This is a genomic window from Micrococcus sp. 63XJN7_8_ISO-PGPR-S23-253 (genome assembly GCF_056173425.1).
Window position 1 is genome coordinate 57,672 of record NZ_CM149673.1, and the last position, 56,645, is coordinate 114,316.

Annotated in this window: 53 protein-coding genes (1 of these 53 only partly in view); 42 read left to right on the top strand and 11 right to left on the bottom strand. The window is 74.2% G+C overall.

The window, feature by feature from the left end; genetic code table 11:
• Positions 1–80 precede the first annotated feature (80 nt).
• The 3 genes from AC0VX4_RS00265 to AC0VX4_RS00275 all read left to right on the top strand — a co-directional run bounded on the left by AC0VX4_RS00265 (position 81) and on the right by AC0VX4_RS00275 (position 3,986).
• Entirely contained in the window at positions 81–1,199 is a 1,119-nt protein-coding gene (locus AC0VX4_RS00265) for an acyl-CoA dehydrogenase family protein (RefSeq protein ID WP_144824986.1), read from the top strand.
• Positions 1,196–3,319 carry a PIG-L family deacetylase gene (locus AC0VX4_RS00270; RefSeq protein ID WP_475464439.1) on the top strand — a complete coding sequence of 708 codons (2,124 nt, stop codon included), beginning with the start codon at positions 1,196–1,198 and terminating at the stop codon, positions 3,317–3,319. Before AC0VX4_RS00265 ends, AC0VX4_RS00270 begins: the two co-directional genes overlap by 4 nt.
• A gap of 97 nt (positions 3,320–3,416) precedes the next feature.
• A complete protein-coding gene (locus AC0VX4_RS00275; RefSeq protein ID WP_010079686.1) occupies positions 3,417–3,986 on the top strand; it encodes a DUF4190 domain-containing protein in 570 nt (189 codons plus the stop codon).
• A gap of 9 nt (positions 3,987–3,995) precedes the next feature.
• Here AC0VX4_RS00275 and AC0VX4_RS00280 read toward each other — a convergent pair whose 3' ends face one another.
• Entirely contained in the window at positions 3,996–5,504 is a 1,509-nt protein-coding gene (locus tag AC0VX4_RS00280) for an amidase (protein ID WP_475464440.1), read from the bottom strand.
• Positions 5,505–5,587: 83 nt separating this feature from the next.
• Between AC0VX4_RS00280 and AC0VX4_RS00285 the strand changes: the two genes are divergently transcribed.
• Both AC0VX4_RS00285 and pheA read left to right on the top strand, forming a co-directional pair.
• Positions 5,588–5,914 carry a rhodanese-like domain-containing protein gene (locus tag AC0VX4_RS00285; protein WP_002858251.1) on the top strand — a complete coding sequence of 109 codons (327 nt, stop codon included), beginning with the start codon at positions 5,588–5,590 and terminating at the stop codon, positions 5,912–5,914.
• Complete coding sequence (pheA, locus tag AC0VX4_RS00290) at positions 5,911–6,861, top strand: prephenate dehydratase (protein WP_010079683.1); 951 nt, start codon at positions 5,911–5,913, stop codon at positions 6,859–6,861. The genes AC0VX4_RS00285 and pheA overlap by 4 nt, the downstream gene beginning before the upstream one ends.
• A 286-nt stretch (positions 6,862–7,147) precedes the next feature.
• Here the strand turns inward: pheA and AC0VX4_RS00295 are convergent, their stop codons facing one another.
• Positions 7,148–8,326, bottom strand: coding sequence for a diacylglycerol/lipid kinase family protein (locus AC0VX4_RS00295; protein WP_475464441.1), 1,179 nt, complete (start codon positions 8,324–8,326; stop codon positions 7,148–7,150).
• 43 nt (positions 8,327–8,369) lie between these two features.
• Between AC0VX4_RS00295 and serS the strand changes: the two genes are divergently transcribed.
• Positions 8,370–9,653 carry a serine--tRNA ligase gene (gene serS, locus AC0VX4_RS00300; protein ID WP_475464442.1) on the top strand — a complete coding sequence of 428 codons (1,284 nt, stop codon included), beginning with the start codon at positions 8,370–8,372 and terminating at the stop codon, positions 9,651–9,653.
• A gap of 115 nt (positions 9,654–9,768) precedes the next feature.
• On the top strand, positions 9,769–10,578 hold the full coding sequence (locus AC0VX4_RS00305) for an HAD family hydrolase (protein WP_002858256.1): 810 nt from the start codon (positions 9,769–9,771) through the stop codon (positions 10,576–10,578).
• Between the two features lie 27 nt (positions 10,579–10,605).
• Here AC0VX4_RS00305 and AC0VX4_RS00310 read toward each other — a convergent pair whose 3' ends face one another.
• A complete protein-coding gene (locus AC0VX4_RS00310) occupies positions 10,606–11,235 on the bottom strand; it encodes a hypothetical protein (protein ID WP_206396697.1) in 630 nt (209 codons plus the stop codon).
• An 89-nt stretch (positions 11,236–11,324) separates the two neighbouring features.
• The gene (locus AC0VX4_RS00315) at positions 11,325–11,912 is read right to left on the bottom strand and encodes an inorganic diphosphatase (RefSeq protein WP_222958778.1); all 588 of its coding nucleotides are present in this window, start codon (positions 11,910–11,912) and stop codon (positions 11,325–11,327) included.
• Positions 11,913–12,132: 220 nt separating this feature from the next.
• Here AC0VX4_RS00315 and dacB point away from each other — a divergent pair, with 220 nt between their 5' ends.
• The 4 genes from dacB to hpt are packed head-to-tail and all read left to right on the top strand — an operon-like array spanning position 12,133 to position 16,472.
• Entirely contained in the window at positions 12,133–13,443 is a 1,311-nt protein-coding gene (gene dacB, locus AC0VX4_RS00320) for a D-alanyl-D-alanine carboxypeptidase/D-alanyl-D-alanine endopeptidase (RefSeq protein ID WP_475464443.1), read from the top strand.
• 33 nt (positions 13,444–13,476) lie between these two features.
• Positions 13,477–14,709 carry a zinc-dependent metalloprotease gene (locus AC0VX4_RS00325; RefSeq protein ID WP_098093876.1) on the top strand — a complete coding sequence of 411 codons (1,233 nt, stop codon included), beginning with the start codon at positions 13,477–13,479 and terminating at the stop codon, positions 14,707–14,709.
• Positions 14,696–15,871, top strand: coding sequence for a tRNA lysidine(34) synthetase TilS (gene tilS / locus AC0VX4_RS00330; RefSeq protein ID WP_475464444.1), 1,176 nt, complete (start codon positions 14,696–14,698; stop codon positions 15,869–15,871). The genes AC0VX4_RS00325 and tilS overlap by 14 nt, the downstream gene beginning before the upstream one ends.
• 49 nt (positions 15,872–15,920) lie before the next feature.
• The gene (hpt, locus tag AC0VX4_RS00335; protein WP_044659872.1) at positions 15,921–16,472 is read left to right on the top strand and encodes a hypoxanthine phosphoribosyltransferase; all 552 of its coding nucleotides are present in this window, start codon (positions 15,921–15,923) and stop codon (positions 16,470–16,472) included.
• A gap of 35 nt (positions 16,473–16,507) precedes the next feature.
• Here the strand turns inward: hpt and AC0VX4_RS00340 are convergent, their stop codons facing one another.
• Positions 16,508–17,401, bottom strand: a complete 894-nt coding sequence (locus tag AC0VX4_RS00340; RefSeq protein WP_400268912.1) for a hypothetical protein — start codon at positions 17,399–17,401, stop codon at positions 16,508–16,510.
• Between the two features lie 567 nt (positions 17,402–17,968).
• Here AC0VX4_RS00340 and ftsH point away from each other — a divergent pair.
• From ftsH to AC0VX4_RS00385, 9 genes are read left to right on the top strand one after another with little or no spacing between them, the layout of a single operon-like run.
• Entirely contained in the window at positions 17,969–20,059 is a 2,091-nt protein-coding gene (gene ftsH / locus AC0VX4_RS00345; RefSeq protein WP_475464445.1) for an ATP-dependent zinc metalloprotease FtsH, read from the top strand.
• Positions 20,060–20,076: 17 nt separating this feature from the next.
• Complete coding sequence (gene folE / locus AC0VX4_RS00350) at positions 20,077–20,697, top strand: GTP cyclohydrolase I FolE (protein WP_020625291.1); 621 nt, start codon at positions 20,077–20,079, stop codon at positions 20,695–20,697.
• Positions 20,698–20,723: 26 nt separating this feature from the next.
• A complete protein-coding gene (folP, locus tag AC0VX4_RS00355; RefSeq protein WP_095695202.1) occupies positions 20,724–21,638 on the top strand; it encodes a dihydropteroate synthase in 915 nt (304 codons plus the stop codon).
• Complete coding sequence (gene folB, locus AC0VX4_RS00360) at positions 21,635–22,015, top strand: dihydroneopterin aldolase (RefSeq protein WP_410992203.1); 381 nt, start codon at positions 21,635–21,637, stop codon at positions 22,013–22,015. Before folP ends, folB begins: the two co-directional genes overlap by 4 nt.
• Complete coding sequence (gene folK / locus AC0VX4_RS00365) at positions 22,012–22,656, top strand: 2-amino-4-hydroxy-6-hydroxymethyldihydropteridine diphosphokinase (RefSeq protein WP_049145359.1); 645 nt, start codon at positions 22,012–22,014, stop codon at positions 22,654–22,656. Before folB ends, folK begins: the two co-directional genes overlap by 4 nt.
• Positions 22,653–23,186 carry a DUF3180 domain-containing protein gene (locus AC0VX4_RS00370; RefSeq protein ID WP_049145361.1) on the top strand — a complete coding sequence of 178 codons (534 nt, stop codon included), beginning with the start codon at positions 22,653–22,655 and terminating at the stop codon, positions 23,184–23,186. The genes folK and AC0VX4_RS00370 overlap by 4 nt, the downstream gene beginning before the upstream one ends.
• Positions 23,167–23,679: a PH domain-containing protein gene (locus AC0VX4_RS00375; RefSeq protein ID WP_020625296.1), complete on the top strand. Its 513-nt coding sequence runs from the start codon at positions 23,167–23,169 to the stop codon at positions 23,677–23,679. The genes AC0VX4_RS00370 and AC0VX4_RS00375 overlap by 20 nt, the downstream gene beginning before the upstream one ends.
• Positions 23,676–25,361 (top strand): PH domain-containing protein, encoded by a 1,686-nt coding sequence (locus AC0VX4_RS00380; RefSeq protein WP_475464446.1) that lies wholly within the window; start codon positions 23,676–23,678, stop codon positions 25,359–25,361. Before AC0VX4_RS00375 ends, AC0VX4_RS00380 begins: the two co-directional genes overlap by 4 nt.
• Complete coding sequence (locus AC0VX4_RS00385; protein WP_002858281.1) at positions 25,358–26,308, top strand: Rossmann-like and DUF2520 domain-containing protein; 951 nt, start codon at positions 25,358–25,360, stop codon at positions 26,306–26,308. Before AC0VX4_RS00380 ends, AC0VX4_RS00385 begins: the two co-directional genes overlap by 4 nt.
• A gap of 149 nt (positions 26,309–26,457) precedes the next feature.
• Here AC0VX4_RS00385 and AC0VX4_RS00390 read toward each other — a convergent pair whose 3' ends face one another.
• A complete protein-coding gene (locus AC0VX4_RS00390) occupies positions 26,458–26,934 on the bottom strand; it encodes a low molecular weight protein-tyrosine-phosphatase (RefSeq protein ID WP_002858283.1) in 477 nt (158 codons plus the stop codon).
• Positions 26,935–27,195: 261 nt separating this feature from the next.
• Between AC0VX4_RS00390 and AC0VX4_RS00395 the strand changes: the two genes are divergently transcribed.
• From AC0VX4_RS00395 to AC0VX4_RS00440, 10 genes are all read left to right on the top strand, one after another.
• Positions 27,196–27,645 (top strand): DUF3806 domain-containing protein, encoded by a 450-nt coding sequence (locus tag AC0VX4_RS00395; protein ID WP_002858285.1) that lies wholly within the window; start codon positions 27,196–27,198, stop codon positions 27,643–27,645.
• 95 nt (positions 27,646–27,740) lie between these two features.
• Positions 27,741–29,894: an alpha/beta fold hydrolase gene (locus AC0VX4_RS00400; RefSeq protein ID WP_002858287.1), complete on the top strand. Its 2,154-nt coding sequence runs from the start codon at positions 27,741–27,743 to the stop codon at positions 29,892–29,894.
• A gap of 170 nt (positions 29,895–30,064) precedes the next feature.
• Positions 30,065–31,291 (top strand): glycerophosphodiester phosphodiesterase, encoded by a 1,227-nt coding sequence (locus AC0VX4_RS00405; RefSeq protein WP_002858288.1) that lies wholly within the window; start codon positions 30,065–30,067, stop codon positions 31,289–31,291.
• 213 nt (positions 31,292–31,504) lie between these two features.
• Entirely contained in the window at positions 31,505–32,320 is an 816-nt protein-coding gene (locus AC0VX4_RS00410) for an ATP synthase subunit B family protein (RefSeq protein ID WP_049158878.1), read from the top strand.
• Positions 32,317–32,784: a phage holin family protein gene (locus AC0VX4_RS00415; protein WP_002856039.1), complete on the top strand. Its 468-nt coding sequence runs from the start codon at positions 32,317–32,319 to the stop codon at positions 32,782–32,784. The genes AC0VX4_RS00410 and AC0VX4_RS00415 overlap by 4 nt, the downstream gene beginning before the upstream one ends.
• Positions 32,781–33,479, top strand: a complete 699-nt coding sequence (locus AC0VX4_RS00420) for a DUF3618 domain-containing protein (protein WP_002856041.1) — start codon at positions 32,781–32,783, stop codon at positions 33,477–33,479. The genes AC0VX4_RS00415 and AC0VX4_RS00420 overlap by 4 nt, the downstream gene beginning before the upstream one ends.
• Positions 33,480–33,577: 98 nt before the next feature.
• Positions 33,578–34,609 carry a pantoate--beta-alanine ligase gene (gene panC / locus AC0VX4_RS00425; RefSeq protein ID WP_002856043.1) on the top strand — a complete coding sequence of 344 codons (1,032 nt, stop codon included), beginning with the start codon at positions 33,578–33,580 and terminating at the stop codon, positions 34,607–34,609.
• Positions 34,606–35,304, top strand: coding sequence for a DNA-3-methyladenine glycosylase (locus AC0VX4_RS00430; protein WP_002856048.1), 699 nt, complete (start codon positions 34,606–34,608; stop codon positions 35,302–35,304). The genes panC and AC0VX4_RS00430 overlap by 4 nt, the downstream gene beginning before the upstream one ends.
• A gap of 47 nt (positions 35,305–35,351) precedes the next feature.
• The gene (locus tag AC0VX4_RS00435; protein WP_002856056.1) at positions 35,352–35,834 is read left to right on the top strand and encodes an SRPBCC family protein; all 483 of its coding nucleotides are present in this window, start codon (positions 35,352–35,354) and stop codon (positions 35,832–35,834) included.
• 151 nt (positions 35,835–35,985) lie between these two features.
• Positions 35,986–38,049: a M13 family metallopeptidase gene (locus tag AC0VX4_RS00440; RefSeq protein WP_002856058.1), complete on the top strand. Its 2,064-nt coding sequence runs from the start codon at positions 35,986–35,988 to the stop codon at positions 38,047–38,049.
• Positions 38,050–38,089: 40 nt separating this feature from the next.
• Here AC0VX4_RS00440 and AC0VX4_RS00445 read toward each other — a convergent pair whose 3' ends face one another.
• Together AC0VX4_RS00445 and AC0VX4_RS00450 are read right to left on the bottom strand one after the other, a co-directional pair.
• The gene (locus tag AC0VX4_RS00445) at positions 38,090–38,599 is read right to left on the bottom strand and encodes a MarR family winged helix-turn-helix transcriptional regulator (RefSeq protein ID WP_002856060.1); all 510 of its coding nucleotides are present in this window, start codon (positions 38,597–38,599) and stop codon (positions 38,090–38,092) included.
• Positions 38,592–40,466, bottom strand: a complete 1,875-nt coding sequence (locus AC0VX4_RS00450) for an MDR family MFS transporter (protein WP_002856062.1) — start codon at positions 40,464–40,466, stop codon at positions 38,592–38,594. Before AC0VX4_RS00450 ends, AC0VX4_RS00445 begins: the two co-directional genes overlap by 8 nt.
• Before the next feature lie 168 nt (positions 40,467–40,634).
• Between AC0VX4_RS00450 and AC0VX4_RS00455 the strand changes: the two genes are divergently transcribed.
• From AC0VX4_RS00455 to AC0VX4_RS00485, 7 genes are all read left to right on the top strand, one after another.
• Entirely contained in the window at positions 40,635–41,624 is a 990-nt protein-coding gene (locus AC0VX4_RS00455; RefSeq protein WP_002856064.1) for a 2-hydroxyacid dehydrogenase, read from the top strand.
• 32 nt (positions 41,625–41,656) lie between these two features.
• Positions 41,657–43,171 carry a lysine--tRNA ligase gene (gene lysS / locus AC0VX4_RS00460; protein ID WP_002856069.1) on the top strand — a complete coding sequence of 505 codons (1,515 nt, stop codon included), beginning with the start codon at positions 41,657–41,659 and terminating at the stop codon, positions 43,169–43,171.
• Position 43,172: 1 nt separating this feature from the next.
• Positions 43,173–43,412, top strand: a complete 240-nt coding sequence (locus tag AC0VX4_RS00465) for a hypothetical protein (RefSeq protein WP_002856071.1) — start codon at positions 43,173–43,175, stop codon at positions 43,410–43,412.
• Positions 43,413–43,576: 164 nt separating this feature from the next.
• Positions 43,577–43,879, top strand: coding sequence for a histone-like nucleoid-structuring protein Lsr2 (locus tag AC0VX4_RS00470; RefSeq protein WP_036314827.1), 303 nt, complete (start codon positions 43,577–43,579; stop codon positions 43,877–43,879).
• Between the two features lie 156 nt (positions 43,880–44,035).
• Entirely contained in the window at positions 44,036–46,591 is a 2,556-nt protein-coding gene (locus AC0VX4_RS00475) for an ATP-dependent Clp protease ATP-binding subunit (protein WP_060774549.1), read from the top strand.
• 325 nt (positions 46,592–46,916) lie between these two features.
• A complete protein-coding gene (locus AC0VX4_RS00480) occupies positions 46,917–47,099 on the top strand; it encodes an Rv0909 family putative TA system antitoxin (protein WP_002856078.1) in 183 nt (60 codons plus the stop codon).
• 96 nt (positions 47,100–47,195) lie between these two features.
• On the top strand, positions 47,196–47,711 hold the full coding sequence (locus AC0VX4_RS00485; protein ID WP_002856080.1) for an amino-acid N-acetyltransferase: 516 nt from the start codon (positions 47,196–47,198) through the stop codon (positions 47,709–47,711).
• A 37-nt stretch (positions 47,712–47,748) separates the two neighbouring features.
• On the opposite strand, the gene AC0VX4_RS00490 is transcribed toward AC0VX4_RS00485, so the two are convergent.
• Positions 47,749–48,681, bottom strand: coding sequence for an HhH-GPD family protein (locus AC0VX4_RS00490; protein WP_186321693.1), 933 nt, complete (start codon positions 48,679–48,681; stop codon positions 47,749–47,751).
• A 41-nt stretch (positions 48,682–48,722) separates the two neighbouring features.
• Between AC0VX4_RS00490 and AC0VX4_RS00495 the strand changes: the two genes are divergently transcribed.
• Complete coding sequence (locus AC0VX4_RS00495; RefSeq protein WP_145033058.1) at positions 48,723–49,553, top strand: hypothetical protein; 831 nt, start codon at positions 48,723–48,725, stop codon at positions 49,551–49,553.
• A 13-nt stretch (positions 49,554–49,566) separates the two neighbouring features.
• Here the strand turns inward: AC0VX4_RS00495 and radA are convergent, their stop codons facing one another.
• Together radA and AC0VX4_RS00505 are read right to left on the bottom strand one after the other, a co-directional pair.
• Complete coding sequence (radA, locus tag AC0VX4_RS00500) at positions 49,567–51,003, bottom strand: DNA repair protein RadA (RefSeq protein ID WP_475464447.1); 1,437 nt, start codon at positions 51,001–51,003, stop codon at positions 49,567–49,569.
• 88 nt (positions 51,004–51,091) lie between these two features.
• Positions 51,092–52,261 carry an FUSC family protein gene (locus tag AC0VX4_RS00505; protein WP_145033052.1) on the bottom strand — a complete coding sequence of 390 codons (1,170 nt, stop codon included), beginning with the start codon at positions 52,259–52,261 and terminating at the stop codon, positions 51,092–51,094.
• A 226-nt stretch (positions 52,262–52,487) separates the two neighbouring features.
• Between AC0VX4_RS00505 and AC0VX4_RS00510 the strand changes: the two genes are divergently transcribed.
• The 4 genes from AC0VX4_RS00510 to pstB form a co-directional block, all read left to right on the top strand.
• Positions 52,488–53,606 carry a phosphate ABC transporter substrate-binding protein PstS gene (locus tag AC0VX4_RS00510; RefSeq protein WP_475464448.1) on the top strand — a complete coding sequence of 373 codons (1,119 nt, stop codon included), beginning with the start codon at positions 52,488–52,490 and terminating at the stop codon, positions 53,604–53,606.
• A gap of 136 nt (positions 53,607–53,742) precedes the next feature.
• Entirely contained in the window at positions 53,743–54,702 is a 960-nt protein-coding gene (gene pstC / locus AC0VX4_RS00515) for a phosphate ABC transporter permease subunit PstC (protein WP_002856092.1), read from the top strand.
• A 1-nt stretch (position 54,703) separates the two neighbouring features.
• The gene (gene pstA / locus AC0VX4_RS00520; RefSeq protein WP_036334630.1) at positions 54,704–55,885 is read left to right on the top strand and encodes a phosphate ABC transporter permease PstA; all 1,182 of its coding nucleotides are present in this window, start codon (positions 54,704–54,706) and stop codon (positions 55,883–55,885) included.
• A gap of 85 nt (positions 55,886–55,970) precedes the next feature.
• Positions 55,971–56,645, top strand: the 5' portion of a protein-coding gene (gene pstB, locus AC0VX4_RS00525; protein WP_002856095.1) for a phosphate ABC transporter ATP-binding protein PstB. The gene runs 105 nt beyond the window's last position; only the first 675 of its 780 coding nucleotides appear in the window; its start codon is at positions 55,971–55,973; its stop codon lies off the right edge, out of view.

Below are 56,645 nucleotides of genomic sequence, written 5' to 3' on the forward strand. Positions count from 1 at the left end.
CCGTGCCCGTGCTGACTACGGTGAATCCTCGACCCCGGGGCGCACCGGCCCGGGCGCCGTCGACGAGGAGGTCCCCACCCATGGCCCAACCCGAGCCCGTCCGCCTCGTCCCGGGTGGAGCCGTGGACCGCCCGGCCGAGCAGGCCCTCCTCACGGCCGCCGAGGCCTGCGACGGCGACGTCGACGCGATGGTCGAGCTGCTCCGTGCGGCTTCCGGTGCCCCGTCCGGCGAGGACGCCGCACCGCTCGACCTGCCGCTGACCGGCGCGGGGCGCACCCGCGAGCAGTGGGAGCTGCTCGCCTCCGTCGCCGCGCAGGACCTCTCGGCCGCCCGGGTGCTCGAGCCCCATCTGGACGCGCTCTCGATCCTGTCCCAGGCCGGCGTCCCCGCCCCGGCCGGGCTGCTCGGCGTCTACGCCTCCGAGTCCGGCGGCCGCACCCCGGCCCTGCGCCCCGCCTCGGACGGCCCCGACACCGCCTGGCTGCTCGACGGCGAGAAGCCCTGGTGCTCGCTCGCGGACCGGTGCGCGGCCGCCGTCGTGACCGGCCGGGAGGCGGACGGCACCCGCCGTGCCGTGCTCGTGGACCTGTCCCACCCCGGCGTCGCCGAGACCGACTCGGCCTGGCCCGCGCTCGGCCTCGCCCCGATCCGCACGGTGGGCCTGGCCTTCGACGCCGTCCCCGGCAGCGCCGTCGGCGGCGCCGAGTGGTACCTGCGCCGGCCCGGCTTCGCGTGGGGCGGCATCGGCGTGGCGGCGGTGTGGTTCGGCGGCGCCGTCGGCATCGCCCGCACCCTGCGGAACGCCACCGCGGCCCGCGCGGCCGCCCAGGCCGAGGGCCGCGGACCGGGCCCCGACCAGATCGGCCAGGCCGCGCTGGGCCGCGTCGACCGGCTGCTCCACGCGATGGCCGCCCTGCTCGCCCGTGCCGCCGACGACGTGGACGCCGGCCGCCTGGACCACGGCCGCGGCATGGTCGAGGCCGACCGGATCCGCGGCACCGTGGCGCAGCTGTGCACCGAGGTGATGGACGTCGTCGGGCAGGCCACCGGCCCCGGCCCGCTCACCGGCAGCGCCGCGCACGCCCGCGCCGTCGCCGACCTGCAGGTCTACCTGCGCCAGCACCACGGACACCGCGACGACGCCCGGCTGGGCGCCGCACTCCTGACCGGCGAGACCGACGGCGGCTGGACGTGGTGAGCTTCTCCCACACCGACGACGGCACGTCCGAGGCCGCCTGGGCCGAGGGCGGCGTCGGCGATCTGCCGGAGCTGCGCCTGCCCGTCTGGGACGCGGAGACGCTGCTGCTCGTGGCCGTGGCCCACCCGGACGACGAGACCCTCGCCGCCACCGGCCTGATCCGCTCCGCCCTGCGCGGCGGGGCACGCGTGCACGTGCTGGTCGCCACCGCCGGCGAGGCTTCCCACCCGCATTCGCCCACGCACACGCCCGCGGACCTGGTCCGGCTGCGCCGGGACGAGATGGAGCACGCCCTCGACGCCCTCGCCGCCGGCCTGCCCGCCTCCGCGGGCCCCGGCACCCCGGCGCGGGACCGGCTGACGTGGGCGTCCCTGGCCCTGCCCGACTCCGGCGTGGCCGAGCACGAGGACGCCGTGCGCGACGCCGTCGCCGCGGCCCTCGACGCCCACCCCGGTCCCGCCGTGCTCGCCTCCCACGACCCGGGCGACGGCCACGCGGACCACGAGGCCGTGGGCCGGGCCGTCGGCGCGGTCGCGGGCGAGTGCGACCTGCCGCTCTACGCCTTCCCCATCTGGTTCTGGCACTGGGCCGACCCGGCCGACCTGCCCGCCCGCCGCTACCGACGGCTGCCGCTCACCGAGGACGACCGTGCCGCCCGCCGCGCCGCCCTCGACGCGCACGCCTCCCAGGTCCGGCCCCTCTCCGCCGCGCCCGGCGACGAGGCGATCCTCGGCCCCGCCGTGCTCGCCCACCACGAGCGCCCGTTCGAGGCCCACCGCGTCTCCGGCCCCGACGACGCCGACGCCCACCGGGCCGCCGCCGTCTTCGACCGGCTCTACCGGGCCCAGGAGGACCCGTGGCGCTACCTCAGCTCGCCGTACGAGGCCCGCAAGCGGGCGCTCACCCTCGCCGCCCTGCCCCGGCCCCGCTACGGGACCGTGGTGGAGGCGGGCGCGTCCATCGGCGTGCTCACCGCGGACGTGGCCGCGCGCGCGGACCGCGTGGTCGGCCTCGAAGCCTCCGACATCGCTGTGGATCGCGCCGCCGCCCGGCTGGCCGACGCGCCGCACGCCGAGGTGCGCCGTGCCGTGCTGCCCGCGGACTGGCCGGCCGACGTCGCCGGCGCGGACCTCGTGATCGCCTCCGAGATCGGCTACTTCCTGCAGCCCGAGGAGCTCGACGCGCTGATCGACGACGCCGACGCCGCGCTCGCCCCCGGCGGCGAGCTGCTGCTGTGCCACTGGCGCCACCCCATCGAGGGCTGGCCACTGGACGGGGATGCCGTGCACGCGCGTGTCGCCGCCGACCCGCGCTGGCGGCTGCGCACCGAGCTCGTAGAGGACGACTTCCGGCTCAGCCTCCATGTGCGGGCCGCCGCCGCGACCCACGCCGTCGTCGTGGTGCCCGCCAAGGACGAACAGGAGCGGCTGCCGGCCGCGCTCGCGGCCCTCACCGCCGCCCTGGACCGTTGGGAGGAGCACCACGCGCAGGGCACGGCCGCGGTCGTGGTCGCCGCAGACCGCTGCGACGACGCCACGGTGGCCGCCGCCCTCGAGGCCCGCGCCGCCGACCCGCGCATCCACGTCCTCGAACTGGGGGAGCCGACCGCCGGGCAGGCCGGCGTCGGGCGGGCCCGCGTCGAGGGCGCCCGCCGGGCCCGCGCGCTGTTCCCCGACGTGCCCGCCGAACGCCTCTGGCTCGCCTCCACCGACGCGGACAGCCGCGTCCCCGCCGACTGGCTGCTGGCGCAGACCGTGGCCGCCGGCCGCGACGAGGTGCTCGTGCTGGGCACGGTGGACGTGCGCCAGGGGCCGCTGCGGCAGGCCTGGCTCCGCGGCTACCGGCACGAGGAGGGGCACCCGCACGTGCACGGGGCGAACCTGGGACTGCCGTGGTCGCTGTACGAGGCCGTGGGCGGGTTCCCGCCGGTGGCCGAGCACGAGGACGTCGGCCTGGCCGAGGCCGTGCGGGCCCTGGCGGGGGAGCGCGACGGTGGTGAGGGCCGCCGGGTGCGCGTGATCGCCACCGACACCACCCGCGTGCTCACCTCGTCCCGCCTGGAGGGGCGGACCCCCGGCGGGTTCTCCGGGTACCTCAAGGCGGTGGGCCGGCCCGGGTGAGGCCGGCCGGGGAGCAGGGGTGCGGGGCCGGGCCGGGTCCGGGGGCACCGCCTAGACTCGGCACCGGACCGCGACGCCCCGAACCGGAAGGACCGTCATGACCGACCCCCACGCCTCCCACGACCCGCGCCGTGAGGCCGCCCGGCCGAGCTGGTACGGGTCCGAGGCCGGTGCGGGCTCCTCCGGCACCGGCTCCTCCGCCGCCGGCTGGCCCGACGCCCCGGCCGGCGACGCCGACCGCGCCGCCTGGGACCGGGCCCCCTCGTACGCCGAGCAGGAGGGGCAGACCCGCCCCGCCTACGGGCAGCCGTACGGCTACGGCCAGGACGCGAACACCGTCCCCGCCTACGGCTACGGGCAGGGCACGCCCGGCCACGGCTTCGGAGCCCCGCTGCAGCCCGGCCAGACCGACGGCGTCGGCCGCTCGGTGGCGTCCATGATCCTCGGCATCATCTCCGTGGTGGGCGGGTTCACGTTCCTCCTCCCGCCGATCGTGGGCGTGGTCCTCGGCCACATCGGCCTCAAGCGCGAGCCCCACGGCCGCGGCATGGCGATCGCCGGCCTCGTGATGAACTACGTGTCCCTCGCCCTGCTGCTGCTCGCCGTCGTGTTCCTCGTGATCCTGGTGATCGCCGGGATCTCCCTGGGCGACTACACCTCGACCTGACCGGCCGGCTCAGCCGGCCAGCAGCAGCTCGAGGTGCGCGGCCAGGGCGAGCAGGGGCGCGGACGTGCCGGGCCGGCCGATGAGCTGGACGGACCAGTTCAGGCCCCGCTCGTCCCGGAGCACGGGCACCGCGACCGCGGGCAGGCCGAGCACGTTGACCATCGAGGTGTAGGGCGTGAACGCGCACTGCGCCTCGTAGTTGGCCTCGGGCTCCATCGCCAGGAAGTGGCCGACCGGCGGGGGCGCGGTGGCCAGCACCGGGGTCATCACCACGTCGACGGCGGCGAACTGCGCCCGCACCCCGCGCGCCCACTCCTCGAGCCGGTGGGCGGCGTCGTCGAGCTCGGCGCGCCCTGCGGCCCGGGCCGTGCGCAGGAAGTGCGCGGCCACCGCGCCCACGTGCGCCTCGGCGTCCTCCGGCAGCGGCGCCCGGAGCAGCCCGGCGGTCCACACCGTGCGGAAGTCCCGGTGGTAGTCCTCGCCGTAGTAGGGGGAGAGGTCCTCGACCGCGTGGCCGCCCGCGTCCAGGGCGGCGGCGGCCTTCGTCAGGGCGGTGAGGGCGGGCCGGGCCAGGGAGATCTCCAGGTCGGGGGCGAACGGCGAGGCCGTGGTGACGCCGATCCGGCGGGCGTCGACGGCGTCCCCGGCCCGGGCGGTCTCCACGGTGCGGCGCAGGTCCGGCAGCACCCGGCCGGGCAGGCCCTCGGGGGTGAGCATCACGTCGTAGAGCAGGGCGGCGTCCTCGACCGTGTGGGCCAGCGGACCCGACACCGTGAGGTTGCGGACCGTGTCCGCGTGCTCGTCCATCGGCAGCTCCCCGCGACCGGGCTTGAGGCCCACGAGCCCGCACGCCGCGGCGGGGATGCGGATGGACCCGCCCCCGTCCGAGCCCGGGGCGAACGGCAGGATCCCCGCGGCGACGGCGACCGCGGCCCCACCCGAGGAGCCTCCCGCGGTGCGGGTGGGGTCCAGGGGGTTGCGGGCCGGCGCCGTGACGAGGTTCTCCGAGTAGGAGTCCAGGCCGAACTCGGGCACGGTCGTCTTGCCGAGGGTGACCGTGCCGGCCGCGCGCAGGCGGAGCGCGAGCGGGTCGTCCTGCGCGGCCGGCGGCGCGTCGGCCAGCAGGGCGGAGCCGAACCGCGTGGGCATCCCGCGCACGTCGATCAGGTCCTTGTACGCCAGCGGAAGGCCGTGCAGGGAGGCGGGGGCGCCGTCGTCGTCCGGGGCGGGGGAGGTGCGCGGACCGGGCACGGCCCGGGGCGCGACGCGCGGGTGGGCCGCGTCCAGCTCGGCCGCACGGGTCCGGGCCCCCTCGGCGTCGAGGAGGGCGAACGCGCCGAGGTCCGCGTGGGCCTGGGCCGCGGCGAGGGCCGCCTCCGTGACCTCCCGGGCGCTCAGCTCCCCGGCGGCGAGATCCTCCCGCAGGCGCACGGCCGAGCGGTCCAGGAGCCGGGCCGGGCCGGGGGCCGAGGGGGTGCGGTCGTCGTCGGCGGCGGGTGCGGCGTCGGAGGTCTGCATGCGGCCGAGCCTAACGGGCGTGGGCCGGGTCATGGACGGCGGGGCCTTCCTGGGACGTCCGGGCGGGTGGCTACGCTGAAGCCATGAGCGCCTTCGAGACCGTCGATGTGAACGAGATCCCCGCCGATGCAACCATCCTGGACGTCCGCGAGGACGACGAATGGGCCCTGGGCCGCGCCGCCGGCGCCCAGCACATCCCGCTGGGCCAGCTGCCGGACCGGCTCGAGGAGCTGGACCCGGACACGGACTACTACCTGATCTGCCGCACCGGCGGCCGCTCCGCCCGCGCCGCCGAGTTCATGACCGGCCGCGGCTACTCGGCCATCAACGTGGCCGGCGGCTCCGGCGCGTGGCTCGAGGCCGGCAAGCCGATGGAGGCCGACGGCGACGCCGAGCCCACCGTCAAGTGACGGGGACGGGCTCCGCTGACGCGACACCGTCGCGCCTGCGCTACGCCTTCCTCGGCCCGGCCGGCACCTTCACCGAGGCCGCCCTGCGCAAGGTGGCGGACCCGGCCGAGGCCGAGTTCGTGTCTGCGGGGTCCGTGCTGAGCGCCGTGGCGGCGCTGCGCAGGGGGGAGGTGGACCGCGCCGTCGTCCCCATCGAGAACTCGGTGGAGGGCGGCGTCTCCGCCACCGTGGACGAGATCGCCCTCGGGGAGACGCTGCAGATCCTCGCGGAGGTGCACGTGCCCATCAGCTTCGTGCTCGTGGGCCGGCCCGGCGTCGCGATCGAGGACGTGCGGCGCGTGACCACGCACCCCCACGCCTGGGCGCAGGTGCGCGGCTGGGCCGAGACGGCGCTGCCGGGGGTGGATTTCACGCCCGCCCCGTCGACGGCGGCCGGGGCCGGCCTCGTGGCCCAGGGCGACTTCGACGCCGCCGTGTGCGCCCCGCTCGTGGCCGAGCAGACCGGACTGCCGGTGCTCGCCGAGCGGATCGAGGACGTGCCGGGCGCCGTGACGCGCTTCGTGCTGCTCTCCCGGCCGACGGCCCTGCCCGCGCCCACGGGAGCGGACAAGACCACGCTGGTGGTGCCGCTGCCGGAGGACCGGCCCGGCGCCCTCGGACAGATCCTGGCCGAGTTCACCACGCGCGGGGTGAACCTCTCCCGCATCGAGTCCCGGCCGACCGGCGAGGGGATCGGGCGGTACTTCTTCTCCCTCGACCTCGAGGGGCACCTGGCGGAGGCCCGCGTGGGTGATGCGCTCGCGGCCCTGTACCGGGAGTACCCCGACCTGCGGTTCCTGGGCTCGTACGCGCAGGCCGAGCCCGTGCCCACGAGGGTGCCGGCCGAGTTCACCGATGCCGCGTATCGCTCCGGCCGCGCCTGGGTGGAGTCCCTCCGCTCCCGCTGAGGCCCGGGGGTCACTTTCGTTCGGGAAACGGCGGCCCCAGGGCCACTTTCGTTCGGGAAACGGCGGGCCCCGAGGGACTTTCGTTGACGAAACGGGAGGCCCTGGGGCCACTTTCGTTGCCGACACGGGACGATCACCACGACGACGACGGGCCGTCGTCGTACTTCCCGCCCGCGCGCCGCCCCGGCGTCCGTTTCGTCAACGAAAGCGGTGGATGAGGCGTCCGTTTCGTCAACGAAAGCGGTGGGGAAGCCGCCGTTTCCCGAACGAAAGCGGGGACGGGGGATCAGATGTGCGGGGCCGGTTCCGGGACGGGGGTGGCGGCGGAGACCCCGTCGGCGCGGACGGAGGCGTCGTCCTCGGCCACGAGCATCACGACGAGCGAGTCCGGCTGCACGCGGGCGTCGAGGGCGGTGATGACCCCGGTGGCGTCGCCGTCGAGCTGAGAGGGCATCGGCTCGGCGAACTCCACCTTCACGCGCTGCGCCTGCTCCGTGTGCATCACGGGGATGGAGCTGCGGGACCGGGTCACGGTCTTCACGGCGATCCGCGCCCAGTCGAGCGCGTGCCGGGGCGAGAGGACCATGACGTCGAGGAGGCCGTCGTCGAGCTTGGCCTGGGGCAGCAGCTCGACGCCGCCCGTGAGCATCCCGCAGTTGGCCACCATCACGGTGCGCACCTTGAACCGGCGGGGCAGACTGCCGTCGAGGGCCACGGTCACCTCGTGCCGCTTGCCGCGCAGGTGCCGCATGCCGGCCTCGCTGTAGGCCAGCCAGCCGGCCAGGCTCTTCAGCTCGTCCTTGGTGTCGCCCATGATGTCCGCGTCATAGCCGGCGCCGCCGATCACGGTGAAGGTCTGCCGGGTGACGCGCCCGTCCTCGTGCGTGAAGCGGACGTCCACGGTGTCGATGCGCCGCTGCCGGCCCCCCACGGCAATCCGCAGGCACTGCTCGACGTCGTTGATCGGCAGGTCCAGGTTGCGGGCCAGCAGGTTCCCGGTGCCCAGCGGCACCACGCCGAGGGCGACGTCGGTGCCGACCAGCTGCTCGGCCACGGTGCGGACCGTGCCGTCGCCGCCCGCGGCGATCACGAGCCGGGCGCCGGCGTCGAGGGCCTGCCGCGCCATCGCGGTGCCGGGGTCGTCCTCCTGGGTCTCGAGCACGAGCACCTCGCCGAGGCCCTCCGCCGCCGCGAGCCGCTCGAGCTCGCGCCGCACCTGGCCCGCGTTCGTCTTGATGGGGTTCAGCACCAGCGCGACCTCGTGGCGGCCCGTGCCGATCCCGGGCACCTTCTCCAGCCGGCGCTGCACGCCGCCCACCCGCGCGTCGAGGGCGTCCACCAGGAGACGCGTCCGCTCGTGCTGCACGCCGAGGCGGACCTGGCGCACCGCCAGCACCACCACGACGACGGTCAGCACGGCCAGGAGCACCAGGGCGGCCAGCGCCATCCACCACTCGGGAGTCATGCCCCGAGTCTAGGCGTCGGCCCCGCCCGCTAGGCTGGCGCACGTGATCGACGTCAAGGACCTCATCGAGCAGCCCGAGAAGTACCGCGCCTCCCAGGAGGCCCGTGGGGAGGACGCGTCCCTCGTGGACCGCGTGGTCGAGGCGGACGCGGCCCGCCGCTCGTCCATCGCGGGCTTCGAGCAGCTGCGCGCGGAGCAGAAGGCCTTCGGCAAGCGCGTCGCCCAGGCGAAGGGCGAGGAGAAGCAGGCCCTGCTGGCCGAGGTGAAGGACCTGGCCGCGCGCGTGAAGGAGGCCGAGTCGGCCGCCGGCGCCGCCGAGGCCCGCCTCGCGGAGCTGCAGCGCGCCTTCCCGAACCTGATCGTCGACGGCGTCCCGGCCGGCGGCGAGGACGACTTCGTGGTCCTCAAGGAGGTCGGCACCCCGCGCGACTTCGCCGCCGAGGGCTTCGAGCCGCGCGACCACCTCGAGCTCGGCGAGCTGCTCGGGGCGATCGACATGGAGCGCGGCGCGAAGGTGTCCGGCGCCCGGTTCAGCTTCCTCAGGGGCGTGGGCGCGCGACTCGAGCTCGCCCTGATGCAGCTGGGCCTGGACCTGGCCCTGGAGAACGGCTTCGTGCCGGTCATCCCGCCCACCCTGGTGCGCCCGGAGACCATGCAGGGCACCGGCTTCGACGTCGAGCACGACGACGAGATCTACCGTCTGGAGCGCGACGACCTGTATCTGGTGGGCACCTCCGAGGTGGCCCTGGCCGGCTACCACGCGGACGAGATCATGGACGTGTCCGCCCCCGTCCGGTACGCGGGCTGGTCCACGTGCTACCGGCGTGAGGCGGGCTCGGCGGGCAAGGACACCCGCGGCATCATCCGCGTGCACCAGTTCAACAAGCTGGAGATGTTCATCTACGCCGCACAGGAGGACGCGGAGGCGGAGCACGAGCGCCTGCTGGCGTGGGAGGAGCGGATGCTGGGTGCCATCGAGGTGCCGTACCGCGTGATCGACATCGCCGCCGGCGACCTCGGCCTCTCCGCCGCCCGCAAGTTCGACTGCGAGGCCTGGGTCCCCACGCAGGGCACCTATCGCGAGCTGACGTCCACCTCGAACTGCACCACGTTCCAGGCCCGCCGTCTCAACATCCGCGAGCGGGTCCGCACGGAGGACGGCTCCAAGGGCGGGACCCGCATGGTGGCCACGCTGAACGGCACCCTGGCCACCACCCGCTGGATCGTGGCGATCCTGGAGAACCACCAGAACGCGGACGGCTCGGTCACCGTGCCCGCCGCGCTGCGCCCCTACCTCGGCGGGATGGAGCGCTTCGAGCTGGTCTGAGCGGACGACGTCGTCCCCCGGCGGCGCCGGCCGCCTCGCCCGCCTGCCCCGCGGCGCCCCCGCCGTTCACCCGCACGTCGCCGTCGTGTCCGGGCCGTGTGGTTGGGTGGGGGCCATGACGAAGAAGCTCGTGTGCCTGGACGTGGACGGAACGATCGTGGACCATGACGGCCATCTGCATGAGCCCGTGCGCGCGGCCGTGCGGGCCGTGCTGGACGCCGGGCACCACGTGGTCATCGCGACGGGCCGCTCCCGCGGGGCCACCCTGCCCGTGGCGCGCTCCCTGGGGATCGGTGCCGGCTACATGGTGTGCTCCAACGGCGGGGTCACGCTGCGCCTGGACCCCGAGCTGGAGGAGGGCTACGAGGTCACGGACCTGCGCACCTTCGACCCGCGCTCGGTCCTGACCCAGCTGCGCCACCGCCTGCCCAGCGCCAAGTACGCGCTCGAGCTGCCGGACGGCACCTTCCGCTCCACCGAGCGGTTCCAGGACATGTCCTTCGGCGTGGCCGCGGAGGGCGTCACGTTCGAGGAGCTCATGGACACCACGGCCGTGCGCCTCGTGGTGTTCTCCACGGACTCCTCCGCCGAGGAGTTCGGCCGCGCGGTGGAGGGCATCGGCCTGTCCGGCGTGACCTACTCCGTGGGCTGGACGGCGTGGCTCGACGTCGCCGCGGCGGGCGTGACCAAGGCGTCCGGGCTCGAGGCGCTGCGCACCGTGCTGAAGGTGGCCCCCGAGGACACCGTGGCCGTGGGCGACGGCCGCAACGACATCGAGATGCTCCGCTGGGCCGGCCGCGGCGTGGCCATGGGCCAGGCCGTGGAGGAGGTCGTGGCCGCCGCGGACGAGGTCACCGGGCACGTGGACGAGCACGGGCTCGCCACGGTGCTGCGCTCGCTCCTCGAGGAGCCGGCCGCGGTCTGAGCGGCGCGACCGGCCCGGGCCGCCGGGTCAGCCCCCCGCCAGCGTGAGCAGGCGCGCGGCGGCGGGGCGGCAGGCGTGCTCCTCGTTCCAGTAGGAGCGCTGCACCGCCTGCGAGACGGCCTGCGCCGTGATCCCGAGCGCGTCGGCCGCCGGCTTCTGCTGGCCGCGCACCCCGGGCACCAGCAGGTCCAGCACGGCCCACTCGGCGTCGGTCCGGGACCACACGAGCTGCCCGACGAGTCGCAGCACGGCCTCGGCCTCGGCGGCCGCCTCCTCGTCCCGGCCGCGCACGGCCAACGGGATCCGCGCGGTGGACACGGCCGCCGCCTCCACGGCCCGCCGCGCCGCCGCGAGACCGGGCCCGCCGGCGTCGTGCAGGTCCCCGGAGGCGGGCGCGCCCGCCGCACCGTCCGCGTGCGTCACCGTCCCGACGCCGACCCCCACGTTCCAGCGGCGCTGCCGCAGGGCGCGCAGCGCCACGTCCACGGCGACGCGTGGGTCCTCGACGGCGCCGATCAGCTCATCGCCCACGGCGCGCTGGAACGGGAGCGCGACGGCGTCGCCCAGCCCCGGCACGTCCTGGAGGGCGCGCAGGAACGTGTCCACGCGGTCGCCGGCGTCGAGGGTGTCCCGCTGGTTGATGGTGAGCACGAACATGGTCGTCGATTCTGCCAGCCCGCAGACGACGCCGGCCGCCCACCCCGAGGGGTGAGCGGCCGGCGTCGCGCGCGTGGGCGGTGCGGGGGTCAGCGGCCCTGGGGCTCGTCCGTCTCCTCGCCCTCCTCGGTGGCCGGCTGCGCCTCCTCGGTGTCCACCTCGCGGCCCTGGGGCTCGTCGGTCGGGGACTCCTCGCCCTCGGCGTCGAAGCGCTGGATGGACGCCTCGAGCTCGGCCTCGGCCGCCGCGCGGCCCTCCCAGCCCTCGGCCTTGACCCACTTGCCCGGCTCCAGGTCCTTGTAGCGGGTGAAGAAGTGCTCGATCTCCTGCTTGAGGGACTCCTCCACGTGCTCGAGCTCGGTGATGTGGTCGTAGCGCTTGTCCGCCGGGACGCACAGCAGCTTGGCGTCGCCGCCGCCGTCGTCGGTCATGTTGAACACGCCGACCGGGCGGGCCTCGACGACGCAGCCCGGCACCAGGTCGAAGCCCGGCAGGTACACGAGGGCGTCCAGCGGGTCGCCGTCCTCGCCGAGGGTGTTCTCGAAGTAGCCGTAGTGCGTGGGGTACTGCATGGAGGTGAAGAGCACGCGGTCCAGGCGCAGGCGGCCGGTCTCGTGGTCGAACTCGTACTTCACGCGGGAGCCCGCGGGGATCTCGATGGTGACGTCGTGCGCCATGACTCTCCTTCGCACAGAGGGTGGGGTGTCCGGGCGGCGCGGCGCCGCCCGGCGGTGCTGCCGTCAGCCTACCGGGGGCGTCCGTCATGATGGACGCATGGGACAGGTGGACACGGGGCGCGCTGGGCGTCGGGATCGACGCACGGAACGCCCCCGGAGCCGCTCGCTCCCCGCCGCCCTTCTGGCCGCGCTCGCGGCCGTCCTGGTCGCCTGCGGGCCCGTGACCGCGCCGCCGGCCCCGTCGAGCGCGCCCGCCTCGTCGACGACCGCCGGGCCGACGTCGTCGTCCCCGTCCACCGGCCCCACCGCGGCCGAGGTGGCGGCCGCCGTCGAGCCGGGGCTGGCAGGGTCCCCGGGCACGGTCTCCGCCGAGTTCCGCGACCTGTCCACCGGCGAGGTGCTGTACGCGCGGGACGCGGACGAGCCCGTGGCCCCCGCGTCCTCGCTCAAGGTGCTCGCCGCCGCGGCCATCGTCTCCGCCCTGGGTCCCGAGGCGACCCTGCAGACCACCGTGGTGGCCCAGCCCACCGCGGACGGCGCGGCCACCGAGCTGGTGCTCGTGGGCGGCGGCGACGTGCTGCTGGGCACGGGCGCCTCGGACTCGACGCACGTCTCCGGCCGCGCGGGCCTGCGCACCCTCGCGGAGCGGACCGTGGCCGGGCTGGTCGAGGACGGCGTCACCGGGCAGGTGGTGGTCGGCACGGACCTGCGGCTCTTCGCGGACCGCACGGCCCTGAACCCGCGCTGGACGTCGGACATCCCGGAGAGCGGCAACATCGCGCCGGTGCGGCCGTTGGCCACCTACGGCGGCCGTGAGGTCCCCGGCACCGGGGAGGACCGCATCGAGGCCCCGGCGCAGTTCGCCGCGCTCACCTTCCAGGCCGCGCTCGACGACGCGGTGGCCGCCGCCGGCGCCGACCTCGAGGTGGGTCTGCGGGACACGATCCCGGCCACCGAGGTGACGCGCGCCACGGTCCTCGCCGCCGCCCCCGTCGCGGTCGTGGAGTCCGCGCCCGTGGGGGAGCAGGTCGCGTACCTGCTGGCCCACTCGGAGAACCAGGTGGTCGAGGCCCTGGCCCACACGGCCGCGCCCGCCGCCGAGCTGCCCGCCACCCACGAGGGCGCCACGCAGCTGCTGACGGCCACCGCCGAGGACCTCGGCGTGGACACCGCCGGGATGGCGCTCGTGGACTCCTCCGGACTCTCCCCGGACAACCGGGTCAGCGCGGGCCAGCTGGCCGACGTCGTGGCCGGGGTGGCCCGCACGCCCGCCCTGGCCACCGTGCTGGAGGGTCTGCCGCGGCCCGGCGAGGACTCCACCCTGGGCGACCGTTTCCCGGACGCCCCCGCGCGGCAGGCCGTGGCCGCGAAGACCGGGACGCTCGACCAGACGGTCTCCCTCACCGGCACCGTCACCACGACGTCCGGGCGGGTCCTCGCGTTCAGCATCATCTGCTCGGATCTGCAGTGGAAGCTGGAGCCCGCGCGCGCGGCGGTCGACGAGGCCGTCAGCGCCGTCGCCGGGCTCTGATCCGAGGTCCGGGGCCTGTGATCTGATGGAGCCATGAGCGACGACCACGCGACCGACCGCCCCCGCGCCGCCGCGGACGCCGAGCCGGGCGCCCCCGCCGAGCCGGGCCCCGCCGTCGCCCACCCGGTGGACTGGGCCTTCGCGGCACGGACCGCACGGTCCCTCGCCGCCGCCGGCCCCCGGTTCACGCCGCGGGAGGCGACGCGCGAGGCGGAGGGCCTGCGCGCCGCCGCGGAGGCCGCCGTGCCGCACGTCCACCGCCTGACCGGGCTCGAGGCGGCACGGGACCTGCGCGACTCGCAGGTGCTCGTGGTGGACCGCCCCACCTGGTCGCGCGCCGCCACCCAGTCCTTCGCCACCCTGCTGGACCCCACGTTCGCGCATCTGCGGGACACCCGGCCCCGCGAGCACGCCGCCGCCACCACCCGCGTCACCCGGCACGCCACCGCCCTGGAGATGGGCGGGATCCTCGCCTGGATGTCCGGGAGGATCCTCGGCCAGTACGACCCGTTCATCGCGCTGCCCGGCCCCGGGGGGACGGCGGGCGGCCCCGCCGGCGGACGCCTGCTGCTCGTGGCCCCGAACGTGGCGCAGGTCCGCGCGGAGATCAACGTGGACCCGGCGGACTTCCGCCTCTGGGTGTGCCTGCATGAGCAGACCCACCGCGTGCAGTTCGCGGCCGCGCCCTGGCTGCGCGAGCACCTGCGGGCCGAGATCACGGCGCTCACCGTCGGCCTGTTCGACAAGGCCGAGTCCCTGCCCGAGCGCCTGCGCACGGCGCTCGCGGCGGCGAACCCGCTGGGTCGGGAGGCCGACGCCGGCCGGACTGGGGCGCGGGACGGACACGACGCGCAGGACGCGGCCCCGGCCCGCCCCACGCCGGGCCTGCTCGGTGCGATCCAGGACGAGGAGGACCGGGAGCGCCTGTCCCGGCTGACGGCCGTGATGTCCCTGCTCGAGGGGCACGCGAACGTGGTGATGGACGGCGTCGACTCCTCCGTCGTGTCCTCCGTCAAGACCATCCGCCGCCGCTTCGACGAGCGCGGCGACCGCCGCTCGCCCCTGGACCGCATGCTCCGCCGCCTGCTGGGCATGGACGCCAAGATGGCCCAGTATCGCGACGGTCAGAGGTTCGTGGCCGCCGCCGTGGCCGAGCTCGGCATGGCCGGGTTCAACGTGGTCTGGGACGCCCCCGAGCTGCTGCCGAGCGAGGCCGAGCTCCACGCCCCCGAGACGTGGGTGGCGCGCATCCGTGCCCAGGCCTGAGGCGCGGGACCCGGGGCCGACGCCGGCGGGCGGGGCCGGCGGCCTGCCCGCGGTCGGCGCGTGGCCGCCGCGCACCCGCTGGCCCGAGCCCCTGCACCGGGCCGTCGCGGCGGTGCGGGAGGCCCTGGCGGGCGACGGGCCCCGTCGCGCGGATGTCGTGCCGGGCCGGGCGGGGAGTCGCCCCCGCGGCCTCGTCGCCCTCTCCGGTGGCGCCGACTCCCTAGCGCTCGCCGTGGCCTGCGCCGTCCTGGTGGGCACCCGGGAGGGTGCGCGGCTCGGCCCGATCGGCGCGGCCGTGGTGGACCACGGGCTGCAGTCGGGCAGCGACGCGGTGGCGGCGGCCGCCGCCGACGTCGCCCGCATCCTCGGTCTGGCCCCGGTCACCGTCACGCGGGTCGAGGTGGCCCGCACCGGCGACGGCCCCGAGGCCGACGCCCGGCGTGCCCGCCGGGAGGCCCTCGCCGCCGCCCGAGACGCGAGGCCAGGGGGCGCCGTCGTCCTCACCGCCCACACCGCCGACGACCAGGCGGAGCAGGTCCTCCTCGGGCTCGCACGCGGGTCCGGCACGCGGTCCCTCGCGGGGATCCCGGCGCGCGGGACGCTGCCGGGCGGGGCCGCCGTCGTCCGCCCGCTGCTGGGCCTGGGCCGCGCGGACACCGAGGCGATCTGCCGCTGGGCCGGGCTGACCTGGTTCGAGGACCCGCACAACCGCGATCCCGCGCTGCTGCGCTCGCGGGTCCGCACCCGCGTGCTGCCCGCGCTCGAGGACCCCGACGCCGGCCTCGGCCCCGGCGTGCGGGCCGGGCTGGTGCGCACCGCGGCCATCGCGGCCGAGGACGCCGCGGCCCTCGACGCATGGGCCGGCGACGAGGTCACCCGGCTGCGCGTCGACCCGCCCGCCGGGGACCCGCGCGTCGTCTCCCTGGACCTGGAGTCCCTGGCCGCGCTGCCCGCCGCCGTGCGCCACCGCGTGATCGCGCGCGCCGCCCGCGCCGCGGGAGGGCAGGCCCCGCCCCGCGAACGGATCCTCGCGGTGGACGCCCTCGTGACGGGCGCCCGCGCGGGGGGCACGTCGGCCGGCCCGGTGGAGCTGCCCGGCGGGGTGGCCGCGCATCGGGCGTGTGCCAGACTGGACCTCATCCCCTGCCTTCCCGGTCCCTGACTGCGGCCCGGCCCGGCATTCCCGCACGAGCACTCACCAGGAGCGGCGCATGGACGCACAGGATGTCCAGAACGACCTCAGCCACGTCCTCATGTCCCGCGAGGACGTGCAGGGCACGATCACGGACCTGGCCCGCCAAATCGACCGCGACTACGCGGACAAGGACCTGCTCATCGTCGCCGTGCTCAAGGGCGCGGTGATGGTGGTCGCCGACCTCACCCGCGCCCTGCACTCCCACGTGGAGCTGGACTTCATGGCGGTCTCCTCCTACGGCTCCGGCACCAAGTCCTCCGGTGTGGTGCGCATCCTCAAGGACCTCGACGCGGACCTCACGGGCCGGCACGTCCTGATCGTCGAGGACATCATCGACTCCGGTCTGACCCTGTCCTGGCTCAAGGCCAACCTGGAGTCCCGCGGCCCGGCCTCGGTCGAGATCTGCACCCTGCTGCGCAAGCCGGAGGCCATGAAGGTGGACATCGACGTGAAGTACGTCGGGCGGGACATCCCCAACGAGTTCGTGGTGGGCTACGGCCTGGACTACGCGGAGAAGTACCGCAACCTGGACTTTGTGGGCACGCTCGCCCCGCACGTGTACAGCTGACCGGGGGCCCGGCGTGGCCCGGCGTGGCCGACCTGTCACGTGAGAGGTCGCTCTGAGGTGCCATTCACGCCCCATTCCGACTCCTTGCGTGACAGGTCGCCGGCGTCCCCGAGGTGACGGCGCACCTCCACGATCACGCGCGTGAATCCGCGGCGAGCGTCGGAGGAGGACACGGTGATGTTCCGGTAGCCCCGTCGCTCGAAGGCGGCGTTGCGCTGCACGTCAAGGTCGATCTGGCGATCCGCGCCGTGGTGGCCGCCGTCGTAGTGCAGGGCCACTCTCGCCTGCCGATAGCCCAGGTCCGCCGTCGCGGGGTGGTGTAGGGAGAACTCCGGGTCCCAGGCCTCGAGCTGCAGTGCGGGCTCGGGGAGCCCGACGGCCGTCAGCGCGAGCCGGAGCCGCGTCTCCTTCGGCGAGTGCGCCCCCACCCGGACCAGTGTGGCGGCGGTGCGGAGCCGTCGTCGTCGGTTGTGCGCGGACGGGCTCGCTTCGGCCGCCTGGGCCAGGGCCGCCCGGGTCCGCTCGGCGGCGTCCGGGCCGCCGGACAGCTGCGCCCGGCGGACGAGATGGTCGCCGAGGATGACGAGCTCGTCGTCGTCGAGCAGGGCCGCGAGGTCGACCCAGAGACGGGGCGGGGCGGTGACGCACCAGGCCAGGCCGCCGATCCGCACGTGCTCCACGTCCGCGGGCGGGAGCGCCGTCCGGTGGGAGGTGACGCCGGGGAGGGCGAGGCGGCCACGGTCTCGCGGGCGGCTCACGTGGACGTCGTCCTTCGCGTCCAGTCGCTCCGGCAGCCAGATCTCCCGGGCGCGGGCCGCGGTCTGGTGCGACACCACCGTGGTGGCGCGGTGCCGGGCGAGTCGCAGCAGCAGCTTGCGTTGGGTGGCCGAGAGCGGGGTGCTCCACCGGTAGGGGGAGGAGCCGGCCACGGGGGCGCTCGACGGCGGCCGGGGCGGCCTCACGCCGGCGGTAGAGGCCCCGGGCGAGGCGTTCGACGTCGGAGCGACGCAGCCGGTTGCGGTCGATGCCGGCGGCCCTCGCCTGCGCGGCGGTGAAGGGGCCGTCAGGCAAGGCCGCGGGAAGCGGGGCGGGGTGACGCATGGTGCCAGCCTGGCGCGGTGGAGCGGGCGGCGTCCTGAGCCGCCGCCGGCCTGGGGAGGGATGCGGGTGCACGGGGGTCTGTGCAGGCGGGGACGCAGGGGCGCGGTCGCAGCGCCAGCGTTCCTGTCACGCGAGCGGTCGCTCTGAGGTGCGATCCACGCGCCATTCCGACCTCTCGCATTCCCGGTGGGCGTCAGGACGGCGCTGGCCGACGTCGCCGCCGGCCGACCGCCCGCGCCCTGTCCACCTGACGCGAACAGTCAGCGGACACCCGGGCCGGGCCGGTACCGTGGGGGCTTGACCCGGGCGCGACGTCGGCCCTGCGCCGGCCCCGGCCGCACGGCGGCCGCCCCGGGCAGCCCGGCCCCCGCGGCAGACCAGGAGACACTCGGACCGTGAAGAAGCTGTTCAACAAGCCCTACGTCTGGATCCTGCTGGGCCTGCTGGTCCTCGCCGTCGCGATCCCGCTGACCACGTCACAGAGCGGCCGCACCATGGTGGACACCAACGTGGGCATGGCCCTGCTGAAGGACGACAAGGCCGCGCAGGCCCGCGTGGTGGACGGGGACCAGCGCGTGGACCTCACCCTGCGTGAGCCCTACAAGCAGGACGACCGGGACCTCGGCAAGGAGGTCTACTTCTACTTCGCCAGCGCGCGCGCCACGGACGTGGTCACCGCGGTGGACGACTCGGCCCTGGACGGCTACACGGACGAGCCGGTGCGGAGCAACTGGTTCCTCTCGCTGCTCGGCTTCATGGTCCCGTTCCTGCTCATCGCACTGCTGTTCTGGTTCCTGATGTCCCGCATGCAGGGCGGCGGCGGCAAGGTCATGCAGTTCGGCAAGTCCCGCGCCAAGCTGATCAACAAGGACAACCCGGACGTGCTGTTCAAGGACGTCGCGGGCGCGGACGAGGCCGTGGAGGAGCTCCAGGAGATCAAGGAGTTCCTCACCGTGCCGGACCGCTTCCGCGCGGTGGGCGCCAAGATCCCCAAGGGCGTGCTGCTCTACGGCCCGCCCGGCACGGGCAAGACCCTCCTGGCCAAGGCCGTGGCCGGTGAGGCCGGCGTGCCGTTCTACTCGATCTCCGGCTCGGACTTCGTGGAGATGTTCGTGGGCGTCGGCGCCTCGCGCGTGCGCGACCTCTTCGAGCAGGCCAAGTCCAACGCCCCCGCCATCATCTTCGTGGACGAGATCGACGCCGTCGGCCGGCACCGCGGCGCAGGCATCGGCGGCGGCAACGACGAGCGCGAGCAGACCCTGAACCAGATGCTCGTGGAGATGGACGGCTTCGACGCCTCCACGAACGTCATCATGATCGCCGCGACCAACCGCCCGGACGTCCTGGACCCGGCGCTGCTGCGCCCGGGCCGCTTCGACCGCCAGATCCCCGTGGACGCCCCGGACCTCGAGGGCCGCGCCAAGATCCTCGAGGTGCACGCGCAGGGCAAGCCGATCGCCCTGGACGTGGACCTGCGCTCCCTGGCCAAGCGCACCCCCGGCTACACGGGCGCGGACTTGGCCAACGTGATCAACGAGGCCGCGCTGCTCACGGCGCGCTCGAACAACAACGTGATCGACAACCACGCCCTGGACGAGGCCGTGGACCGCGTGATGGCCGGCCCGCAGAAGCGCACCCGCCTGATGAACGAGCACGAGCGCAAGGTCACCGCCTACCACGAGGGCGGCCACGCGCTCGTCGCGGCCGGGCTGCGCAACTCCGCCCCGGTCACCAAGATCACGATCCTGCCCCGCGGCCGCGCCCTGGGCTACACGATGGTGGTCCCGGAGGACGACAAGTACTCCGTCACCCGCAACGAGCTCCTGGACCAGCTCGCGTACGCGATGGGCGGGCGCGTGGCGGAGGAGATCGTGTTCAAGGACCCGTCCACGGGCGCCGCGAACGACATCCAGAAGGCCACGGACACGGCCCGCAAGATGGTCACCGAGTACGGCATGTCCGCCAAGGTGGGCGCCGTCAAGCTCGGCGGCGGCAGCTCCGAGCCCTTCGTGGGCGGTGCCCCCGGCGGCTCCTCCCGCGAGTACTCCGAGGAGCTCGCGTACCTGGTGGACGCCGAGGTCCGCACCCTGCTGGACCAGGCCCACGCCGAGGCCCACTGGGTGCTCACGGAGAACCGGGACGTCCTGGACCGGCTGGCCTACGAGCTGCTGGAGAAGGAGACGCTGACCCAGGAGGCCATCGCCGCCATCTTCGCGGACGTCCGCAAGCGGCCCGAGCGCGGCGTGTGGCTGGCCTCGGACGACCGGCTCCCGCAGGACATCCCGCCGGTCCTCTCCCCCTCCGAGCGCCGCTCGCGCCACGACGGCGGGGATCAGACCCCCGTCGGCGTCGAGGGCACCACGGTGCCGGTGCGTCCGGAGGGTGCGCCGCCGTCGTCGCTGGGCGGGGACGCGGCCGGCCCCGGCCTGCCGCCGCACGGCGGTCCGAGCAACACGCCGGGCCCCGACGAGGGACCGACCTTTTGACCGCGCAGGAGACCCGCATGACAGCCCACACCCCCGACGACGCCGTCCCCGGCACGTTCGACCCGGACTCGACCGCGGTCGACCGGCCGCGCATCGAGGCGGCGGTGCGGGAGATCCTGCTGGCGATCGGTGAGGACCCGGACCGCGAGGGCCTGGCGGACACCCCGGCGCGAGTGGCCAAGGCGTACGCGGAGTTCTTCGCGGGCCTGCACCAGAGCCCGGACCAGGTGCTCGGCACCACGTTCGACATCGCGCACGAGGAGCTCGTGCTCGTGAAGGACATCCCGTTCTACTCGACGTGCGAGCACCACCTGGTGCCGTTCCACGGCACCGCGCACATCGGCTACATCCCCTCCGCCGAGGGCCGCGTGACGGGGCTGTCCAAGCTGGCCCGTCTCGTGGAGCTGTACGCGCGGCGTCCGCAGGTGCAGGAGCGGCTGACCACGCAGGTGGTGGAGGCGCTCATGGAGCACCTGGCCCCGCGCGGGGCGATCGTGGTGGTGGAGGCCGAGCACATGTGCATGTCCATGCGCGGCGTGCGCAAGCCGGGCGCGAAGACCGTCACCTCGGCGGTGCGCGGCCAGCTGCGGGATCCGTCCACGCGCTCGGAGGCGATGAGCCTCATCATGCACGGCTGAGGACCACCGACGGCGGAGGAGGACACGTGGACGAGAGCATCGACCCGGCGGCGCGGGAGGCGAACCGCGCCCTGCTGGGGCGGCTGCCCGCGGACCGGACCCTGGTCATGGGCATCCTCAACGTCACCCCTGACTCGTTCTCGGACGGCGGGGAGCACGCCACCGTCCGCGCGGCCGTCGAGCACGCCCGGCGCATGGTCGCGGACGGCGCGGACATCGTGGACGTGGGCGGGGAGTCCACCCGCCCCGGGGCCCGCGCCGTGCCGCCGGCCGAGGAGCAGGAGCGCATCCTGCCCGTGATCGAGGCGCTGCTGGCCGAGGACGTCGTCCTCTCCGTGGACACGCGCCACACCGCCACCGCCCGGGCCACCCTGGCGCTGGGGCCGGTGATCGTCAACGACGTCTCCGGCCTCGCCCACGAGCCGGATATGCCGGCGCTGATCGCCGCGTCGGGCGCGCCGTACATCCTCATGCACAACCGCGGGAACCCGCAGACCATGGACGGGCTGGCCGTCTACGAGGACACCGTCCCGGACGTCGTGTGCGAGCTGCGGGACGTGGCCGGCCGCTTCCTCGCCGCGGGCGTCGAGCCCGCGCAGCTGATCGTCGACCCGGGCCTGGGCTTCGCGAAGGCCGGCGAGCAGAACTGGGAGCTGCTGCGCGGCCTCGAGTGGCTCCGCGCCATGGGCCACCCGGTGCTCGTCGCCGCCTCGCGCAAGCGGTTCCTGGGCACCCTGCTGGCGGACGACGACGGCACCCCGGCCCCGCCCGCCGCGCGCGACGCCGCCACCGCGGCGATCTCCGCCCTCGCCGCCGCACAGGGCGCGTGGGGCGTGCGCGTGCACGACGTGCGCGCCAGCGCCGACGCCGTCCGCACCGCCGCGGCCTGGGCCGGGGCGCATGCCCCGGGCGAGCCCGTCTCCGAGGACGTGCTGCCGTGAGCGCCCGGGACCGCATCCGCCTGGCCGGGCTGTCCGCCGTCGGGCACCACGGGGTCTTCGACCACGAGCGCCAGGACGGGCAGCCGTTCGTCACGGACGTGGTCCTCCACCTCGACGCCGGCCCCGCCGCGGCCGGCGACGACCTCGCCCGCACCGCCAACTACGCCGAGGTCGCGGACACGGTGGTCCGCCTGGTCACCGGGGAGCCGGTGGACCTGATCGAGACCCTCGCCGACCGGATCGCCCGCGCCGTCCTCGCCGAGCAGCCCGTGGTGACCGCCGTCGAGGTCACCGTGCACAAGCCGCAGGCGCCCATCCCGCACGACTTCGCGGACGCCGCCGTCACCGTGCACCGCACCCGGGAGGACCTCGCGTGAGCACCGTCGACTGGTCGCACCCGGCCGAGGGCCCCGCGCCCGTCCCCGAGCTGAGCGCCCGCCCGGACGCGCCCGTCGCGGCCGTGCTGGCCCTCGGCGCCAACCTGCGCGAGCCCGCGCAGACGCTCGACGCCGCCGTCGCCGCCCTGTCCGCGCTGCCGCACATCACGGACGTCCGGGCCTCGCCCCGGGCCGTCACCACACCCGTGGGCGGGCCGCCGGGCCAGCCCGACTACCTCAACCAGGTGGTCACCCTGCGCACGGACCTCGCGCCGTGGGAGCTGCTCGCGGTGGCGCACCGGCTCGAGCAGGACCACCATCGGCGGCGTGAGGTCCGCTGGGGCGCGCGCACCCTGGACGTGGACGTGATCGCCTACGGAGACGTGCGCAGCGACCACCCGGACCTCACCCTGCCGCACCCCCGCGCGGCCGAGCGGGCCTTCGTGCTGCTGCCGTGGCTGTGGCTCGACGCGGACGCCACGCTCGCCGGCACGCCCGTCGCCGACCTCGCCGCCGTCGCCGCGGACGCCCCCGGGGTGCGCCGTCAGGAGCCCGAGCGGCACCGGCTGCTGGCCGGCACCGACGACGTCGCCCCGCTCCGCCCGGCACGCCCGGACGCCCTCGGGAGGGAGGCCACGTGATCGCGCTGCGCTCCGGGTGGACCCTGCTCGTGGTGCTGGTGGCCGCCGTGCTCGGCTGGCTGGCCGGGCTCGCCGCGCCGTCCCTGGGCTGGCCGGCGCCCGTGGTGGGCCGCGGCGGCCTGATCACCGTGGCCGCGGTCTCCGTGCTGTGCCTCGCGCTGGGCTGGCGGGTGCGCCGCGACCGGGAGAAGCCCGCCGCCGCGCGGATGGACCCGCTCGCCGCGGCCCGCACCCTCGTGCTCGGCCAGGCCTCCGGCTTCGCGGGAGCGGCCCTCGGCGGGTGGCACGCCGGGGTGGCGGTGCAGGTGCTGCTGCGGGCCGGCGTGGAGGCACCGACCGTGCGGGAGGCCGCCCTGCAGGCCGTCGGCGGTCTCGTCCTGCTGGTGGTGGGGCTGATCGTCGAACGGTGGTGCCGGATCCCGCCTGAGGAGGATGCGCCCGAGGGCGGTCGTGGGCAGGATGGGTCCCCGGGCCGCGGCCGACCGGCCCGTCCCGAGACCGAAGGAGGGTATGCCCGTGCCCGGCATTGACCTGAGCGGCGTGGCCTTCACGCCGGCCTCGCCGCGGCTGGCGACGGTGAAGCTCATCGCCACGACCATCGGCCACCTGATCTGGCTCGCCGCGTTCTCCGTGCCGCTGATCCTCAAGCTCACCGGCCCGTGGGCGGGGATGGCCGCGTGGGTCGCGTGGGGGCTGCCGGCCGTCGTCGTCGTGTCCTGGATCGTGGACCTGATCCTGATCCCGCGGCGCGTGCGCGCGATGGGCTGGGCCGAGCGCGAGGACGACGTCCTGTGGCGCGAGGGCATCCTGTTCCGCAGCGTGCACGCGGTGCCGTACGGCCGCCTGCAGTACGTGGACGTCTCGGACGGTCCGCTGCTGCGCCGGGTCGGGCTGCAGACCCTCACCCTGAAGACCGCCGCCGCGGGCGGGGACGTCACCCTGGAGGGCGTGCCCCGCGAGAGGGCCGAGGAGCTGCGCGAAGTCCTCATGGCGCGCGGCCAGGCGCGGCTGGCGGGCCTGTGAGCGCGGCCGCCCCGCCCCCCGCCGACGACGCCGGCTGGGTCCGCGTCCACCCCGCCTCGCCCTGGGTGCGGGGCTGGACCTTCCTGCTGCTGATCCTGTTCTTCGCGGGCCGCAACGCGGTGGAGGACTTCGCGGCGGGCCGGCTCAGCGGGGAGGACGCCCCGGGCGGCGGCGACGGCAGCCTGCTCGTGGCCGGCGGCATCCTGCTGGGGGTCACCCTGCTGATCAGCCTCGTGTTCTTCTTCTCCTGGTGGTTCACCCGGTTCCGCTGCGGGGAGGACCGGATCGAGCTGCGCCAGGGCTGGCTCTTCCGCAGCCGCCGGCAGATGCGCTACGACCGCATCCAGGCGGTGGACCTGCAGCACCCGCTCGTGGCCCGGCTGCTCGGGCTGGCCACAGTGAAGGTCGAGGCGGCCGACGGCGGCGAGTCCGCGCTCGAGCTGTCCTTCCTGCGCCGCGCCGAGGCCGAAGCGGTGCGCCGGGAGATCCTGGACCGCGCGTCGGGGGTGCTCGGGGGAGCCGGGGCGGACGCGTCCGCCCCGGAGCGGGCGGCCGAGCCCGGCCTCCCCGACGCCGACGCCGCGGACGCGGACGCCGGCGAACTCCTGCTGCAGGTGCCCGCGGGGCGGCTCCTCGGCTCCGTCCTGCTCTCCGGAGGCGTGCTGGGGGTGCTGGCCGGGTCCCTGATCTGGCTGGGCGGCCTCGCCCTCGTGGTCGCGCTGCTGCCCGAGGCGGTGCTGGACGAGGGGGAGACCCTGACCGGGATCGGCGCGGCCGCGTCCCTGCCCGCCCTGTTCTCCGTGGCCGGCGTCGCGTGGTCCCGGTTGAACGCCGGCTGGGGTTTCCAGGTGCGCCGCTCCACCGACGGGCTGCGACTGCGGCACGGGCTCACCGAGACCACCCACCAGACCGTCCCGCCGGGGCGGGTGCAGGGGGTGACCGTCTCCCAGCCCCTGTTCTGGCGGCCCTTCGGCTGGTATCGGGTGAACATGGCGGTGGCCGGGTACCTGCAGGAGTCCGACGGCGCCCGGGACGTCGCGCTGCCCGTCGGCCCGTGGGAGGACGTGCTCCGCGTCCTCACGGTCGTGGCCCCGGACCCGGGCCTGGACGGCGATCCGCGCGCCGCGCAGGGGCTGACCCCCGCCGGGCTCATGCACCTCGGCGTGCACGGCACCGGCACGGAGGGCGGCTTCCAGCACGTGCCGCGGCGCGGCAGGTGGTGGTTCAACTGGTTCGCCTGGCGGCGGATCGGCTTCACGACGACGCGGTCCCTGCTGGTGGTGCGCAGCGGCTGGTTGCACCGCCGGCTGCAGACCCTCCAGCACGAGCGCGTGCAGGCGGCCGAGCTGGTGCAGGGGCCGGTGCAGCGGCGCCTGGGCCTGGCCACGGTGCGCGTGTGGGTCGCGGGGGCGAAGGCCGTGGTCCGCGACCTCGACGAGGACGTGGCCGTGGACCTGTACGCCCGGGAGGCCCGGCACGCGGCCGTCTCGCGTCGCCTCGCCGACCGCGACCAGTGGATGCGCCCCGAGGAGCTGGCCCGCTTCGAGCAGCGCACGCGCGAGGTCGCGGCCACCGAGGTGGGCCGCCGCGAACTGGCCCGGGCCGGCGTCGGCGGCGGTGCCGTCGTCGGGGAGGAGAGCGGGGCAGACGTCTCCGCTGTGCGCGGCGAGGAGGAGCGATGACCGGCGGACTCGACCTGAGCCTGGACCCGCACGACCCGGCGCAGCGGCCCGGGCGGCTGGGCGTCGGCGTGGTGAGCGCGGGCCGGGTGGGGGCCGTGCTGGGCTCGGCGCTGCGGGCTGCGGGCCACACGATCACGGGCGTGCACGCCGTCTCCGAGGCCTCGCGGGACCGCGCGGAGATGCTCCTGCCGGGCGTGCCCGTCCTGGAGGTCCCCGAGATCCTGCGCCGCTCCGAGATGGTCGTCTTCGCCGTCCCGGACGACGCGCTGGGCGAGCTCGTGACCGGCCTGGCCGCCGCGGGCCACGTGCAGACCGGCCACCTGCTCGTGCACACCTCCGGCCGCTACGGGGTGGGGGTGATGGAGCCGGTGCGCGCGCACGGGGCGATCCCCCTGGCGATCCACCCGGCCATGACGTTCACGGGGCTCAGCCTCGACGTCGCCCGGCTGCAGGACTGCGTGTTCGGTGTGACCGCGGACCCCGTGGTGCTGCCCGTGGCCCAGGCGCTCGTGGTGGAGATGGGCGGGGAGCCCGTGGTCGTGAAGGAGGCCGACCGGGCGGCCTACCACCTGGCGCTGTCCCACGGGTCGAACCACCTGGTGACGCTGACGGCGCAGGCCCGTCAGATCCTGGAGACGATCGGGGTGGCCGACCCGGAGCGGGTGCTGCGCTCACTCATGACCGCCGCGCTGGAGAACGCGCTCACCGACGGCGACGGCGCCCTCACCGGACCCGTGGCCCGCGGTGACGTCGACACGCTGCGGACCCACCGCGAGACCCTCGGCGAGCTCGAGGCCGGGGGACTGTCGGCGGACGTGCGGGCCGTGTGGGAGACCCTCGCCCGCGCGACGACCGACCGCGCCGAGACCCGCGGCACCCTGCGCGCGGACACGGCGGCGCGGCTGCGCGAGGTCCTCGACGGCTCCGACGACCCCCACGACGACTGACCGACCCCCCGTTTTCGTTCGGGAAACGGCGGGTCCCGGACCGCTTTCGTTCGGGAAACGGCGGGTCCCGGACCGTTTTCGTGCGGGAAACGGCGGGTCCGGCGGCGTTCGCGTCGCTGGGACGGGACCCCGGGACCGCGCCCCGGCCGTCAGAGGCGCCCGTCGCGGATCGCGGCGACGACGCCGTCTGCTGCGTCCTCGATCTGCCGGTACATCTCCTCGAACTGCGGCCGCGGATACCCGTACGGATCGGGGACCTCGCGCACCCCGGCGCTGTCCGCATCCGACGCGAACTCGCCCATCAGGTGGATCCGGTCCCGCTGCTCGTCCGTGGTCGCGAGCCGCCGCGCGTCGGCGAGGTTGGCCTCGTCCATCGCGAGGATCAGGTCGGCGTCGTCCACGAGGTCGGCGGACAGCTGCACCCCCACCGTCGGGAACTCATAACCCAGTTCCCCGCCGACCTCACGGGTGAGGTGATGCGGCCGGGCGCCCACGTGCTCGCCGGACGTGCCGGCGGAGGTGACCTCGACGTCGTCGAGACCGGCCTCCGTGAGCTTGCGGTTCAGCACGGCCTCGGCGGCGGGCGAGCGGCAGATGTTCCCCAGGCAGACGGTCATGATGCGCATGGGGCCAGTGTCTCAAGTCTGGTCGGGGGCGGCGGACGACGACGGCCCGCACGCTCGCCTCGTCGCTGGCGGCACGACATCGGGTGCCTCCACGAGGGTTGCCGCTGGGGGCGCGGAGGCCTCCGGCGGTCCGTCCCCCGGCTCCTGGCCGTTTCTCGAACGACGGCGCTGCGACACGCCGCCGTTTCCCGAACGAAAGCGCGGTCGGCGCCGCCCGTTCCGGCGATGGCTGCGCCGGACGCGCCTGGCAGGATGGAGGCCATGACCGACCAGCCCGAGATGAGCCCCCTGACCGAGCCCGAGCGGGAGTGGGTACGCGTCCGCCGCGACTTCGCCGCGCAGGAGGGCGTGGACCACCTGGACCTGGACGCGGTCGCCGCGTACTACGACGCCGTGCTGGCCCGCTCGCAGGCCGAGGCCGACGAGCTGGACCCCGAGGAGCTGGCGGTGCTGCTGGACGTCGTCGCGGTGCTGCTCGGCGAGCACCTGGGCGCCCGTCACGGCATGCAGTGGGTGACGGTCGCGGATGAGGAGGGGCCCGCCCTCGCGCTGCGGGACACCCTCTCGGACGCCGTCGTCTTCCCGCAGCCGGTGGTCGGCCAGAGCTGGAACGAGCAGGCCACGGGGGAGTGGATGGGCGGGTACGTCGACTGGCTCGGCAAGCAGCTCCAGCAGATCCGGGCCGACGCCGGCACGCGGCCCGGCGCCTGAGGCGCGGCGGGCACCGGGGCGGCCCGCCGTCGAGGCCACCACCCCGCCGCCCTCCGTGTTGCCCGGATCACGTGCGGGCCGATAGAAACGAACGCATGACCTCCACCCCGGACACCCCCGCCACCCCCTTCCACGACCTCGACGCCTTCACCGCCCTGCCGCGCGTCGCCGGTCTCACCCTCAGCCCGGACGGCGCCCGCCTGGTGACCACCGTCGCCACCCGGGACGCGAAGGGCACCGGCTACGCCACCGCCCTCTGGGAGGTCGACCCCGCGGGCGAGCGCCCCGCCCACCGCCTGACCCGCTCCCGCGAGGGCGAGGCCGGCGCACAGTTCGCCGCGGACGGCACCCTCTTCTTCACCTCCGCCCGTCCCGACCCCGCCGACGCCGAGGCCGAGAAGCGCAGCGCCCTGTGGGCCCTGCCGGCCCGGGGCGGCGAGGCGCGCGTGGTGCTCTCCCGCCCGGGCGGCGTCGCCGCGGTCACGTGCGCGTCCGCGGCGGACCGCGTGGTCGTCACGGCGGACCGGCTGCTCGGCGCGACCACCGAGGCCGAGCACGCGGCCCTCGCGCAGACACGCAAGGACGCCGGCGTGGACGCCATCCTGCACACCGGCTACCCCATCCGCTTCTGGGACCACGACCTCGGCCCCGCCCGCCCCGAGCTCTTCGTCCTCGAGCCCGGCCCGGACCCGCAGGGCGAGCCCGCCACGGACGCCGACGCCGCCGAGCCCGGCCCGGCCGCCTCCGGCCTGGCTCCCGAGGCCGACGATGCATCGCACCACCTGCGCCACGTCTCCGGCTTCCCGCGCTCCCACGCATTCGGGATCGGCGCACAGGTGGCCCCGGACGGCTCGTTCCTGCTCACCACGGCCGCCACCGCCGAGGCCCGCGGCAACGTGCGCGAGGGCACCGTGGTGCGCGTGGACCTGGCCACGGGCGAGCACCGCGTCCTGCACGACGTCCCCGGCGAGGACGTCTCCGTCGGCCCCGTCAGCCATGACGGCACGCGCGCCGTCGTCGTCCGCACCCCCGACTCCACCCCGCACTCCGCCGTGCACCCGCGCCTGTACGTGATGGACACGGCCACGGGCCAGACCACGCCCCTGGCCCACGGCTGGGACCGGTGGGCCGACGTCGTCGCGTGGCTGCCGGACGACTCCGCGGTGATCGCGCTCGCGGACTCGGAGGGCCGTCGCCCGGTGTTCCGCATCGAGGTGGCCACCGGCGCCGTCGCGCAGGTGACCCGGGAGGACGAGGCGTGGACCGACGTCGTGCTCTCCCCGGACGGGGCCACGGCCTACGGCGTCCGCTCCTCCTACCTGTTCCCGCCGGAGGTGGCGCGGATCGACCTGGCCACGGGCGAGGCCACGCGCCTGCCGAACCCCGTGGAACGCCCCGCGATTCCGGGCACCCTCGAGGACGTGGAGACCGTCGCCGAGGACGGCACGCGCGTGCGCGGCTGGCTCGTGCTCCCCGAGGGGGAGGCGCCGGCCGGCGGCCACCCGCTGCTGCTGTGGATCCACGGCGGCCCGCTGGGCTCGTGGAACGCGTGGAGCTGGCGCTGGACCCCGTGGATCATGGCGGCGCGCGGCTACGCGGTGCTGCTGCCGGACCCGGCGCTGTCCACGGGCTACGGCCAGGACTTCATCGAACGCGGCTGGGGCCGCTGGGGTCAGGCGCCCTACACGGACCTGATGGCGCTCACGGACGCCGTCGTGGCGCGTGAGGACGTCGACGGCGACCGCACCGCCGCCATGGGCGGCTCGTTCGGCGGCTACATGGCGAACTGGGTGGCCGGGCACACCGACCGGTTCCGGTGCGTGGTCACGCACGCCTCGCTGTGGGCGCTGGACGGCTTCGGCCCGACGACGGACGCCGCGTTCTACTGGGCCCGCGAGATGGACGAGCAGATGCAGCAGGAGAACTCGCCGCACCGGTTCGTGGGCGAGATCGTCTCCCCGATGCTCGTCATCCACGGCGACAAGGATTACCGCGTGCCGATCGGCGAGGGGCTGCGCCTGTGGTCGGACCTGCTGGCGAAGTCCGGGCGGCCGGCCGCCTCGGACGGCACCACCGACCACCGGTTCCTCTACTTCCCGCACGAGAACCACTGGATCCTCGCCCCGCAGCACGCGAAGGTCTGGTACGAGGTCGTCCTCGGCTTCCTGGGCGAGCACGTCCTCGGCGACGGCGCCCCGTCGGCCCCGGAGACGCTGGGACTGACGCGGCCGTCGTCGACGGAGGGCTGAGCCGCCGGGCGTGGCGCCGCGCATCGTGACGGGCGGCTGAACGTCACTGTTCAGCCCCCGTCACCGGCTGTTCACCGGACGGGCCGGCTGTGGCCGGAGGGGGGCCACCCGGCCGACACCCGGATCTGGCCCACTGGAGCGGTCATCCCCCTCCCGGAAAGGACCGTTCCATGACCTCCGTCCGTCGTCACGCCGCCCGCGGCCTCGTGGCCCTCGCCGTCGCCGTCGCCGTCAGCGCCCCGCTGGCCGCCCCGGCCGTCGCCGCCCCCGCCGCAACGGAGACCCCGGCCGCCGCGCAGTCCGTCACGGGCAAGCCCGTGGTGCGCCCCGACGTCGTGGGTCACCGTGGCGCCTCCGGCTACCGCCCCGAGCACACCCTGGCCGCCTACGAGCTGGCCGCCGCCCAGGGCGCGGACGTGATCGAGCCGGACCTGGTCTCCACCAAGGACGGCGTGCTCGTGGTCCGCCACGAGAACCTGATCGACGGCACCACGGACATCGCCCAGCGGCCCGAGTTCGCGGACCGCAAGACCACCAAGGTCGTCGACGGCGTGGCCCTCACCGGCTGGTTCACCGAGGACTTCACCCTCGCCGAGCTCAAGACCCTGCGCGCCAAGGAGCGCCTGCCGCAGGTCCGCCCCGAGTCCGCGTCCTACGACGGCCGGTACCAGGTGCCCACCTTCGAGGAGGTGCTCGAGCTGCGGGAGCGCCTCTCGGCCCGGTACGGCCGCGAGATCGGAGTCATCCCCGAGATCAAGCACCCCACCTACTTCGACTCCATCGGCCTGTCCATGGAGGAGCGCGTCGTCGAGCTGCTCGACGAGCACGGCCTGAACAAGCGCAACGCCCCCGCCACCGTGCAGTCCTTCGAGCTCGCCAACCTGCGCGATCTCAACGAGAACCTCGGCCTCAAGGCCGAGACGGTGTTCCTCTCCAGCGTCAACGGCGCGCCCTACGACTCCGTGGCCGCCGGTGATACCGCCCGCGACTACGACTTCTACGAGACCGCCGCGGGCATGCGCGAGGTCCGCGCGGCCGGCGTCGACACGCTCGGCCCGGCCTTCGCGCAGATCATCACCAAGGAGAAGGACGGCTCGATGGGCGAGGAGACCGCGTTCGTCTCCCTCGCCCACCGCGCGGGCCTCGAGGTGGTGCCCTACACCTTCCGCGCCGAGAACCAGTTCCTCTACACGGAGTTCCGCTCCTCCACGGACCGGAACGCGCAGGGCGACATGGTCGGCATGATCCAGCCGTTCCTCGACGCCGGCATCGACGGCTTCTTCACCGACCACCCCGACCTCGGCGTGCAGGCCGTGGACGTCTGGATGCAGGGCAAGAAGGAGCACCCGGGCCGTGGCGTCGGCAAGACCGCCCAGCGGGGCCTGAAGGCGCGCTGACCCCGTCCTGACCGGAGACGACGCCGGCGCGCCGCCCGGCCCGGTGGGGGCGGCGGCACGCGTGTTGCGCCGGCCGATCCCGGCGGCCCCGAGGTCTTCCGGCACGTCCCTCGCGGTGCTTACCTTGGCCCTCAAGACCGGTGGACCCGGTGACGTGGACGGCCAGAAGGGCCGCCATGAGGGGCCGCCGACCCGGACGAAGGAAGGCACAGCATGACGACGAACACGCCGCAGAACGCCCACGGCTCCTCAGCCGAGGGCCGTGACGCCAAGGACCAGGCGAAGGACAAGGCCCAGCAGGCCGCGGGCGAGGCCCAGGGCCAGGCGAAGGCCGTGGCCCACGACGCCAAGGACAAGGCCCAGGACCTCGCGGCCACCGCCAAGCACGAGGCCGGCCAGGTGAAGGACGAGGCCGCTGACCAGGTGCAGTCGCTGGTCGGCTCCGCCCAGGAGCAGGTCGGCGCGCAGGTGCAGACCCAGCAGGAGCGGCTCGCGGGCCAGGTGCGCAGCTACACCGACGACCTGCACCGCGTGGTCTCCGGCGAGCAGCCGCAGACCGACCTGGTGCGCCGGGGCGTCGCCTCGGTGGCGGACCGCGCCGAGGCCCTGACGCAGCGCCTGGAGACCGCCTCCCCGCAGGATCTGCTGCAGGACGTGCGCGGCTTCGCCGCTCGCCGTCCGGGCACGTTCCTGGCCCTCGCCCTGGGCGCCGGGCTGGTGGCCGGTCGACTGACGCGCGGCATCCGCGACGCCGCCCAGCCGGACTCCGCCGCCTCCACCGCGCCGCGCCGTCACGAGACCCGTCCGGAGGCGGTGCACGCGGACGTGACCCCGCACCACCTGGACTCGCAGGCCCCGGCCTACTCGAGCGATTCGCTCTCCCAGGCCGACGGCCGCGTCGCGGACGGTGCCGGGCCCCGCCGCGCGGCCGGCGTCGGGGACATCCCGTACGGCACGCAGGCGCCGGTCCAGCAGGGCCTGACCGCCGAGCGGCCGTTCGACCAGACCCGGCCCGGGGGTGACGCATGAGCACCGCCCACGAACCGTTCCGCGACGCGACGCCGCGCTCCGGCGCGCACACCCCGCCGCCCACGCAGGCGGAGTTCCGCGCCGAGCACGAGAGCCTCGGCGAGATGTTCCAGAGCCTGTCGGCCAAGCTGTCGACGCTGGTCAGCCAGGAGATCGCCCTGGCCAAGGCCGAGGCCACCGAGTCCGCGAAGAAGGCCGGCAAGGGGGCGGGCCTGCTGGCCGGCGCCGCCGTCGGCGGCTTCTTCCTGCTGATGTTCCTGTCCTTGGCCCTGATGCACCTGCTCGACGTGTTCCTGCCGATCGGCTGGGCCGCGTTGATCGTGGCCGTGCTGTGGGGCGTCGTCGCGGCCGTGCTGGCCGTGCAGGGCAAGAAGGACATCGAGAAGATCAAGGGTCTGCCGCAGACCCAGGAGACGCTTCAGGAGATCCCCGAGACCCTGAACCCCGCGAAGGAGACGCGATGACCACGAGCAACAACCCCGACGAGATCCGCGCCGACATCGAGCGCACGCGCCGCGAGCTCGGCCAGGACGTGGACGCCCTCGCCGAGAAGGTGAGCCCCACGAAGGCCGTGTCCCGGCAGACCAACCGCATCAAGGACGGCTTCATCCACGCGAAGGAGAACATCATGGGCTCCCCGGAGCAGCACCGCCACGAGCCCTCGCTGGGCGATCGCGCCCACGGGATGGTCGACGACGCCCGGGCCTCCGCGTACGGCGCGGCCGGCCAGGCCCAGGACCGCCTGGGCGACGCCGGCGACCGCGTGTCCGAGTGGGCCGACGACGCCCAGCACGCCCTGCACCAGGCCCCGGCTCAGCTGCGCGGCCGCACCGCGGGCAACCCGTTGGCCGCCGGGGTGATCGCCTTCGGCGCCGGCCTGCTGCTCAGCTCGCTGATCCCCGCCTCACGCGTGGAGCAGCGCGCCGCGGAGGGCCTCAAGGACCAGGCCGCCCCGCTGGTGGACGAGGCCAAGCAGGCCGTCCAGCAGCTGCGCGAGGACCTCGAGCCCGCCGCCCGCGAAGCCGCCGGGAGCGTGAAGGAGTCGGCCACTGAGGCCGCTTCCCACCTCAAGGACCAGGGCACGGACACGGCGCAGGACCTCAAGGCGCAGTCCCAGGACGCCGCCCGCCAGGTGAAGGACACGGCGAAGGACGCCTGAACCCGGCCCGAGCACGACGCCGGCCGGTCCCGTCGACGGGGCCGGCCGGTGTTGTGCCCGCTGGCGGACCCCGTCGGCCCCGTGCCTAGACTCGGACGGTGACCCCTCTCGACCGCGTCCCCGACCAGCGTCCCGTCCCCGCCGGCACCGGCCTCACCCTCGAGGACGCCCTCCCGGCCCCCGTGACGGCCGAGGCCGACGGCGTCTCCGCGCGCCCGCGTCTGGCCCGGACCGTCGCCGAGATGCGCTCCGCTCTCCGTGAGCTCGTCGCCCACGCCACGGACGACGGCGGCCCCGAGCCCGTCACCGTCGGCCTGGTCCCCACGATGGGCGCCCTCCACGGCGGCCACGCGGCCCTGGTGCGGCGGGCCCGCGCCGAGAACGATGTCGTGGCGGTCAGCATCTTCGTGAACCCGCTCCAGTTCGGCGATCCGGCCGACCTGGAGCACTACCCGCGCACCCTGGAGGCGGACCTGGACCTGCTGACGGCGGCGGGCGCCGACGTCGTGTTCGCCCCGGACGTGCAGGAGATGTACCCGGGCTACCCGGACGCACCGATCGTCACCGTCTCCGCCGGCCGCATGGGGGAGGTCCTCGAGGGCGCCTCCCGCCCGGGCCACTTCGACGGCGTGGCCACCGTCGTGGCGAAGCTGTGGAACATCGTGCGCCCGGCGGTGCCGGCCCTGCGCAGCTACTTCGGCCAGAAGGACGCGCAGCAGCTCACCGTCCTGCGCCGCCTGGCCATGGACCTGGACATCGACGTCGACGTCCGCGCCGTGCCCATCGTCCGCTCACCCGAGGGCCTCGCGCTCTCCAGCCGCAACACCCGCCTGGACGCCGCGGGCCTGGAGCATGCGCTCGTCCTCAGCCGCGCGCTGCGCTCCCTGGCCGACGCCGCGGCGGCCGGCGAGCCCGTCGACGTCCAGGCCGCTCGTCGGATGGTCGAGGACGAGCCGGGCGTCGAGCTGGACCACCTCGTGGTGGTGGACCGGGACACCTTCGCCGAACTCGGTCCGGAGCTGCTGTGCCAGCCGCTGCGCCGCGAGGCCCTCGCCCTCGTGGCCGCGCACGTGCCGCCCGTCCGGCTGATCGACACCATGGTGCTGCCCGTCGCGGGGCCGCTGCCGTGACCCCGGAGCGTCTCGCCGCCGCCTTCGACGGCCCCTCGCCCGCGCTCGCCGCGACGCTGCTGGGGTGCCGGCTGACCGTCGTCGCCCCGGACGGCGCCGTCACCGTGCGGCTGACCGAGACCGAGGCGTACGGGAACGCGGGCGCGGACCCCGGCGCCCACTCGTTCCGTGGTCGCACCGAGCGCAATGCCGCGCTGTTCGGGCCGCCGCGGCGCACGTACGTGTACCTGAACTACGGCATCCACCGCTGCCTGAACCTGGTGGGCCACCCCGAGGGGGAGGCCGGCGGTGTGCTGCTGCGTGCGGCCGAGGTGCTCGCGGGAGGGGACCTCGCGGTGGCCCGCCGTGGCCGGGACACCGGCCCCAGGCTGCTCTCCGGGCCGGGCAACCTCGGCCAGGGCCTCGGCATCACCCTGGAGATGGGCCACGCGCCCGTGGAGATCGTCACCGCGCCGCCGGAGGTGGCCGACGACGGCGGCACCCCGGCCCGCCTCGCCGCGCCGGCCGCGCCCGCCCGCTTCCTCCTGGCCCCGCCCGCGCCCCGCGAACCGGCCGAGCCGCCGATCGAGGTCGTGACGGGCCCGCGCGTCGGCGTCTCGGGGGAGGGCGGCTCCGTGCGCTTCCCGTGGCGGTTCAGCGTGGCCGGCCACCGCAGCGTGTCCGCGTTCCGGCGTGGCCGCAACGTGCCGGACTGAGCCTCAGACCTTGTCGCCCGCCCCGGCCCCGTGTCTAGGTTGATCCCATGACCGAGATGAACAAGACCGCCCACGGCGAGACCCAGCAGACCGTCACCCGGACCATCGACGCGTCCGCCAAGGACGTGTTCGACTTCCTGACCCTGCCCGCGAACCACGCGAAGTTCGACGGCTCGGGCATGGTGCAGTCCGACGACAAGACCCAGCGCATCCAGAAGGTCGGCGACGTGTTCACCATGAACATGCACGCGGAGCACATGGGCGGCGACTACCAGACCGACAACCACGTGGTCGCCTACGACCCCAACAAGCTGGTCGGCTGGAAGACCGCCCCCGCCGGCACCGAGCCCAAGGGCTGGCAGTGGATCTACCGGCTCGAGGACAACGGCTCCGGCAGCACGGTCGTGTCCCTCACCTACGACTGGACCGCCGTGACCGACCCGGAGCTGCTGGAGAAGAACCTCTTCCCGATGGTCTCCGAGGAGCAGATGGAGGAGTCGCTCGCGAAGCTGGCCGCCGAGGTCGGCTGACCCCCGCCTCCCGACGGCGGCCCCCGGGTCGGCCGTCCCCACGACCACGGGCACGCACCCGACCAGGGTGTGTGCCCGTCGTCGTGTCCGGTGTCACGGCTAGAGTGCCGTGCGAGACCGTCCCACCCCCCCACGTCCAGGAGGATCCGCCGTGACCGCCACCGCCGAGCCCGAAGTCCCGTCGCCACGCGAGGACCTGTACCGCCACGTCAACGCCGGGTGGCTGGACACCCACGAGATCCCCGCGGACCAGGGCGCCTACGGCGCGTTCCTCGAGCTGCGGGACGCGGCCGAGCTCGCCGTCCGGCACCTGTGCGAGGACGCCGTGCGCGAGGTCGGCACGGGCTTCGACCCCGCCCAGGCGCGTGTGCAGGCCACGGCCGCGGCCGGTGCGCACCGGGACGCCCCGCTCGCCCCCCTCGACGAGGAGGACGCGGAGGGCACGGAGCATCCGGAGCTCAAGCGCCGGATCGCCGCGCTGTACGCCTCCTTCATGGACGACGAGACCGTGGAGGCCCGCGGCCTCGAGCCGATCGCCTCGGACCTGGCGGCGGTGGCCTCCGTGTCCACCCCCGCGGAGCTGCTCGCCCTGTCCGGAAGGCTGCAGCGCCAGGGCGTCTCCGGCCTCATCAACACCGGCGCCCTCAACGACGCCGGGAACCCGGACCGCATGCTCCTGCACCTGCTCCAGGGCGGTCTGGGCCTGCCGGACGAGTCCTACTACCGGGACGAGACCTACGCCGAGATCCTCCAGCAGTACACCGAGCACACCGGCCGCCTGCTGGCGCTGGCCGGGATCGGCGCGGACCGAGCCGAGGCCGCCGCGCTGGGCACCCGGGTGGTGGAGCTGGAGAAGCGCATCGCCGCCCTGCACTGGGACGTGGTCCGCACCCGGGACGCCGTGGCCCGCTACAACCTCATGACCCACGACCGGCTGACGGAGCTCTTCCCCCTGGCCGACGCCTGGCTCGAGGGCGTGGACGCCGCGGGCGAGCGCGCCGCAGAGGTCGTGGTGTGGCAGCCGGACTTCCTCTCGGGTGTGCAGGAGCTGCTCGACGGCCCCGAGGCCGCCGACCTCGAGGACTGGCGCCACTGGCTGATCCTGCAGGTGCTGCGCTCCTTCGCCGGGTTCCTGCCGGACGCCTTCGTGCAGGAGAACTTCTCCTTCTACGGACGCCGCCTGGCCGGCACCGAGGAGGTCCGTCCGCGCTGGAAGCGCGCGGTCGCGTTCGTCAACGGGGCGGCCGGCGAGGACGTGGCGCAGCTCTACGTGGCCCGCCACTTCCCGCAGGGTCACGTGGCCGCGATGGACGAGCTCGTGGGCCTGCTCCAGGAGGCCTACCGCCGGTCCATCGAGGAGCTCGAGTGGATGGGGGAGGAGACCCGTCAGCGGGCGCTCGAGAAGCTGGCGATGTTCCGTCCCATGGTGGGCTACCCCTCGAAGTGGCTGGACTACTCCGCCCTCGAGGTCCACGCCGGCGACCTGCTGGGCAACGCCCGCTCCTCCTCGGAGCTCGAGTGGGAGCGGGACCTGCGCAAGATCGCGGACGGGCCGGACCCGGAGGAGTGGCACATGACGCCGCAGACGGTGAACGCGTACTACTCGCCGCTCGAGAACGCGATCGTCTTCCCGGCCGCCATCCTGCAGCCGCCGTTCTTCGATCCCGAGTCCTCGATGGCGGCGAACATGGGGGCGATCGGCGCCGTGATCGGCCACGAGATCGGCCACGGCTTCGACGACCAGGGTTCGCGGTACGACGGTGCCGGTCGGCTCGAGGACTGGTGGACCGAGGAGGATCGCGCGGCGTTCACCGAGCGCACCTCCCGGCTGGTGGCCCAGTACAACGCGCTCTCCCCGGCCGAGGCCCCGGACCACCGCGTCAACGGCGAGTTCACCCTCGGGGAGAACATCGGCGACCTCGGCGGCCTGGGCATCGCCCACCGCGCCTTGGAGATCTGGCGGGACGAGGGCGACGGCGCCTCCCTCGACGCCGCGGCCGGGGACCGCGAGTTCTTCACCGCCTGGGCCACCGTGTGGCGTCAGCTCACGCGACCGGAGGCCATGGTCACCCGCATCGCCTCGGACCCGCACTCGCCCAACGAGTTCCGCTGCAACCAGGTGGTCAAGAACATCGACGCCTTCCACGAGGCGTTCGGCACGCGCGAGGGGGACCCCATGTGGCTGGCCCCGGAGGAGCGCGTCACCATCTGGTGATCCCGCACGCCGGCCGGGCCCCGCGGCTCCGGCCGGCGGCTCACTCGGATTCGGCGGGGTCCTGCATCCGGGTCTGCCGCTCGGCGGCCAGCCGGTCCAGCAGGCGCGTCAGCGTCCGGATGTCCTCGCTGTCCCAACGCGCCAGGTCGCGGCGCAGCCCGCGACCCGCCGGGCCGCCGCGCACCGCGTCGAGGCGGGCGAGCCCCTCGGGGGTGGCGCTCAGGAGGGCGGAGCGGCGGTCCCGCGGGTCCGGCTCGCGGGTGATCAGCCCGGCGGCCTCGAGGTCGCGGACCATGCGGGAGACCTGGGCGCGGTCCACCAGCAGGCCTTCGGCCACGGCCGAGGGCGTCATGGTCCCTCCGTTGGCCAGCATCATGAACGCCTTCATCGCCCCGACGGACAGGTCCGGGCTGAGGGCCGCCGCGTAGCGGGCCATCACCTGGCGGTGCTGCAGGACCAGACGCGAGAACGCCTGCTCGAGCCCCTGGGCGGCGGCCTCGAAGCCTGCGTCGTCGCCGCCTCCGACCGGGTCCGGGGCGCCGTCAGCCACGGCGGGCCCGGACCAGCGCGGTGACGACGACCGCCAGCAGGGCTGTCCCCGCCACGGCCAGCGCCGCGGGGACGACGGGCCGGCCGGCCACCGGTGATGCCGTCGCCGGGCGCTCGGCCGCCACCGCCCGGGGCTCCTCCGGGTCCTCGGCCGGATGCCGCCCCTGGGCCGCGGTCACCACGGGGATCGGTCCGGTCGCGGGCAGCGTCTGCATGGCCTCGGCCGTGGAGTGGGTGGCCAGGTCGGCGCGGGTGGCGTGGAGGCGCTCGGAGGCGGTCATGCGGCCCAGCGGGATGTTCGGCAGGAACAGGATCGCGGCCAGCGCGACGATCGCGAGCGGCACGCCCACGAGGAACGCCTGGGAGATGCCGGTGGCGTAGACGTCCTCGAAGATCGAGCGCAGGCCGTCCGGCATCTCCGCCACGCGTGGCAGGGTGCTGGACTTCAGGCTCTCGGACCACTCGGCGGCGTCCGGGCCCAGGCTGCGCAGGGCCGCGGCGAGGTCCGCGCGGCGCTCCTCGATGCGGTCCGGGACCACGTTGGACACCACGGCGCCCATCACGGCGACGCCGATGCTGCCGCCCAGGGTGCGGAAGAAGGTGACGCCGGAGCTGGCGACGCCCATCTGGCGCGGGTCCGTGGTGTTCTGCACCACGAGCACGAGGTTCTGCATGGTCATGCCGACGCCGGCGCCGAGCAGGAACATGTAGAGGGACACCAGCCAGAACGAGGTGTCGTAGTGCAGGGTGCCGAGCAGGCCGGTGCCGGCGATCAGCAGGACGGCGCCGATCACGAGCCAGCGCTTCCACACGCCGGTGCGGGTGATGACGCCGCCGATCACCGTGGAGGACACGAGCAGGCCGACGATCATCGGGATGGTCATGAGGCCGGCCTGGGTCGGGGTCGCGCCGCGGGCGAGCTGCATGTACTGGGCCAGGTAGACGGAGGAGCCGAACATGGCCAGGCCCGTGGCGATCGAGGCGATCGTCGCGAGGGTGAAGGTGCGGTCGCGGAAGAGGGTGAGCGGGATGAGCGGCTCGGCGACGCGCAGCTCGGTCACGACGAACAGGACGGTGGCGACGGCGACGCCGCCGAGCATCCACGCGGTGGTGGTGCTGGCCCAGTCGAAGTCGCGGCCGGCGCTGGTGACCCAGATCAGCAGCAGCGCGGTGGCCGCGGCCAGGAACACGATGCCGAGGTAGTCGATGGACACCTTCTGGCGCTCGCGGTGCGGGAGGTGGAGGGTGCGCTGCACCATCACCAGGGCGACGACGGCGAAGGGCACCGCCACGAAGAAGTTCCAGCGCCAGCCCCACAGGTCGGTGATCACGCCGCCGGCCAGGGGGCCGCCCACCGTGGCCACGGCCATCACGGCGCCGAACAGGCCCATGTAGCGGCCGCGCTCACGCGGGCTGATGATGTCCGCCATGATCACCTGGCTCAGCGCGGCGAGGCCGCCGCCGCCCAGGCCCTGCACGGTGCGGCAGATGATCAGGAAGGTCGGGTCGTGGGTGAAGCCGGCCGCCGCGGAGGCGGCGACGAAGAGCACCAGGGCGAGCTGGAAGAGGACCTTGCGGTTGACGAGGTCGGCCAGCTTGCCCCAGATCGGGGTGGCGATGGCCGTGGCGAGCAGGGCCGAGGTGATGACCCAGGTGTAGGCGGTCTGGTCGCCGCCGATGTCGTGGATGATCACCGGCATCGACGTCGAGACCACCGTGTTGGCGATCATCGAGACGAACATGCCCAGCAGGAGGCCGGTGAGGGCCTGGAGCACGGAGCGGTGGCGCGCGGCGTCGTCGGCGGCGCGCTCGAGCGAGGGGGCGCCGGCCGGCGCGACGGCCTCGGGGGCGGGGGAGGTCGGGGTCATGGGGTCCTTCGGCGGGAGGGGCGACGCGGTGATTGACATGAGTCAATGATTGACGAGAGTCAATCATAAGGGGCGTCGGCCCGGGCCGCACCCGCCATCCGCGGTTAGCCTGGTTACGCCGGACGACGCCCCGTCCTCCCCGCCCCGATCCGAGAGTGAGGCGCTGCCGTGACCCCCCGTTTCCTGCTCATGACCCGCCTCCCCGAGCCCGGGCTCGGGATGCTGCGCGCGGCCGGAGAGGTGGTGGACGGCGCCGACGTCGGAGGGGACGCCGCGCTCGCGCGGCTGGTGGCCTCGGGGGACTACGACGTCGTCGTCTCGGCCCTGGACCAGAAGTTCACCGCCGACGTGCTCGCCGACGCGCGGATCAGGGGTATCGCCAACTACGCGGTCGGCTACAACAACGTGGACGTGGCCGCCGCGACGCGGCGGGGGATCGCCGTCGGCAACACCCCGGACGTGCTCACGGACGCCACGGCGGACATCGCGATGCTCCTGATCCTCGGTGTGACCCGCCGCGCCCACGAGGGTGAGCGGACGGTGCGCGAGGGGCGCTTCCACGGCTGGGCGCCGGACCTGCTCGTGGGCAGGGACGTGCACGGCGCGACCCTAGGCCTGGCCGGTTTCGGGCGGATCGGCAAGGCGGTGGCCGAGCGCGCGCTCGCCTTCGGCATGGACGTCGTGTTCGCGCCGCGGCCGCCCGCGCACCGGGAGGTGGCGGCCGAGGAGCTCGGCGACCTCGCCGGCCGCGTCCGTCAGGTCCGCTGGGAGGAGCTCGTCGAGGCCGCGGACGTCCTGTCCCTCCACGTGCCCCTGACGGACGACACCCACCACCTCGTGGATGCGGACGTGATCGCGAAGATGAAGGACGACGCCGTCCTCGTCAACACGGCCCGCGGGCCCGTGGTGGACGAGGCGGCCCTCGTCACCGCCCTGCGCGAGGGGCGGCTCTTCGGGGCCGGTCTGGACGTCTACGAGGACGAGCCCGCCCTCGCCCCGGGCCTGGCCGAGCTGGAGAACGTGATGCTCCTGCCGCACCTGGGCTCCGCCACCCGGGACACCCGCGCCGCGATGGCCGAGCTGGCCGCGCGCAACGCGATCGCCATGGCCACGGGCGCGGAGGTCCCGGCCCTCGTCAACCCCGAGGTGCGCGGCTGACCGGCGGGGCGCCGTCGGTAGACTCGGGGACCGTGACCACCCAGAACTCCGCCTCCGCCGCCGTCGACCACCACGATCAGCAGGCCGTCCGCGCCGCCAAGCGTGAGCAGCTGCTCGCCTCGGGCCGCGAGGCCTACCCCGTGCAGGTGCCGCGCACCCACGCGCTGGCCGAGGTGCGTGAGCGGTTCGACGGCCACGAGCCCGACTGGACCTCGGGCGAGACCGTGTCGGTGACCGGGCGCGTCGTCTTCCTCCGCAACACCGGCAAGCTCTGCTTCGCCACCCTGCAGGAGTCCGGCGCGGACGGGGAGGCCGTCCGCCTCCAGGTCATGGTGTCCCTGGCCGCCGTCGGCGAGGAGTCCCTGGCCGAGTGGAAGAAGGTCGTGGACCTGGGCGACTTCCTCTCCGTCACCGGCGAGGTGATCGTCTCGCGCCGCGGCGAGCTGTCCATCATGGCCTCGGCGTGGGAGATGGCCTCCAAGGCGCTGCGCCCCCTGCCCGTGCTGCACGCGGACCTGAACGAGGAGACCCGCGTCCGCCAGCGCTACGCGGACCTGATCGTGCGCGAGGAGGCCCGCCGCATGGTCTACACCCGCGCCAAGGTCACCTCGGCGGTGCGGCGCACCCTCGAGGGCCACGGCTACGTGGAGGTGGAGACCCCGATGCTCCAGCTCGTCCACGGCGGCGCCCTCGCACGTCCCTTCGAGACGCACCTCAACGCGTTCGACCAGCCGATGACCCTGCGCATCGCCACCGAGCTGTACCTCAAGCGCGCCGTCGTCGGCGGCATCGACCGCGTGTTCGAGATCGGCCGCGTGTTCCGCAACGAGGGCGTGGACTCGACCCACTCGCCCGAGTTCACCACCCTCGAGTCCTATGAGGCATGGGCGGACATGCACGTCATGGCCGAGCGGATGCAGGAGATCATCCTCAACGCCGCGGACGCGGTGGGCGCCGGGCGTCGGCTCGAGACCGCGAAGGGCGTCATCGACCTCGACGGCGAGTGGGCCTGGGTCGCCGTGTACCCGGGGCTGTCCGAGGCCGTGGGCCGCGAGATCACCCCGGACACGGACGCCGAGATGCTGCGGGCGATCGCCGCGGAGCACGAGGTCAAGGTGGACCCCGCGTGGGACGCGGAGAAGCTCGTGATCGAGCTGTTCGGTGAGATCGTGGAGCCCACCCTGATGAACCCCACGTTCGTGTACGACTACCCGCCGGCCGCCCAGCCGCTCGCGCGCCCGCACCGCTCGGACGACCGGGTCATCGAGGCGTGGGACCTGATCATCGGCGGCATGGAGCGCGGCACCGCGTTCTCCGAGCTGATCGACCCCGTCATCCAGCGCGAGCGCCTGACCGCCCAGTCGGCGATGGCGGCCGCCGGCGACGACGAGGCCATGCAGCTGGACGAGGACTTCCTGCGCGCCCTCGAATACGGCGCCCCGCCCATGGGCGGCATCGGCCTGGGCATCGACCGCCTGGTGATGCTGTTCACGGACGCCGGCATCCGCGAGACCATCCTCTTCCCGCTGCTCAAGCCGGAGGCCTGACATGGCCGACTTCTGGGACTACTTCTCCGTCCTCGCCCCCTCGATCGGCCTCGGGCTCATCTTCTGGCTGGTAATGCGCTCCCTGCTGCGTTCGGACACGGGTGAGCGCGAGAGTCAGGCCCGCCGGCTCTCGGGCGCGGACGCGCGGGCGGCCCGCGAGGAGGCCGAGGCCCGTGAGTGGGCGGCCCGACGCCGAGCCGAGGGAGGGCCGGAGGCCGATCCGGAGGACCGCGCCCGCTGAGATTCCTCCCCCGGCGTTGAAGAATCCTTCTGCCCGGCTTTGTTGCGGTATTCTTGAATCACCACAAGTGCACGGCCGGAATCGTGAGCACGCGGGGAAGAAGCCCGAGAGCGAAGACCGGAACCCAGGGACACGCGCACGAGAGAAGAAAGTGGGAATCACCGTTGGCACAGAAGGTAGAAGTGGTCCTCGTGGATGATCTTGACGGTTCGCCTGCAGATGAGACCGTGAACTTCGCATTGGACGGTCGCAATTACGAGATCGACCTGTCGAAGGAGCACGCCGCGGAACTCCGTGAGTTCCTGAAGCCCTACATGAAGAAGGGCCGCGCCGTGGCGCCGCCGTCGCCCAAGGTCGAGGCCGCCCAGATCCGCAAGTGGGCGGCCGAGAACGGCTACGAGGTCTCGAGCCGCGGCCGTCTGCACCGCGACGTGGTGGAGGCCTACCGCAACGCGAAGCGCAAGTGAGCGCCCCGCCCGGGTGCGTCGAGGAATCGGCGTCCCCGGGCCTCGTTCCGGCCCCTCCCGACGACGGCCGGGCGGCTTCTCCCGCTGGCGAACAGCCGCGCGGCACGCGGTCCGGGTGCGTAGTCTCGACCACGACCGTACGCAAGGAGTGTGCCCATGTTCGAGAGATTCACCGACCGCGCCCGTCGGGTGGTCGTGCTCGCCCAGGAAGAGGCGCGCATGCTCAACCACAGCTACATCGGCACCGAGCACATCCTGCTCGGACTGATCCACGAGGGTGAGGGCGTCGCAGCCAAGGCACTGGAGTCCATGGACATCTCCCTGGGCGCCGTGCGAGAGAAGGTCCAGGAGGACATCGGCCAGGGCCAGCAGAACCCGCCCGGCCACATCCCCTTCACGCCGCGCGCCAAGAAGGTGCTCGAGCTGTCCCTGCGCGAGGCGCTGCAGCTCGGCCACAACTACATCGGCACCGAGCACATCCTGCTCGGCCTGATCCGCGAGGGCGAGGGCGTGGCCGCCCAGGTCCTCGTGCAGCTCGGCGCGGACCTGAACCGCGTCCGTCAGACGGTCATCCAGCTGCTCTCCGGCTACCAGGGCGGCGCCCAGGGCGGCAAGGAGACCGCGGGCGCCGGGGTGGGCCAGGGTGCGGAGTCCGGCCAGAACGCCGGCTCCGTGGTGCTGGACCAGTTCGGACGCAACCTCACCGCGGCCGCGCACGACGGCAAGCTGGATCCCGTCATCGGGCGTGCGGGTGAGATGGAGCGCGTCATGCAGGTGCTCTCCCGCCGCACCAAGAACAACCCCGTGCTCATCGGCGAGCCCGGCGTCGGCAAGACCGCCGTCGTCGAGGGCCTGGCCCAGGCGATCGACCGCGGCGACGTCCCGGAGACGCTCAGGGGCAAGCAGCTCTACTCGCTGGACCTCGGCTCCCTCGTGGCCGGCTCCCGCTACCGCGGCGACTTCGAGGAGCGCCTGAAGAAGGTGCTCAAGGAGATCCGCACGCGCGGGGACATCATCCTGTTCATCGACGAGATCCACACCCTCGTCGGGGCGGGCGCGGCCGAGGGCGCGATCGACGCCGCCAGCATCCTCAAGCCGATGCTGGCCCGGGGCGAGCTCCAGACCATCGGCGCCACCACGCTGGACGAGTACCGCAAGCACATCGAGAAGGACGCCGCGCTCGAGCGCCGCTTCCAGCCGATCCAGGTCGCCGAGCCGTCCGTCGAGGACGCCACGGAGATCCTGCGCGGCCTGCGGGACCGCTACGAGGCGCACCACAAGGTCTCCATCACCGACGGCGCGCTCAAGGCCGCCGCCGGCCTGGCGGACCGCTACGTCTCCGACCGGCACCTGCCGGACAAGGCCATCGACCTGATCGACGAGGCCGGCGCGCGTCTGCGCATCCGTCGCATGACCGTGCCGCCGGAGATCAAGGCCTACGAGTCCCGGATCGCGGAGGTGCGCACCCAGAAGGAGGCCGCCATCGACGGCCAGGACTTCGAGGGCGCCGCCCGCCTGCGCGACCAGGAGCAGCAGCTCGAGGACGAGCGCCGCGAGAAGGAGCAGGCGTGGCGCACCGGCGCGGACGCCGACGTCGCCACGGTGGACGAGGACCTCATCGCCGAGGTGCTCTCCAAGTCCACCGGCATCCCGGTGTTCAAGCTCACCGAGGAGGAGACGGACCGCCTGCGCAACATGGAGGAGGAGCTCCACCGCCGCGTGATCGGCCAGGACGAGGCGATCAAGTCCCTGTCCCGCGCCATCCGCCGCACCCGCGCGGGCCTGAAGGACCCGAACCGCCCCTCGGGGTCGTTCATCTTCGCCGGCCCCACCGGCGTCGGCAAGACGGAGCTGGCCAAGTCCCTCGCGGAGTTCCTCTTCGGGGACGAGGACGCGCTCATCACGCTGGACATGTCCGAGTTCCAGGAGAAGCACACCGTCTCGCGTCTGTTCGGTGCCCCTCCCGGCTACGTGGGCTACGAGGAGGGCGGCCAGCTCACCGAGAAGGTCCGCCGCCGTCCGTTCTCCGTGGTGCTGTTCGACGAGGTGGAGAAGGCCCATCAGGACCTCTTCAACTCCCTGCTGCAGATCCTTGAGGACGGTCGCCTGACCGACTCGCAGGGCCGCGTGGTGGACTTCAAGAACACCGTGATCATCATGACCACGAACCTCGGCACCCGGGACATCTCCAAGGGCGTCATGACCGGCTTCCAGTCGGCCACGGACACCACCACCGGGTACGAGCGGATGAAGGGCAAGGTCAAGGAGGAGCTGCGCCAGCACTTCCGCCCCGAGTTCCTCAACCGCGTGGACGACGTGATCGTGTTCCCGCAGCTGCAGAAGCACGAGATCGTGGAGATCGTGGACCTGTTCATCTCCCGCCTCGGCAAGCGCCTGGCGGAGCAGGACCTGTCCATCGAGCTCACCCAGTCCGCCAAGGAACTGCTCGCGGACCGCGGCTACGATCCGGCCATGGGCGCCCGCCCGCTGCGCCGCACCATCCAGCAGATGGTGGAGGACCAGCTCTCGGAGAAGATCCTCTTCGGCGAGATCCCGGCCGGCTCCCACATCACCGTGGACGCCACGGGCGAGGGGGAGGGCGCCGAGCTGACGTTCACGTTCTCCGGCGGCCGGGAGGCCCTGGAGGGTGCGGACCTGGCCGAGCTCGAGCCCGGTGCCGGCGATCCGGTGGACGCCGACCGCTCCGCGTGACCCGCGGGGCCTGATCCACGACGCCGGACCGCGCGTCCGGTGCCCACGGCCCGTCGCCCCTTCCCTCGGGGAGGAGGCGGCGGGCCGTCGTCGTCCCCCCGCGGGACGCTGGGGCCGAGGTCCGCGATACCGCCGCCGGCATCAAGGACGGCCTCCCGAAGGACCGCTGAACCGGCCCGCCTCCCCGCAGGCACGAGAGGGGTTCCCTCGCGGCGGGATCGGTGCCACTGTGGTCTGTGACCGCTCGACGGTGGTCCTGTCTCCGCTTCGACCCGGCGCTCGCCGGGACGGCCGCGGAACAGCCCCGAGAAGAAGGAGGCCGCCCATGGGTATCGGTGACCTGAACAACCTCGCAAACCAGCACTCGGACAAGATCAACGAGGCCGTGGACAACGCTCAGGAGCAGCACGGCGACAAGCTCGGCGAGCACGGCGACACCGTGAACAAGGGTGTCGACGGCGCGCAGGAGAAGTTCCTGTCCGGGGACGAGGGCGAGCAGCAGGCCTGAGCCTGCCGTCGACGCCGCGGGAGCCCCCGCCCGGTCCGCCGGGACGGGGGCTCCCGTCTGTCCAGGGCCGGGATGCCCGTGCCTAGACTGGACCCCATGCCTGCCGACCGCCCCCTCACCCTCCGCTCGGCGCGGACCCAGGACGTCCCGGTCATCCAGGCGCTCGTGGAGCCGCTGGCGCGGGAGCGCGTTCTGCTCCAGAAGGAGGCCGTGGCCTACTACGAGGCCATCCAGGAGTTCGTGGTCGCCGAGGAGGCGGACGGGACCCTGGCCGGCTTCGGCGCCCTCCACGTGATGTGGCAGGACATCGCCGAGGTCCGCACCCTCGCCGTCTCGGAGGCCCACCGGGGGACCGGCGTCGGGCACCTGATCATCGAGGAGCTGCTCGACCGCGCGCGGGCCGTGGGCGTCGAGCGGGTCTTCTGCCTGACCTTCGAGGTCGAGTTCTTCCGCCGGCACGGATTCGAGGTGATGGCGGACCAGTCCGCCGTGGACCCGGAGGTCTACGCAGAGCTGCTGCGCTCCACGGACGAGGGCGTCGCCGAGTTCCTCGACCTCGCCCGGGTCAAGCCGAACACGCTGGGCAACACGCGGATGATCCGCCGCCTCTGAGCCCCCGCACCGCGGGCCGCCCCGTGCCCCGGCGAGGTCAGGCCGGGAAGGTGAGGCCGCCGTCGTCGTCCCGGGCCAGCAGCCCGTCCGCCACGAGCCCAGCCACGCACCGCGTCCACTGCGCGTCCTCGGGGCGGTGCGACCCGAGCCGCCCCCCGGCCACGACGACGGCGGGCACCTCCGCCTCGGCCACGCGCCCGTGCTCGCGGACGGCCGCCATCACGGCCCCGCGCACCTGACGGTCCGTGCCGGCCCAGGCCTGGCCGCGCGGCACCTCCGCCGGCGGCGGCGAGCCCGCCGCGACCCACGCGCACATCTCCGCCAGGGGGCAGCGGTCGCAGGCGGGGGAGCGGGCGGTGCAGACGAGGGCCCCGAGCTCCATGACGGCCGCGTTCCACGCGTTGGCGCGGGCGGGGTCCGCGGGCATCAGGGCCTGGGCGCGGCGCATCTCGGCGCGGGTCAGCGACCTGCCGGGCAGGGCCTCACCCGCGACCGCGCGCGCGATCACCCGGCGCACGTTGGTGTCCACGACGGTCTCGGGGATGCCGAACGCGAAGCTCGCGACCGCCGCGGCTGTGTACTCGCCGATGCCGGGCAGGGCGCGCAGGGCGGCGGGGTCGGCCGGCACCCGGCCGTCGTGGCGCTCGACGACGGCCCGGGCGGCCTCCTGGAGGCGCAGGGCCCGGCGCGGGTAGCCGAGCCGGTCCCAGGCCGTGAGCACGTCTGCGGTGGGGGCGGCGGCCAGGTCCGCGGGGGTGGGCCAGCGCTCCAGCCACTCCCGCCAGCGGGGCAGCACCCTCACGACCGGTGTCTGCTGGAGCATGATCTCCGAGACGAGCACGCCCCACGGGGAGCAGTCCGGGCTGCGCCAGGGAAGGTCCCGGGCGTGGACGGCGAACCAGCCCAGCACCGCGTCGTGCAGGCGCGGCACGTCCACCGTGGGCGGGACGAGGGGGGCGGGCGCGGGCATGGCGTCCACTGTAGGGTGCGCCGCCGCCTACCCTGGATCGCATGCCGTCTCGTCCGACTTCCCCCGGGTCGAAGCCGTCCCCCGCCGTCTACCGCCGCCGGCGGCTCGTGGCCGCCCTGCTCGCCCTCGTGCTCCTGCTCCTGGTGGGGTGGGCCGTCGTGGCGCTCGTCCGCGCCGGGATCGGCGCCTTCTCCTCTGAGGACGCCGACCCCTCGGCCGCTCCGACGCCGGTGCACTCCCCGTCGCCCGCCCCGGCCACGGACGCCGAGTCCGGCTCCGCCTCGCCCACCGTGGCCCTCGAGGACGCGGCCGAGTGCCAGCCCTCGGACCTGCGGATCGCCGCCTCCGCGGACCGGTCCGAGTACCAGCGGGGCGAGGAGGCCGAGCTGCGCCTGGGCATCACGAACCTCTCCTCGACCCCGTGCCGCACGGATGTGGGCACGGCCCGGCAGGAGTTCACGATCCGCACGGCCGAGGGCGACGACGTCTTCTCCACCCGCATCTGCCAGGCGGACCCCGCGGAGGCCCAGCGGGTGCTGTACCCGCACGAGGAGCTCACCGCCGTGTACCGCTGGTCCGGCCGCGCCTCGAGCCAGGACTGCGGCCGCCTCGGCGCTCTCGCGGAGCCCGGGCCCCATCTGCTGACGGTCGGCCTCGGCGACGTCACCTCCCGCCCCGTCGCGCTGAAGATCCTCGAGGAGCTCGCCCCGGGGGCCCAAGACGGCAGCTCCTCGGCCGCCCCCTCCTCGAGCGGCAGCGCCTCCCCGTCGGGGTCCGGCTCAGCTCCGGCGTCCGCCTCAGCCTCGGCGTCGGCCTCGCCGTCCCCGGCGTCGGTCTCGACCACCGACCCGTCGCCGTCACCGTCCCGCTGAGCCGGCCGCGCCGTCAGCGGCCGGGGCCGGCCTCCGGATGCGCGGCCGGGCCGCCGCCGGTCCACGTGGGCATCGTGGCGAGGGCCTCGCCGATCGAGCCGACCTCCGCCACCGTGAAGCCCGCGGGGACGTCCCCGAGCGGCTCGGGGGAGCGGGGGACCAGGGCGCGGGTGAAGCCCAGGCGGGCGGCCTCGCGCACCCGTCGCCCGATGCCGGGCACGGGGCGCACCTCCCCGGCCAGCCCGAGCTCACCGACGGCGATCATCCCCTGCGGGACGGGGGCCGAGAGCTTCGCCGAGGCCACGGCGACGGCCACGGCCAGGTCCGAGGCGGGCTCCGAGAGCCGCACGCCGCCCACGGTGGCCACGTAGCAGTCGTCCTGGGCGAGGGCGAAACGGGCCCGGCGCTGGAGCACGGCCAGGAGCATGTTCACGCGCGCCGCGTCCACACCGGAGACGGTGCGGCGCGGGCTGCCGCCGGCGGACGGGGTGAGCAGGGACTGCACCTCGGCCACGAGCGGGCGCCGGCCCTCGAGCGTCACCGTCACGCACGTGCCCTCGACCGGCTCCGAGACGCCCGAGAGGAACAGACCGGAGGGGTCGTCCAGGGACTCGATGCCGTCCTCCCGCAGGTCGAAGCAGCCGACCTCGTCCGTGGGTCCGAAGCGGTTCTTCACGGCACGCACGAGGCGCAGCCGTGAGTGACGGTCCCCCTCGAACTGGCAGACCACGTCCACGAGGTGCTCGAGCAGCCGCGGACCCGCGATGGTCCCGTCCTTCGTCACGTGGCCCACCAGGACCGTGGTGATCCCCTTCTCCTTGGCCGTGCGGATGAGGCTGGCCGCCACCTCGCGCACCTGGCTGACGCCCCCGGCGATCCCGTCCACCTCGGTGGACTGCAGGGTCTGCACGGAGTCCACGATCACCAGCTCCGGGTCCGTCCGCTCGATCTGCCCCAGTGCCCGGCCCAGGTCCGTCTCCGCCGTCAGACGCAGGGTGTCCGCGATCGCCCCGATCCGGTCTGCCCGGGAGCGCACCTGCGCCGCCGACTCCTCACCCGTCAGGTACAGCACCGAGTGCGGGCCGCCGCCGCCCGCGCCGCGGGCCGTCTGGGCGGCCACGTCCAGCAGCAGCGTGGACTTGCCGATGCCCGGCTCGCCGGCCAGCAGGATCACCGCGCCCGGCACGAGGCCGCCGCCGAGCACGCGGTCCAGCTCGCGCACCCCGGTGGAGCGGAACGAGGCCAGCGTGGCGTCCACGTCCCCGATGCGCGGCGCGACCTCCGCGACCGTGGCCGCGCGCGTGCGACCGGTGGTGGACGTCAGCCCGATCTCCTCGACCGTGCCCCACGACTGGCACTCCCCGCAGCGGCCGACCCACTTCACGGTGGTCCAGCCGCACTCGGTGCAGCGGTATCCGGGGGCACGCTTCGGGGCGGTCTTGGTGGCCATGCGCCCACTCTAGGAGCCGGGGCGGACGCGTTAGCCGGCCCGCGCGCGGTCCGACGTCGACCGCCGGGGCCGCGCGCCGCCGTCGGGCTCAGACGCGGGGCAGGTAGGCCCGCGCCTCGTCGTGCTCGGCGCCCGTGGCCTCGATGAGGTCCACCATCATGGGCCGCAGCAGCATCACGAGCGCCTCGCCGTGCACGGACCCGCCGCCCAGCTGGTGCGGGTCCAGTGCGGACGCGGCCGCCCCCAGGGCGTCCCGCGCCACGGACAGCGAGCGATGGCGGCCCTCGGCCTGCGGCTCCACGAGGGAGCGGTGCAGGATCTCGACGGCGTCCGCGGCGTCGTCGAACCAGGCGGCCAGTCGCGCGCGGTCGTCGTCGTCGAACACGCCCTCGTCCAGGACCGCGACCACCCGCCGGGCCACGATCCGCAGGGAGCGCACCGCCAGGTCCGAGCGGTCCGCCGCGTTCACCGCGTCGTCCACGAAGGAGCGCGAGGAGCGGTGCAGCGGGTTGAAGAGGGTCTGCTCATGCGTGACGCGCAGCTCCTTGCGCAGCGCCTCCAGCGTGGTGTGCGTGCCGCGGCTGGCCACGAGCGCCATCCAGGCGGTGCGGGAGTCGTCCTCCCGCAGGGCCCGGGAGAGGTCGCGCAGCACCGTGGCGATCGAGTCGTAGAGCCCACCCAGCTGACGCACCGCGGGGCGGCGCACGTCCTGGGGCGAGAGGAACGTGACGAGCAGGGCCAGGACGCCGCCCACGACCGCGTCCTGGCTGCGGACGAACGGCCCTCCCGTGCCGATGGGCAGGAGGACCACGAGGACGGACTGCAGGGACATCTGCATCGTGAACGTGGCGCCGGAGTCCAGGAACCGGGCCACCATCACGGACACGAACACGACCACCGAGGCCTGCCACAGGCCGCGGCCGAGCCCGACCATGAGCAGGTCCCCGATCAGGATGCCGACGGTGCAGCCGACGGCGACCTCGGCCACCTTGCGCAGCTTCGGCTCCCGTTGGAAGCCGAGGGCGATCAGTAGGGCGGTGGAGGCGAACAGGGGCTGCTGGTGGCCCAGGACGGCCTCCGCGAACCAGTAGGCGCCCACCGCGCAGACAGCGACGAGGGCGGCCTGGCCCACGGAGGAGCGGACGCGGGACCAGCCCGCACGGGCGCGCCGACGCAGGAAGCGGCCGAGGCGCTCCCCGCGGGTCTGGGGGTCGACCATCGGCACCGTGCCCGTGGCGGTGGCGAAGCGGTCCGTCATGCGGCCAGCCTAGTCCGACGCCGCGGAGCCCCCGCCGTGCGAGGCCCAACCAGGCATTGTGACCCACGGCACAGATCATTCCTGCGAATGCCGCTCCAGTTCACCATCTGTTCACCCCGGCCGAGCACTTGATTCACCTCTGGCCCGTACGGTCGGGTGCGGTGCAGAACCGGGCCAGCCGGACGCTCTGCCCTCACCGTCGTCATCCGATTGAAAGAGGCTCTTCGTGAAGGCTCACCGCTTCGGCCGCTCCGCCGCCCTCCTGTCCGTGGCCGCCATCGCCCTGACCGCCTGCTCCTCCGCGGGCAACACCGACAGCGGCTCGTCCTCCTCCGCCGCCGGGGACACCGGCTCCGAGCAGGCGACCTCCGAGGCCAAGGGCCAGCTGAAGGGCGCCGGCGCCACCTCGCAGGAGTCCGCCATCGGTGCGTGGGCCGACGGCGTGACCTCGGTCGCCCCCGAGCTGACCGTGCAGTACTCGCCGGACGGCTCCGGCGCCGGCCGCGAGAAGTTCCTCGCCGGCGCCGTCTCCTTCGCCGGCTCCGACTCCGCCATGAAGGACGAGGAGGCCGACAAGGCCAAGGAGGTCTGCGGCGACCAGGGCGCCTTCCACGTGCCCGCCTACGTCTCCCCGATCGCCATCGCCTACAACCTGCCCTCCGTCAAGGAGGACATCAAGATGGACGCGGAGACCGTGGCCAAGGTGTTCTCGGGCGAGATCAAGAAGTGGAACGACGACGCCATCGCCTCGCAGAACGAGGGCGTCGAGCTGCCCGACACCGACATCACCGTCGTGCACCGCTCGGACAAGTCCGGCACCACCAAGAACTTCGTGTCCTACCTCTCCGAGGCCGCCCCGGAGGCCTGGACCTACGAGGTCGCCGAGGAGTGGCCGTCCGACATCACCGCCGAGTCCGCGCAGGGCACCAAGGGCGTCGTGGGTCAGGCCTCCTCCACCGAGGGCGCCATCACCTACACCGACGCCTCGGCCGTGGGCACCCTGGGCACCGTCGACGTCAAGGTCGGCGACGAGTACGTGAAGGAGTCCCCGGAGGCCGCCGCCAAGCTGGTCGAGACCTCGGAGGAGAAGGAGGACGGCTCGCTCGAGATCGACCGTGCCACCACCGAGCAGGGCGTGTACCCCGTCGTGCTGGTCTCCTACCACATCTACTGCAACCAGTACGACTCGCAGGAGACCGTGGATCAGGTGAAGGCCTTCGGCGAGTACGTCATCTCCGAGGACGGCCAGAAGGCCGCCCAGGAGGCCGCCGGCAACGCCCCCATCACCGCCGCCACCCGCGATGCCGCGATGAAGCGCATCGAGGCCATCTCCGTCCAGGGCTGACCCAGGTCCTCGACCTGATCGTCCCTCCGCTTCGGCCGCCGAGCCCCTGCTGGGGCCCGGCGGCTGAAGCCGCCTCCGGGCACCGTCCCGCACGGCCCATCCCCGCCCACTGACCCCGCAATCGAGGGAAAGCACCGTGACCTCACCTGCCGTCGAGACGACCAAGGGCTCGTCCACGTCGCTGCGCGGCTCGCGTCGCGGCACCGCCGGAGACAGCATCTTCTCCGGCTTCGCCCTGGCGTCCGCCGTCCTGATCCTTCTCGTCCTCGCCTTCGTGGCCATCTTCCTGGTGGGGGAGGCATGGCCGGCCATCAAGCCAGGCGCCGAGCTCGAGTCCGCCGACTCCTTCTTCCAGTACGTCTGGCCGCTCATGGCCGGCACGGTCATGGCCGCCATCATCGCGCTGCTGCTGGCCACCCCGGTCGCCGTCGGCGTCGCGCTGTTCATCTCGCACTACGCCCCTCGGCGCATCGCCCAGCCGGTCGGCTTCGTCATCGACCTGCTGGCCGCCATCCCGTCGGTGGTCTACGGCGTGTGGGGGTGGCTGACCCTGGCGCCGCTCATGGTGCCGATCTACGCCTGGCTCAACAAGTACCTCGGCTTCATCCCGTTCTTCTCCGGCAGTGCCAGCACCACCGGCCGCACGCTGCTGACGTCCGGCGTCGTGCTCGCGGTCATGGTGCTGCCGATCATCACCGCGCTCTGCCGCGAGATCTTCACGCAGACCCCGAAGCTGCACGAGGAGGCCGCGCTCGGCCTCGGCGCCACGCGCTGGGAGATGATCAAGATGACCGTCTTCCCGTTCGCCCGCGCCGGCATCGTCTCCTCGATCATGCTCGGCCTGGGCCGCGCGCTGGGCGAGACCATGGCCGTGACCATGGTGCTCTCGGGCGGCGTGTTCGCCTGGTCGCTCGTCGAGTCGGGCAAAAACCAGACGATCCCGTCGGAGATCGCCCTGAACTTCCCGGAGGCCTTCGGCATGCGCCTCCACGAGCTGATCGCCGCGGGCCTCATGCTCTTCGTCATCACCCTCGCGGTGAACATGATCGCCCGAGCGATCGTGAACAAGCACAAGGAATTCTCGGGGGCCAACTGACATGAGCACCACAGCAACCACCACGCGCCCCGAGGGGGGCCTGCAGAGCCCGCGGACGAACTCGCTGACCAGCGGTCAGATGCCGGGCTGGACCTGGATGGTCGTCGCGGCCGGGGCCATCGTCCTCGGCGCGCTCATCACCTTGCTGCTCGCGGACGGCTTCAACGTCGCCGGGTTCCTCGTCATCACCGCCGTCCTGTTCGTGATCGGCATGTACGTGGCCACTCGCGTGCTGGAGAACCGTCGGCGCGCCACGGACGGCCTGTGGCGGCACCTCGTGTGGCTCGCCTTCCTGATCGCCCTGGCCCCGCTGATCTCGGTCCTCTGGTCCGTGATCGCCACCGGCCTGCCGACGCTGATCTCCAACCCGCACCTGATCGCGTACGACATGAAGGGCGTCACCGGCGTCGCCGACGCCAACTGGGTCGAGGCGGGCATGCCCGCCGGCGACCTGCCCGGCGGCTTCGGCCACGCCCTCCTCGGCACCGTGCTCATCACGCTGATCGCGACGCTGATCTCCGTGCCGATCGGCATGCTCACCTCCATCTACCTGGTGGAGTACGGCCGCGGTGGCTGGTTCTCCCGCGCCATCGTGTTCTTCGTGGACGTGATGACCGGCATCCCCTCGATCGTGGCCGGTCTCTTCGCCTACGCCGCGGTCTCGTGGGTCCTCACGCTCACGATGGGCAGCCAGTCGAAGGCGTTGCAGACGGTCCAGATGGGCTTCAGCGCCGCGATTGCCCTCTCCGTGCTGATGATCCCCGTGGTCGTCCGTTCCACCGAGGAGATGCTCCGCGTGGTGCCGAACGAGCTCCGCGAGGGCGCCTACGCCCTGGGCGTGCGCAAGTGGCAGACCATCGCCAAGGTGGTCCTGCCCACCGCGATCTCCGGCATCGCCTCCGGCGTGACGCTGGCCATCGCGCGCGTCGCCGGCGAGACCGCGCCGATCCTCGTGACGGCCGGCTTCGCCCAGAGCGTCAACTGGAACCCGTTCGACGACTGGATGACGGCGCTGCCGGTGTACATCTACCGTCAGCTGGTCTCGCCGCTCTCCCCGACCGCGGCGGATCCGTCCACGGCCCGCGCCTGGGCCGCGGCCCTGCTCCTCGTCTTCATCGTCATGATGCTGAACCTGGCCGCCCGTCTGATCGCCCGGGCCTTCGCCCCGAAGACCGGCCGCTGACCATCGGCCGCCCCGGCCCACGCCGGGGCGGCCACCCCTCGCAGACTCTCCCGCTCCCCAGCGACTCCAGAAGGAACCCCGCCTCATGTCCAAGCGCATCCAGGCCATCGACGTCGATGTCTTCTACGGCAAGTTCAAGGCCGTCGAGGGCGTCAACATCGACATCGCCCCCCGCTCCGTCACCGCCTTCATCGGCCCCTCCGGCTGCGGCAAGACCACCTTCCTGCGCAGCATCAACCGCATGCACGAGGTGCTCCCCGGCGCCACCGTGGACGGCCAGCTCCTGCTCGACGGCGAGGACATCTACGGGCACGGTGTGGACCCGGTCCGCGTCCGCTCCCAGATCGGCATGGTCTTCCAGCGCCCGAACCCGTTCCCCACGATGTCCATCCGCGACAACGTGCTGGCCGGCTACAAGCTCAACGGCACCCGCCTGAACAAGTCCCGTGCGGACGAGCTCGTGGAGAAGTCCCTGCGCGGCGCCAACCTGTGGAACGAGGTCAAGGACCGCCTCGACAAGCCCGGCTCCGGCCTCTCCGGCGGCCAGCAGCAGCGTCTGTGCATCGCCCGCTCCATCGCGGTGCAGCCCGACGTGATCCTCATGGACGAGCCCTGCTCCGCGCTCGACCCGATCTCCACCCTCGCCGTCGAGGACCTGATCAACGAGCTCAAGGAGGAGTACACGGTCATCATCGTCACGCACAACATGCAGCAGGCCGCGCGCGTGGCGGACAAGACCGCGTTCTTCAACATCCAGGGC

Coding starts and splice junctions, on each gene's coding strand:
- AC0VX4_RS00400 (WP_002858287.1), top strand. CDS start 27,741: ATGACCTCCACCCCGGACACCCCCGCCACCCCCTTCCACGACCTCGAC.
- folE (WP_020625291.1), top strand. CDS start 20,077: ATGACAGCCCACACCCCCGACGACGCCGTCCCCGGCACGTTCGACCCG.
- AC0VX4_RS00310 (WP_206396697.1), bottom strand. CDS start 11,235: ATGTTCGTGCTCACCATCAACCAGCGGGACACCCTCGACGCCGGCGAC.
- AC0VX4_RS00375 (WP_020625296.1), top strand. CDS start 23,167: ATGCCCGTGCCCGGCATTGACCTGAGCGGCGTGGCCTTCACGCCGGCC.
- radA (WP_475464447.1), bottom strand. CDS start 51,003: ATGGCCACCAAGACCGCCCCGAAGCGTGCCCCCGGATACCGCTGCACC.
- AC0VX4_RS00450 (WP_002856062.1), bottom strand. CDS start 40,466: ATGACCCCGACCTCCCCCGCCCCCGAGGCCGTCGCGCCGGCCGGCGCC.
- AC0VX4_RS00325 (WP_098093876.1), top strand. CDS start 13,477: ATGAGCGACGACCACGCGACCGACCGCCCCCGCGCCGCCGCGGACGCC.
- AC0VX4_RS00305 (WP_002858256.1), top strand. CDS start 9,769: ATGACGAAGAAGCTCGTGTGCCTGGACGTGGACGGAACGATCGTGGAC.
- AC0VX4_RS00275 (WP_010079686.1), top strand. CDS start 3,417: ATGACCGACCCCCACGCCTCCCACGACCCGCGCCGTGAGGCCGCCCGG.
- AC0VX4_RS00420 (WP_002856041.1), top strand. CDS start 32,781: ATGACCACGAGCAACAACCCCGACGAGATCCGCGCCGACATCGAGCGC.
- AC0VX4_RS00495 (WP_145033058.1), top strand. CDS start 48,723: ATGCCGTCTCGTCCGACTTCCCCCGGGTCGAAGCCGTCCCCCGCCGTC.
- AC0VX4_RS00465 (WP_002856071.1), top strand. CDS start 43,173: ATGGCCGACTTCTGGGACTACTTCTCCGTCCTCGCCCCCTCGATCGGC.
- AC0VX4_RS00395 (WP_002858285.1), top strand. CDS start 27,196: ATGACCGACCAGCCCGAGATGAGCCCCCTGACCGAGCCCGAGCGGGAG.
- AC0VX4_RS00475 (WP_060774549.1), top strand. CDS start 44,036: ATGTTCGAGAGATTCACCGACCGCGCCCGTCGGGTGGTCGTGCTCGCC.
- AC0VX4_RS00390 (WP_002858283.1), bottom strand. CDS start 26,934: ATGCGCATCATGACCGTCTGCCTGGGGAACATCTGCCGCTCGCCCGCC.
- AC0VX4_RS00405 (WP_002858288.1), top strand. CDS start 30,065: ATGACCTCCGTCCGTCGTCACGCCGCCCGCGGCCTCGTGGCCCTCGCC.
- pstA (WP_036334630.1), top strand. CDS start 54,704: ATGAGCACCACAGCAACCACCACGCGCCCCGAGGGGGGCCTGCAGAGC.
- AC0VX4_RS00435 (WP_002856056.1), top strand. CDS start 35,352: ATGACCGAGATGAACAAGACCGCCCACGGCGAGACCCAGCAGACCGTC.
- AC0VX4_RS00485 (WP_002856080.1), top strand. CDS start 47,196: ATGCCTGCCGACCGCCCCCTCACCCTCCGCTCGGCGCGGACCCAGGAC.
- AC0VX4_RS00490 (WP_186321693.1), bottom strand. CDS start 48,681: ATGCCCGCGCCCGCCCCCCTCGTCCCGCCCACGGTGGACGTGCCGCGC.
- AC0VX4_RS00315 (WP_222958778.1), bottom strand. CDS start 11,912: ATGGCGCACGACGTCACCATCGAGATCCCCGCGGGCTCCCGCGTGAAG.
- AC0VX4_RS00295 (WP_475464441.1), bottom strand. CDS start 8,326: ATGACTCCCGAGTGGTGGATGGCGCTGGCCGCCCTGGTGCTCCTGGCC.
- AC0VX4_RS00415 (WP_002856039.1), top strand. CDS start 32,317: ATGAGCACCGCCCACGAACCGTTCCGCGACGCGACGCCGCGCTCCGGC.
- AC0VX4_RS00280 (WP_475464440.1), bottom strand. CDS start 5,504: ATGCAGACCTCCGACGCCGCACCCGCCGCCGACGACGACCGCACCCCC.
- AC0VX4_RS00385 (WP_002858281.1), top strand. CDS start 25,358: ATGACCGGCGGACTCGACCTGAGCCTGGACCCGCACGACCCGGCGCAG.
- hpt (WP_044659872.1), top strand. CDS start 15,921: ATGGACGCACAGGATGTCCAGAACGACCTCAGCCACGTCCTCATGTCC.
- AC0VX4_RS00410 (WP_049158878.1), top strand. CDS start 31,505: ATGACGACGAACACGCCGCAGAACGCCCACGGCTCCTCAGCCGAGGGC.
- AC0VX4_RS00265 (WP_144824986.1), top strand. CDS start 81: ATGGCCCAACCCGAGCCCGTCCGCCTCGTCCCGGGTGGAGCCGTGGAC.
- AC0VX4_RS00285 (WP_002858251.1), top strand. CDS start 5,588: ATGAGCGCCTTCGAGACCGTCGATGTGAACGAGATCCCCGCCGATGCA.
- AC0VX4_RS00505 (WP_145033052.1), bottom strand. CDS start 52,261: ATGACGGACCGCTTCGCCACCGCCACGGGCACGGTGCCGATGGTCGAC.
- AC0VX4_RS00480 (WP_002856078.1), top strand. CDS start 46,917: ATGGGTATCGGTGACCTGAACAACCTCGCAAACCAGCACTCGGACAAG.